This is a genomic window from Kitasatospora aureofaciens (genome assembly GCF_001188955.3).
Classification (GTDB): domain Bacteria; phylum Actinomycetota; class Actinomycetes; order Streptomycetales; family Streptomycetaceae; genus Kitasatospora; species Kitasatospora aureofaciens.
In genome coordinates this window covers 1-41,923 of record NZ_JPRF03000055.1, presented here as the reverse complement: position 1 = coordinate 41,923, position 41,923 = coordinate 1, and the positions used below count along the sequence as shown (strand labels likewise).

Sequence of the window (41,923 nt, the reverse complement as noted above, 5' to 3'; positions counted from 1 at the left end):
GGCGGCCCCGGCGGCTCCCCCGCAGCCGGTCGGCGCGCCGACCCACCCGGGCACCGTCCCGGGCCGGCCGCCGCAGCACCCGGCCACGCCCCCGTCCGGCTTCGCCCCGCCGCCGCTCGGCGCGTACGGCGCCCCGCAGCCTCCCACCGAGACGCCGACCGCACCGGTGCTGCCCGCCCCGCCGACCGTCCCGCTCCGGGCGCGGCCGCCGTCCTTCGACACCCCGCCGCCCGGCCCGGTGGTCACCGCCGCCGCCCCGGCACCCGAGGCGGACGCCAAGCGCAGGGGCGGCGTCTCCTGGAAGGTGCTGGTGACGGTCGCCCTGGTGATGGCGGTCGGCGGCACCGCGGGCGGCGTGGTGCTGATGAAGAAGCTGGACGACGGCGGGAAGGGCAGCAGCAGCAACAGCGCGACCCGACAGGGCGGCGGCAGCAGCAGTCCGAACCCGGCCCCCGCCCTGGACGGCACCTCCCCCGCCCCGACCACCTCCGCCCCCGGCGTGCCGGTGTCCGCGGCGCCCTCGAAGTCCGGCCCCGGCACCGTCTCGGCCCCCGCCCGGCCGGTCGGCTACACCCTGGTGCTGGACAAGAAGGCGCTCTCGATCCCGGCCGCCGAGTACTCCTCGGACGCGTACCGGATCGACCTGAACGCCGGCACCGTGGTGCCGCACAACGGCTCCGGCGACCTGAAGTGGGGCCTGGGCGTCACCAACACCGGCAGCGGCAGCAAGGCCAACTCCTTCGAGAGCGCGGGGGACGAGAAGTCGGACTTCGCCGTGATCACCGAGTCGACGGTCACGGCCGAGCAGTGCGCCGCCGCGATCGACTCCCGGCCGGACACCGACCTGACGTACAACCGGGTCGCGCCCGGGCGGCTGCTCTGCATCCGCGACCGGGACAGCCGCAACATCGCGATCGCCGCGATCACCGCCGCCGACCCGACCACGGGTGCCGCCTCGGTGACCGTCAGCACCTGGCGGGCCGGCTGACCGGCGGGTCTATCCTGGCCAGGTCAATCCCCACCGGACCGGAGCGAACCGTGTACTTCACCGACCGAGGCATCGAGGAGCTGGAGAGCCGGCGCGGCGAGGAGGAGGTCAGCTTCGAGTGGCTGGCCGAGCGCCTGCGCGAGTTCGTCGACCTCAACCCGGACTTCGAGATCCCGGTCGAGCGGCTGGCCACCTGGCTGGCCCGGCTCGACGACGAGGACGACGACGAGTGACGTCCTGACCCGGTGGCGACGGCCGCCGGACCGAGGGCCCGGGAGGCAACCGCCTCCCGGGCCCTCCGCGTGTCCCGTAGGGGGCGGCTCCGGGTCGGCTCCGGGCCCGTCCCGGGGCCGAACCGCTTGCTTTTCCCGGCACGCGATATATCGTCTTTGAAAGAGAACGCGATACATCGCGATCCGCGACGGGAGGCGGCAGAGATGAGCCAGTGGACGATCGACGGGCCGGGCAGGACCATCTTCGAGGACGCGGTCCGCGCGCTGCACGTGCGCGTCATCGACGGCACCGTGAACGTGGTCGCGGCCGAGGGCCCGGCCCGCCTGGAGGTCACCGGCCTCAAGGGCGAGGCGCTGCACGTGACCCTGGTCGACGGGGTCCTCACCGTCACCTACAAGGACATCAACAGCTGGGGCGAGTTCGGCGACTGGATCAAGTCGGTCGGATCGGTCCGCAACTTCTTCGACTCCTTCAAGCGCAAGCGCTCCGTCGACGTCACCCTGACCGTCCCGGCCGGCACCGACGTCAAGGTCGGCACCGTGTCGGCGCACTCCACCGTGACCGGCGTCGTCGGGCACGTCTCGGTGCAGGCCGCCAGCGGCGACACCACCCTGGCCGGGGTCACCGGGCGGATCGACGCCAGCACCGTCACCGGCGACGTCGACGCCCAGGCGGTCGGCGGCCAGCTCAAGGTCAACACCGTCTCCGGCCAGCTCACCGTGATCGCCGGCACCGCCGACCGGGTCCAGGCCAACACCGTCACCGGCGCCGTCACCCTGGACCTCGACGTGGCCGGCGAGACCGACGTCAAGGTCAACACCGTCAGCGGCCCGGTCGTGGTCCGGATCCCCTCGCTGGCCGACGCCACCGTCGAGGCCGGCTCCACCAGCGGCGACGTCTCCAGCACCTTCGACGAGCTCAAGATGAGCAGCACCTGGGGCGCCAAGAAGATCTCCGGGCAGCTCGGCGAGGGCCGCGGCAGCCTCAACGTCACCACCGTCTCCGGCGCGGTGACGGTGCTGCGCCGCCCCGACACCGAGGACGACGCCCCGGTGGTGGCCAAGGAGCTCCCCGCCTCCCCCGGCGACGACCGGCCCGCCGGCCCCGACCTCACCAAGGAGGCCTGAGATGACCCCCGTGTTCGGCCACGGCCGGCTCCGGCTCTACCTGCTGAAGCTGCTGGACGAAGCCCCGCGGCACGGCTACGAGGTGATCCGCCTGCTGGAGGAGCGCTTCCAGGGCCTGTACGCGCCCTCCGCCGGCACCGTCTACCCCCGGCTGGCGAAGCTGGAGCAGGAGGGCCTGGTCAGCCACAGCACCGAGGGCGGCCGCAAGGTCTACCGGCTGACCGACGCCGGGCGGGCCGAACTCGAAGCCCGGCAGGGTGAGTTGGACGAGCTGGAGCTGGAGATCCACGACTCCGTGGCACAGCTCGCCGGGGCGATCCGGGAGGACGTCCGGGACAGCGCCAAGGACCTGCGCGAGGAGCTGTGGCAGGCCGCCAAGCAGGCCCCCCGGCCCGGGCGCGACACCGGGTCCGGGACCGGCGGCGACCCGTGGGCAGGCCCCTGGGGCGACAACGAGTCCTGGCAGCGCGCCAAGGAGGAGTTCGCCCAGTTCAAGCGGCAGGCCAAGGAGCAGGCCAAGCGCGCCCGGGAGCAGGAGCGGGCCGCCAAGGCCAAGGCGAAGGCCGCCGAGGAGGAGGCCCGCCGACTGCGCGAGCAGGCCAAGGCCTCCCGCACCGCCGCCCAGCAGGAGGCGCTGCGGATCAAGCGCCGGGTCGAGCAGCAGGTGCGCGAGCACGCCGCGAAGGGAGACTGGCCGACCGGGCTGGCCGAGGGCCTGTCCGAGCTGACCAAGGGCCTGGCCGGGCTGGCCGACGCCGCCCGCTGGGGCCACCCGACGGCGGAGGAGCAGGCCGAACCGGCCGATCGGACCACCGTGACCCGGATCGACCTGGACAAGGACCAGGACGCGACGGCCACCCCCGCCGACCTGCCGCCGTGGGCGCGCACCGACCCGGCCGGGGAGCCGTCCCGCGAACTGGAGCGGCTGCTCGACCGCTTCCGCGACCAGGTCCGCGACGCGGCCCGGGACGGCGGGGTGAACGCCGACCGGCTGGCCGAGGCCAGCTCGGTGCTGGGCGCGGCCGGCGAGCGGCTGAAGCGGCTGCTCGGCTGATCCGAGCCGCGGCCTGGTGTCCTCCTCCGGGGACACCGGGCCTTCACGCGTCAGGGGTCGAGCACGACCGCGTCAGGGGTTGAGCACGACCTTGCCGAAGACATCGCCCTTGGCGAGCCGGGCGAAGCCGTCCCGGGCCTCGGACAGCGGCAGCACCGAGTCGATCACCGGACGGACCCCGGTGTTGGCGCACAGCGCCAGCAGCCCGGCCAGCTCCTCCTTGGTGCCCATGGTCGAGCCCACCACCTTGAGCTCCAGGAAGAAGATCCGGTTCAGCTCGGCGGCCTTCGGGCTGGGGCCGGAGGTGGCACCGGAGATGACGACGGTGCCACCCGGGCGCAGCGACTTCACCGAGTGCGACCAGGTCGCGGCGCCGACCGTCTCCATCACCGCGTCCACCCGCGAGGGCAGCCGGGCGCCGCTCTCGAAGGCCGCGTCCGCGCCGAGCTCGACCGCCCGGCGGCGTTTGGCCTCGTCCCGGCCGGTGACCCAGACCCGCAGGCCGGCCGCCTTGCCGAGGACGATCAGCGCGGTCGACACCCCGCCGCCGGCGCCCTGCACCAGAACGGTGTCACCGGGCTTGACCCCGGCGTTGGTGAACAGCATCCGGTAGGCCGTCAGCCAGGCCGTGGGCAGGCAGGCGGCCTCCTCGAAGCTCAGCTCGGCGGGCTTGGGCAGCAGGTTCCAGGTCGGCACGGCCACCTGCTGGGCGAAGGTGCCCTGGTAGCGCTCGGTCAGGATCGACCGGGGCTCGTTCGGGCCCACCCCGTGGCCGGTCTGGCCGATCACCGAGTGGATGACGACCTCGTTGCCGTCCTCGTCGACGCCGGCGGCGTCGCACCCGAGGATCATCGGCAGCTTCTCGGCGGGCAGGCCGACGCCGCGCAGCGACCACAGGTCGTGGTGGTTGAGGCTGGCGGCCCTGACCGTCACCACGCTCCAGCCGGGGCGGGCCTGCGGCTCGGGGAGTTCACCCAACTCCAGGCCGCTGAGCGGGTCGTCGGCGTCGATACGGGCGGCATAGGCAGCAAACATGCCCCGGACACTAGCCGGGACGGCCGAGGCCGGGAACCACGCGTACGTGTGACGCGTGTCCCGGCCTCAGGCTGGTCGGTCCCCCCTCGGGGGGGGGCCACCCCTCGATCCCAGGGGTCGGTCAGGCCGTCAGATCCGCGCCACGCCCTCGGCGCGGGCGGCCTCGGCCACGGCCTTGGTGACCGCCGGGGCGACCCGCTCGTCGAACGGCGAGGGGATGACCTTCTGCGGCGTCAGCTCGTCGGCCACCACACCGGCCAGCGCCTTGGCGGCGGCCAGCTTCATGCCCTCGGTGATCCGGGAGGCCCGCACCTGCAGGGCACCGGCGAAGATGCCCGGGAAGGCCAGCACGTTGTTGATCTGGTTCGGGAAGTCGCTGCGCCCGGTGGCGACGACCGCCGCGTACTTGTGGGCCACCTCGGGGTGGATCTCCGGGTTGGGGTTGGCCATCGCGAAGATGAACGCGCCCTCGGCCATGGTCGCCACGACGTCCTCCGGCACGGTGCCGCCGGAGACGCCGATGAACACGTCGGCGCCGGCCAGCGCGTCGGCCAGCGAGCCCTTGAGGGCGGAGCGGTTGGTCTGCTCGGCGATCTCGGCCTTGACGTCGGTCAGGTCCTCGCGGCCCTGGTGGACGACGCCCTTGCGGTCGCAGACGGCCACGTCGCCGATGCCCGCGGCCACCAGCATCTTGGCGATGGCGATGCCGGCCGCGCCCGCGCCGGAGATGACGGCCCGCAGCGAGCCGATCTCCCGGCCGGTCACCGCGGCGGCGTTCCACAGGGCGGCGGTGGTGACGATCGCGGTGCCGTGCTGGTCGTCGTGGAAGACCGGGATGTCCAGGGCCTCCTGGAGCCGGCGCTCGATCTCGAAGCAGCGCGGGGCGGAGATGTCCTCCAGGTTGACGCCGCCGAAGGACGGGGCCAGCCGGACCACCGTCTCGACGATCTCGTCCACCCCGGTGCAGGCCAGCGCGATCGGCACCGCGTCCACGCCGCCGAACTGCTTGAACAGGATGGCCTTGCCCTCCATCACCGGGAGCGAGGCCTGCGGGCCGATGTCACCGAGGCCGAGCACCGCGGTGCCGTCGGTGACCACCGCGACGGTGTTGGACTTCCAGGTGTAGTCGTTGACCAGCTCCGGCTGCTCGGCGATGGCCGTGCAGACCCGGGCGACACCGGGGGTGTAGGCGAGGGACAGGTCGTCCGCGTCGCGCACCGGCACGGTCGCCCGGATCTCCATCTTGCCGCCGCGGTGGAGCGCGAAAACGGCGTCGACCGGATCGTCGGTGTCCTGGGTGCTGCTGATGATCTCCGCTGCCACGATGACCTCTTCGTCATTGTTCTGGCGAGGTGCGCGGCCGACGGGCAGAGCGGCCCCGTCCGGAAGCCGGAAACCGGGTACGCCGAAGCGGACCCGGGGGCGGGGTGGGGCGCTGCCGTCGGGTGGCGCCCTCGGATGAGGGTTTTTATGGGGTCTTGTCTTGATCCGCGTTGTGCTACCGGGCCGAGCGTAGGTCGGACGGAGGCATCGCACCTGTGCCTTTTCGTCCTCGTCACGTGCCGTTCACCGCCGTGCTGTCGCGTCGAACTGGGATCCGACGTCGGAAGCGCCGGGCCCCGGCGGCGGCAACGGTGTGGCGGCACGCGCACCCGCAGGAGTGAACGCAGACCCGTTGGGGAGTCGGCGCCCCGGATACGGAGCCACGTGATGACTTCCGGTCCCGGGCGCCCGAACCTGTCGGGGCTCGTCGGTCTGGTTCGAGCGTTCGGGGATCACCCGGTACCGAATTCTGACACACCCGGGGCCGGGCCCGGCAGGGTGGGATGGCAAGATCGCATGTCGCCATTCCGCGTACACGAGCGCGGCACCGCGGCAACCGCGGTCCGCCCCCCAGGAGCAGCCCTCATGCCTCACCTCCTCCATGCCCGCCGTCCGGCCTTCGCCGGAGCCGCCCTGGCCGCCGCCGGAGCCCTGCTGCTCACCGGGTGCGGCGGTGGCGGCGGGCAGGCCGCCGCGAGCGACCCGGTCAAGGACGTCCGCGCCAAACTGCCCAAGGCCCAGCGCTCGGCCGGAGTGCTGCGCATCGGCATGGACGTCAACTACGCGCCGGTGGAGTTCCGCGGACCGGACGGCAAGCCGACCGGGCTGGACCCGGACCTCGCCGCCGCCCTCGGCCGGATCCTCGACGTGCGGGTCGAGTTCGTGGACACCCCGTTCGACAAACTGATACCGGGCCTGCAGGGCAAGCAGTTCGACGTGGCGATGTCCGCGCTCAGCGACATCCGCCAGCGCCGCGAGGGCCTGGACGAGAACGGCAAGCAGGTCAACCCGGGCGTGGACTTCGTGGACTACTTCATCGCCGGCGCCTCGATCGTCGTCCCGAAGGGCAACCCCAAGGGGATCCGGACCATGGACGACCTGTGCGGCCGCACTGTCGCCCTCCAGCAGGGCACCAACCAGGACGACATCGTCACCCGGCAGACGGCCGTCTGCGCCCGCACCGGCCGCCAGCTGACGGTGCACCGCTTCGACGAGGACGCCAAGGCGCTGGCCGAGGTCTCCTCCGGCGCCGCCGCGGCCGGCCTGAACGACTTCCCGGTGGCCGCCTACGCGGTGAAGACCACCGACGGCGGCAACCGCTTCGAGGTGGCCGGCACCCAGTCCACCTCCAACCCGTACGGAATCGCGGTGCGCAAGGGGGACACCGAGCTGCGCGACACCCTGTCCAAGGCGGTGGACCAGCTGATCCGCAGCGGCGAGTACGACAAGATCCTCGCCAAGTGGAACGTGAGCGCCGGCGCGGCCCAGAACGCGGTGGTGAACGGGGGCATCTGAGCCCGCGCCGGTGGGCCGCCCCGTCGGGTGGGCGACCCGGCGGGGCGGCCGGGCAGAGTACAGGCAGATCTGCATACTTATACGCAGGGTGACAGGGGCACGCGATCCGTCCGAATAGCGGACAGCGCGAGGGCTTGTTATCCGATTTTGATCTGAATGAGGGCCATCTGACCGTCCTCAGATGGCAGGATTCCCCCCATCTCGGATCGAGCCGGCCACTGGTCGAGGCGGTTCAGGTCGACGTCCACCTCGGCGGAGGGTGGCGGAAGCAGTACCCGGCACCACCCTGGGCGGCCCCCGTATGCCCAGGCAACTGCACCACCGGCAACGCCCGTACGACGACGTACAGCGACATACCCACCCGTACGGCTCCGTACGGCCAGCTGCCCCGGTGCGCCGCTCCCGCGGCGCGCTCCGCCCGATTTCTCTCCCCAGGAGGAGATCCCCCTCATGACCGCCCGCACCCAGCGCACCCGCCTCCTCGCAGCCGGCGTGGCCGCCGTGTCCGTGTCCCTCGTGCTGTCCGGCTGCAGCAGCAGCAAGAGCAGTGAGGGCGGCGGCGCCCCCAACGCCTCCGCGACCGTCAACGCGGTCAAGGCCGACGACAAGCTGGTCGCCCTCGTCCCCGCGGACGTCAAGTCGGCCGGGAAGCTCGTGGTCGGCGCGGACGCCTCGTACGCCCCGGACGAGTTCAAGGACGACAGCGGCAAGGTCATCGGCATGGACGTCGATCTCGCCGACGCCATCGCCGCCAAGCTCGGCCTGAAGGCCGAGGTCCAGGACTCCGGCTTCACCGCGATCATCCCGGGCATCCAGTCGAACAAGTTCCAGCTCGGCATGTCGTCCTTCACGGACAACAAGGAGCGCGAGCAGGTCGTCGACATGGTGACCTACTTCAACTCCGGCAGCGCCATCGCGGTCAAGAAGGGCAACCCCAACAAGATCGACCCGAAGGACCTCTGCGGCAAGAAGGTCGCCGTCCAGACCGGCACCACCCAGGCCGACGAAATCAAGGACACCCGCAACCCGGACTGCGCCAAGGCCGGCAAGCCGGGCATCCAGAACGACGGCGACAAGTTCGACCTCCAGACGGACGTCACCAACGCCGTGGTCTCCGGCCGCGACGACGCGATGATGGCCGACTCCCAGGTCGTCGACTACGCGATCAAGCAGTCCGGCGGCCAGCTGGAGAAGCTCGGCGACACCTACGGCGTGGCCCCCTACGGCGTCGCCCTGGCCAAGGGCTCCAAGCTCACGCCGGCCGTCCAGGGCGCCATCCAGTCGCTGATCGACGACGGCACCTACAAGCAGATCCTCACCAAGTGGGGCGTCGAGGCCGGTGCCCTCGACAAGTCGACCGTCAACGGCGCCGTCAGCTGACCTCTCGTACGCTTCATCTCTCCCCCGAGGCCACACCGTGAACTCTCTGGACAAGGGGGCGGCGGAGAAGGGACGGCCTGAGACCATCAAGGCCGTCCCGGTTCGCCACCCCGGACGCTGGGCGGGCGCTGTCGTCATCGCCCTGCTCGCGGCAATGCTGCTGAGCGCCCTCTTCACCAACCCCGCTTTCAAGTGGGACATCGTCGGGCAGTACCTGTTCCACGACAGCATCATGCACGGCCTGCTCGTGACGCTGGAGCTGACCGCCCTCTCCATGCTCATGGGTGTGGTCGGCGGCATCGTCCTCGCGGTGATGCGCCTGTCGCCGAACCCGCTGCTGGCCGGCACCGCCTGGGTCTACATCTGGGTCTTCCGCGGCACCCCGGTGCTGGTGCAGCTGGTGTTCTGGAACTTCCTCGGCCTGATCTGGGCCAAGCTGTCGATCGGCGTCCCGTGGGGACCGGAGTTCTGGTCCGAGCAGACCAACGTCCTGATCCCGACCTTCGTCGCCGCGCTGCTGGGCCTCGGCCTCAACGAAGCCGCCTACATGGCGGAGATCGTCCGCGGCGGCATCCAGTCCGTCGACGAGGGCCAGACCGAGGCCGCCCACGCGCTCGGGATGAGCCGGTTCCAGACCATGCGGCGGATCGTCCTGCCGCAGGCCATGCGGGTGATCATCCCGCCGACCGGCAACGAGACCATCTCGATGCTGAAGACCACCTCGCTGGTCTCCGTGATCTCCCTGGAGGAGATCTTCCGGGCCGGCCAGGTCATCTATTCCCGGAACTACCAGAACATCCCGCTGCTGATCGTCGTCAGCCTCTGGTACCTGTTCTTCACCTCGGTGCTGACCATCGGCCAGTACTACATCGAGCGCTACTACGCCCGAGGCTCCAACCGCACCCTCCCGCCCACTCCGCTGCAGCGACTGCGGGGCCTGTTCGCCGGGAAGCCCACCCCGAAGACGAACGCCGACGTCGTCCCGGGCCTCGAGGGAGGTGGTCACGTATGACCGAGCTGAGCAAGACCCCCGCCGCCTCCGCCGAGCCGATGGTCCGCGCCGAGAACGTGCACAAGTCCTACGGCCCGGTCGAGGTGCTCAAGGGCATCGACCTGGAGGTCAGGCAGGGAGAGGTGTTCTGCCTCATCGGCCCGTCCGGCTCCGGCAAGTCGACCTTCCTGCGGTGCATCAACCACCTGGAGAAGATCAACGGCGGCCGCCTCTGGGTGGACGGCGAGCTGGTCGGCTACCAGCAGCGGGGCGACAAGCTCCACGAGCTCAAGGACCGCGAGGTCGCCCTGAAGCGGCGCGACATCGGCATGGTGTTCCAGCGCTTCAACCTGTTCCCGCACATGACCGCCATGGAGAACGTCATCGAGGCGCCGGTCCAGGTCAAGGGCGAGACCAAGGCCGCGGCCCGGGAGCGCGGGATGGCCCTGCTGGAGCGGGTCGGCCTCGCCGACAAGGCGGGGAACTACCCCTCGCAGCTCTCCGGCGGCCAGCAGCAGCGCGTGGCGATCGCCCGCGCACTGGCCATGAAGCCCAAGCTGATGCTCTTCGACGAGCCCACCTCGGCGCTCGACCCGGAGCTGGTCGGCGACGTGCTCGACGTCATGCGCGGCCTCGCCGAGGAGGGCATGACGATGGTGGTCGTCACCCACGAGATGGGCTTCGCCCGCGAGGTCGGCGACGCGCTGGTGTTCATGGACGGCGGTGTGGTGGTCGAGTCCGGCAACCCCCGCGAGGTGCTCACCAACCCCCAGCACGAGCGCACCAGGGCCTTCCTCTCCAAGGTGCTCTGAGCCCGTACGGTCGGCGCCCGGCAGACGACTTCCTGCCGGGCGCCGCCGTTTTCCCCAGCCGGGTAATAGGCTGGAAGCAGTCAGCCCGTTACCGATGATTCCTGGAAGGACCGCCGTGGAGCTCGCCTCGTACGCCGATCTCGCCGTTCGGCTGGTGAACACCGAGGAACCCGAGCGCGGCACCGACACGCTGATCTCGGTGGACGCCGTGCGCGCCCTGTTCTCCGACTCCGCCCGTGCCGCCGCGCTGGCCGACGAGTCCGACGTGCCCCGGCTGCGGGCGGTGCGGACCAGGCTGCGCGGGGTCTTCGAGGCCGCCGCCGAGGGCGACGAGGTCCGGGCCGTCGACCTGCTGAACAGCCTGCTGATGGAGTACCCCGTCAGCCCGCTGGTCTCCGGGCACGACTACCCGGACGACGCCGGCCGGCCGCGCTGGCACCTGCACCTGGCCGACAACTCGCCCACCGCCACCGCGCACTTCAGCGCCGTCGCCTGCATGGGCCTGGCCGTCCACCTCACCGAGCTGGGCGCCGACCGGCTCGGCATCTGCCAGGCCGCGCCGTGCCGCAACGCCTACCTGGACACCTCGACCAACCGCTCCCGCCGCTACTGCTCCGACCGCTGCGCCACCCGCGCCAACGTCGCCGCGTACCGGGCCCGCAAGCGCCAGGAGGCCGAGGCCGCCCTGCACCCGGGGAACTAGCCGGGCCAGCCGGGCCTTTCGGGTCAGACCTCTTCGACCCACACGCCGAGGCGGCGGGCCAGGCCCGGCAGCCGGGACAGCCGGGGGCCGAGCAAAAGCCGCTCCAGCCCGCGGCCCGGCGCCAGCCAGGCCGGGCTCGGACGCAGCCGCAGCAGCACCCGGCCGAGCACCAGCTCGTCCGGAACCGGGCCGTAGCTGCGGCTGTCGCTGTCCACCGGGCGGTTGTCGGACAGCACCCACCAGCCCTTCGGTCGGCGCTCGGCGGCCCGCTTCACCACCAGCAGGTCCTGCTGGAAGGGGTGCCGGAACAGCACCACCGCGCCGGGCCGGATCGGCGCGCCGTAGCGGACCAGCAACTGGTCGCCCTCGCGCAGGGTCGGGACCATCGACGGGCCCGCCACGTCGACCAGCCCGAACGGCACCACGCCGCCCGCGCCGCCCTGCGGTTCCGTGCTCCGCGCCACGACTCCTCCTCCTGGACCGCCCGCCCCCAGTCTGCCGCACGGACCGTCACCGTTCGATGTCCGGATTACCCCGGTTACAGGTCCGCCTTTTGCCCTACGCCCACCGCCCGGCCGCGAAACCCGGAGGCCGGAAGGGTAGTCTCGGGCGCGGGAAGACGATCTAAGGAAGGACTCCCATGTTCTCTCGTCTGTTTGCACCGCGTGCCACCGCTCACGCCCACTGCGACCTGCCGTGCGGTGTGTACGACCCGGCGCAGGCCAAGCTGGAGGCCGAGTCGGTCAAGGCCACCCAGGAGAAGTACCAGGCCAACGAGGACCCGCACTTCCGCGCCCGCGCCATCATCATCAAGGAGCAGCGCGCCGAGGCCGTCAAGCACCACATCTCGGTGCTGTGGAGCGACTACTTCAAGGCGCCGCACTTCGAGAAGTACCCGCAGCTGCACAAGCTGATCAACGACACCCTGAAGGCCGCCTCGGCCGCCAAGGCGTCCACGGACCCGGCCACCGGCCAGGCCCTGCTGGACCTGATCGCCGAGGTCGACAAGATCTTCTGGGAGACCAAGCAGGCCTGAGCCTGACACGTCGCCACCCAGCCGCCCCCGTCCGCTCCGTCGGACGGGGGCGGTCGTGCGTTCACGTGCGATCCGCCCCGGTAAGGACTGATCAGCATGAGTGACTGTTATGCTGCCAGGGCGTCCGAGGGAGAAGTCCGGTGTGAATCCGGCGCTGACCCGCAACGGTGAGCACGGCCCGAACCCCCGTGCCAGCCCGATCGCCCCCGGTCGCTGAACTCCCGACAACTCGCCGTGGACTGCGAGGGGAAGGCGCCCGGGCACGCCCCGGCCGGCGCCCGCCCCGGCACACCCCGCGGCCCGAGGCAAGGCGCGACCGCCGTGAGCGACCCCGTTCGCCGAACACCGCACGTGAACGACCCCGTTCGCCGAACACCGACCGTCCCGCTCGCCCTCGGCCTCGCCGCCGCCCTGCTGCTCTCCCTGGTCTGCGGGGTCGCCTTCGGTTCCTCCGGGATCGAACTCCCCCGGGTGCTGCGCCTGTTGGGCGCCGGGCTGACGGGCGGCCGGCTGGACGCCGACGAGGCCGCCGGGTACGCGATCGTCTGGGAGATCCGGCTTCCGCGCACCGTGCTGGCCGCCGTGGTCGGGGCCGGACTGGCCGCCACCGGGGTCGCCGTCCAGGCGTTGGTGCGCAACGCCCTCGCCGACCCCTTCGTGCTCGGCATCTCCTCCGGCGCGGCCGTCGGCGCCAACGCCGTGCTGCTGTTCGGCGCCTTCGCCTCGCTCGGGGTGTGGGCGATCTCCGTCTCCGCGTTCGGCTCCGCGCTGGCCGCCATGGCGCTGGTCTACCTCGCCGCCCGCACCGCGTACGGGCTCACCCCGCTGCGGCTGGTGCTCACCGGCACCGCCCTCTCCTACGGCTTCTCCGCCGCCACCACCCTGATGGTCTTCTCCGCCGACCACGCCGAGGCCGCCCGGGACGCCATGATGTGGCTGCTCGGCAGCCTCGGCGGCGCCACCTGGGGGTCGGTGCCGATCGCCGCCGGCACCGTCCTGGCCGGGCTGGCCCATCTGACCTGCGCCGCCGGGCGGTTGGACGCGCTCGCCATGGGCGACGAGACCTCCGCCTCGCTCGGCGTGGACCCGGACCGGCTGCGCCGGGAGCTCTTCACGGTCACCGCCGCCGTCATCGGCACCGTGGTCGCCGTCAGCGGGGCGATCGGCTTCGTCGGACTGCTGGTGCCGCACCTGGCCCGGATGCTGGTCGGCGCCGCTCACCGCCGGGTGCTGGTGGTCGCGCCGCTGGCCGGGGCACTGCTGCTGGTCTGGGTGGACATCGCCTCGCGCACCCTGCTGGCACCCGCCGAACTGCCCGTCGGGGTGTTCACCGCGGTGCTCGGGGTGCCCGCCTTCCTGCTGATGATGCGCCGCCGCGGCCAGGCCCTCGGGGGCGGGCGGTGACCGGGGCCGACGGGGTGACGGGAACCGCCGGGGCGACGAGGACCGCCGGGGTGGCCGGGGCCGAGGAACTCTCCGTCGACGGCGTCTCGGTGGAGCTGGCCGGCGCCCGGCTGGTCCACGAGGTGAGCCTGGCGGCCGCCGCCGGCCAGGTGGTCGGGCTGATCGGCCCGAACGGCAGCGGCAAGTCGACCCTGCTGCGCTGCGTCTACCGGGTGCTGCGGCCGGCCGGCGGGACCGTCCGGCTGGCCGGCGACGACCTGCACGCGCTCACCGCGCGCCGGGCGGCCACCCGGGTGGCCGCGCTGACCCAGGAGCACACCGCCGAGTTCGACTTCACCGTTGCCGAGGTGGTCGCCATGGGCCGGCTGCCGCACCGGCGCGGCCCGGGCGGGCCGAGCGCCGAGGACCGGGAGCGCTGCACCGCCGCACTGCGGAAGGTCCGGGCCGAACACCTCGCGGGACGCGGCTTCCTGAACCTCTCCGGGGGCGAGAAGCAGCGGGTGCTGTTCGCCCGCGCCCTGGTCCAGGAGCCGCGCCTGCTGGTCCTCGACGAGCCCACCAACCACCTGGACATCGCCCACCAGTTGGAGGTGCTGGCGCTCGCCCGCGAGGCCGGGCCGACGGTGCTCACCGCGCTGCACGACCTCAACCTGGCGGCGGGGCACTGCGATCGGCTGTACGTGCTGGCGGCCGGGCGGATCGCCGCGGCCGGGCCGCCCGCCGAGGTGCTCCGACCCGCCCTGCTGGCCGAGGTGTTCGGTGTCCGGGCCGCCCCCGTCCGGCATCCGGAGACCGGCGCCCTCCAACTGCTGTTCGACCGCCTCCCCTGAAGCCCCGAGACCGCCCCGACCCGAAAGAACCCCCATGCGCACCAAGGCCGTTGCCTCCACCGCCCTGCTCACCCTCGGACTGACCGCCTGCGGCGCCGAGATCGCTCCGCGGGAGGCCGGCACCGCCTCCGCCCACTACCCGGTGACCGTCACGAACTGCGGCGAGCGGCACACCTTCCCACGGAAGCCCGCCCGGGTGGTGACCAACGACGTCAACATCACCGAACTGACGCTCTCCCTCGGCCTCGCCGACCGGATGGCCGGCTACGTGATGCCCGACGACAAGGGCCGGGTCGACCGGGTCGCCTGGAAGGACGGCTACCAGCAGACCACCTGGCTCTCCAGGAAGGTGCTCACCAAGGAGATCGCCCTGGACGCCCGGGCCGACCTGGTGTTCGCCGGCTGGCACTACGGCTTCGACGAGGGCAGCGGCGTCACCCCGCAGGCGTTCAGGGACCTGGGCATCGACTCGTACGTGCTCAGCGAGTCCTGCCGCAGCGGCAGCAGCGGCGAACGCGGGGTGATGGACCCGCTGGACGCGCTCTACACCGATCTGGCCAACCTCGGCGAGATCTTCGACGTCGAGGACCGCGCCGCCCGGCTGATCGCCGAGTCCAGGGCGAAGATCGACGCCGTCCCGCAGCGCGGGCACCGCCCGTCCGTCTTCCTCTACGACAGCGGGCAGGACAAGCCGTACACCGCCGGGAAGTTCGCCGCCGCGAACGCCGTCATCGCCAGGGCCGGCGGCACCAACATCATGGGCGACCTCGCGGACACCTGGGTCACCGCCGGCTGGGAGAGCGTGGTCGAGCGCGACCCCGAGGTGATCGTGATCAACAGCTACGCGACGCCGAGCGCCGAGGAGAAGCGGGCCTTCCTCAAGTCCTTCCCGCCGCTGGCGAACGTCTCCGCGATCAGGAACGACCGGATCCTCGTCATGGACTACGTCGACCTGGTCGAGAGCCCGCGCAACCCGGCCGCGATCAGCACCCTGGCCGACTTCCTGCGCACCGTCCCGGCCGGTTGACCGGCCGCCGGGCGGCCGGGCGGCCGGGCGGCCGATCGGCCGGACCGGAGCCCCGTTCGAAGCCCCCCGTCGGGCGTACGCTCGAAGGTGCGAGGCCGAGGGAACCCGACCGGAGGAGCGAGACCATGAGCACCATGGCGGCCCCCGCCGCCTTCGACACCCGAGCGCTGCGCGAGGGCATCGAACGCTGCGACGCCGAGGCCCTGCTGGCGCTGTACGCCGAGGACGCCGAGCTGCGCGTGGTCGACCGCAAGACCCAGCCCAGCCACCCCCTGGTGATGCACGGGCGGGACGAGATCGGCGCCATGCTGGACGACGTCTACAGCCGCGAGATGACCCACAAGCTGGAGCAGGTGGTGGTCGAGGGCGACCACCTCGCGTTCCTCGAATCCTGCCACTACCCCGACGGGGTGCGGGTGCTCATGGCGTCGATGGCCAACCTGCGGGACGGCCGGATCGTCGACCAGACCTCCGTCCAGGCCTGGGACGAGAGCGGGTCCGAGCAGTAGGCTCGCCGCATGATCCGCACCGCCGTCGTCACCGACGTCCCCGTCATCCTGGCCATGATCCGCGAGCTGGCGGAGTACGAGAAGGCCCCGCAGGAGGCGGTGGCCACCGAGGAGCAGCTGCGCGAGTCGCTGTTCGGCGCCAATCCGGCGGTGTTCGGCCTGATCGCGGAGGACGACGCCACCGGCGAGCCGGTCGGCTTCGCGGTCTGGTTCCTCAACTTCTCGACCTGGCGCGGCACCCACGGGATCTACCTGGAGGACCTGTACGTCCGCCCCGCGGCCCGCGGAGGCGGCCACGGCAAGGCGCTGCTGCTGGAGCTGGCGCGGATCGCCGTCGAGCGCGGCTACGCGCGGGTGGAGTGGTCGGTGCTCGACTGGAACCAGCCCTCGATCGACTTCTACAAGTCGATCGGCGCGGTGCCGATGGACGAATGGACCGTCTACCGGCTCACCGACGAGGCACTCCGGGCCGCCGGAAGCCGTTGAACGGACGCACGGAGTACCCGCAAAGGCCCTGCCACCCTGCGTGGTAATGCCTTACCATGAGTAACTCCCGCACCGGGTGCGGAGGACGCCCCCCTCCGGGGGTACCAAGCAAGTTCAGCGCGTCACCCAGGAGGCAAGGGTGTCCAAGATCGACAGCGATCTCGGAGTTCAGGACTTCGTGGAGGTCCGGCTGCCCGCGGCGGGGGCCTATCTCTCCGTGCTGCGAACAGCGACGGCCGGGCTCGCAGCCCGGTTGGACTTCACCCTCGACGAGATCGAGGACCTGCGGATCGCGGTCGACGAGGCCTGCGCCATCCTGCTCCAGCAGGCGGTGCCGGGCTCCGTGCTGTCCTGCGAGTTCCGGCTGGTCGGCGACTCGCTGAAGGTGACCGTCGCCGCTCCGACCACGGACGGCAGGGCGCCCGAGCGCGACACCTTCGCGTGGACGGTGCTCTCCGCGCTGGCCGGCGAGGTGGACTCCTCGGTCGCCGAGGACAACACCGTGTCGATCAGCCTGCACAAGAAGCGCGGCGGGTCCGCCGCTCACTGACGGGCACCGAGCAGCACCCTGCAAGGGCCGTCCGCCGTTCCCCTACCGGGGCCCGACGGGCGGCTCCCGGTACCGCCCCCGGGCGGTACGACCAACGAGACGATTCCGGGGCCGACGGCCCCGGTGCTCCCGGAACGGAACGGGGGAATGGCCGTGAGTGATCTGGACCGTACCGGCCTCGCGACGGCGGGACCTGCCGTACCGACCCAGGCGAGCGTTTCCGGCCTCGCCGCCAACGACGAAGCGCACCCGAAGGACGCCCACCGGATGAGCCACCCGACCGAGCCGACGCCCGCCTCCGCTCCTTTGCCGGAACCGCCGGAACCGGCGGAGGAGGCCGCGGAGCTGCACGGCGCCGTGCCAGCCCAGGGCTCGCACCGCACCGGCGCGCCGGACCGGGAAGCCGCCCGCGCGCTGTTCGTCCGGCTGTCCGCGCTGCCCGAGGGCTCCCCGGAGCGCGTCGAGCTGCGCAACCAGCTGGTGCGGATGCACATCCCGCTGGTCGAGCACCTGGCCCGGCGCTTCCGCAACCGGGGCGAGCCGCTCGACGACCTGACCCAGGTCGCCACCATCGGACTGATCAAGTCGGTGGACCGCTTCGACCACGAGCGCGGGGTCGAGTTCTCCACCTACGCGACGCCGACCATCGTCGGCGAGATCAAGCGGCACTTCCGCGACAAGGGCTGGGCGGTGCGCGTCCCCCGCCGCCTGCAGGAGCTGCGGCTGTCGCTCACCACGGCGACCAGCGAGCTCTCCCAGCGGCACGGCCGCTCCCCCACGGTGCACGAGCTGGCCGAGCACCTTGGCATCTCCGAGGAGGACGTGCTGGAGGGCCTGGAGTCCGCCAACGCGTACTCCACGCTGTCCCTGGACGTGCCGGACAGCGACGACGAGTCGCCGGCCGTGGCGGACACTCTGGGCGCCACCGACGAGGCACTGGAGGGCGTCGAGTACCGCGAGTCGCTCAAGCCGCTGCTGGCCCAACTGCCGCCCCGCGAGCAGAAGATCCTGGTGCTGCGGTTCTTCCGGAACATGACCCAGTCGCAGATCGCCACCGAGGTGGGGATCTCCCAGATGCACGTGTCCCGGCTGCTGGCGCGGACGCTGGCCCAGCTGCGGGAGAAGCTCCTCGTGGAGGAGTGACCACGCGCAGGAACACCGACGGCCGCCCAGCTCCCGCTGTGGCGGCCGTCCGGCTGTCCGGGGCGTCCGGGGCCTCCCTGCGGCCCCGGAGCGCTCAGTCCTCCCGCGGGGCGTAGAGCGCCGCCGTGGACTTCGGGTTGAGCAGGGCGCCGATGCCCACCAGTCCGAGCAGGCCGACCAGCACGCCCACCGCGATCATCGCGCCGCCGCTCTGGACCATGTAGTAAGCGACCGGCAGGCAGATCGAGTTGGTCAGCACGGCCGGGCTGCGGCCCCAGCGGCGCTCCTTGAGCAGCGCCCGGGCGGCCAGCACCGGCAGCACCCCGAGCAGCACGATGACCAGGCCGCCGAACTCGTTCAGGGCCAGCTGCTTGGCCTGCCCGGACAGCGCGGACACCATGTCCGAGACACCGACGACGGCCAGCGCGGCGCCCTCCAGGGCGGTGATGGCGGCGCCCAGGGTGAGCGGAACCGGGCGAGCGGGTGCGGGGGCGGAGGATTCTGCGGTCACTCCAGCAGGGTAGCCGCCGCTCGGTCCGTACCGCCCCGTAGGCTTTCCCCCATGCGCGCTCTCCTGGTCGTGAACCACAAGGCCACCACCACCAGTGGCCGGACCAGGGACGTACTGATCCACGCACTGCGCAGCGATCTCAAGCTGGAGGTCGCCGAGACGCAGTACCGGGGCCACGCGCGCGACCTGGCCCGTGAGGCGGCGGCGGACGGCACGGTGGACCTGGTGGTGGCGCTGGGCGGTGACGGCACCGTCAACGAGGTGGTGAACGGGCTGCTGTGCCACGGCCCGGGCGAGAAGGTCCCGCGGCTGGCCGTGGTGCCGGGCGGTTCGACCAACGTCTTCGCCCGCGCGCTCGGCCTGCCCAACGACCCGGTGGAGGCCACCGGCGCCCTGCTGAACGCGCTGGAGCAGGGGCGCGAGCGGCCGATCGGGCTGGGCAAGGCGATGACCGAGGGGCTGCCCGACCGCTGGTTCACCTTCACCGCCGGCCTCGGCTTCGACGCCGGGGTGGTCGGCCGGGTCGAGGAGCAGCGCCGCGCCGGTCGCAAGTCCACCCACGCGCTCTACGTCGGGCAGGCGCTCCGGCACTACTTCACCCAGCGTGAGCAGCGCCGCTCGGGCCCCGTGACGCTCGAACTCCCGGGCCACGAAGCCGTTCCGGGCCTGGTGCTGGCCATAGTCAGCAACACCTCGCCGTGGACGTTCCTCGGCAACCGTCCGGTCTACCCCTCGCCCCTCGCCTCCTTCGACACGGATCTGGACGTCTTCGGCGTCACCCGGATGACGGCGTTCGGTACGGCTCGAACGGTCCGTCAGATCCTGCGGTCGCACGCGCCTTCGGGCGACGGCGCCCCGCCGCTCGGCCCGTCCGGAAAACACGTCGTCTCCTATCACGACGTCAGACACTTCACCTTGGTTTCCCAGGAACCGGTCCCGTTCCAGGTCGACGGGGACCATCTTGGAGACCGGAGGCGCGTCAGTTTCACAGGCGTACGGCGGGCACTGCGTGTGATTGTGTGACCGGAAGGGGGGTTCGCCCTTCTTCTCGAACGCACAAGCCCCCTTCACTCCATAGAAGTACTGGCTGTGAGCTAGGCGACACCGAAGAATCAAAAATTCCTCCCCGAAGGGGGTTGTATCCGAGCCCGAGGTTTGCGAACCTCTACATGGCGATCGGGACGCATCGCAGCGACGGCAACTCCGGAACCACAGGAGCGCCGACCGCGGAGTGTCCCTCGAATCGCCGAATCCCCCTCAGCACAGACCACCCGGGCCCGGCGGGCCTTTGGTCTCTTTTGCTGTTGTGGGATTCGTGAAAGCGTTCACATTCACAAGCCATTCGATTATGCCGATCGGGCCACCCCCCGCGGCAGGAGGAGTTGGACGACCATGGACTGGCGCCACCGCGCTGTCTGCCGCGAAGAGGACCCGGAGCTGTTCTTCCCGATCGGGAACACCGGTCCTGCTCTGCTGCAGATCGAGGAAGCCAAGGCCGTGTGCCGCCGCTGTCCGGTGATGGAGCAGTGCCTCCAGTGGGCTCTCGAGACCGGCCAGGACGCCGGCGTCTGGGGCGGTATGAGCGAGGACGAGCGTCGCGCCATGAAGCGCCGTGCCGCCCGCAACCGCGCCCGCACCGCCTGATCAGCAGCGTCCGGTCACACGCCGTAGTACCAGCAGTAACCGCCGTACCGATCAACACATGATCAAAGGCTTCCCTGCACTTCCTGGTGAAGCCTTCCGCACCAAGGGCCTTGCCCAGCGAGGTCCCGCGACACAGGACCGTCCAGCCACTTGATACTGTTCACTTAGAGCAATATTGTGGAGCTGTGACGCTCACCGTGTGCAACGCACATGTCAGGTGTCGCACCACCCAGAGCCCCCGTTCCGGCCGACTCCCCCCGACGGCCGGAACGGGTTGAGAGGCCCTGTCGACCCACCCCCCCCGGTCGACAGGGCCTCGTTTCTGTTTCCGCGCCCGAATGCCCGCCAGGTGCCGCGCCGCCGGTTCCGCGCACCGGGCGCACGGGGCGGGCACCCGGCGCATCCGCCGAACGCACGCCCCTGCCGAGCGCCGCAACGCATCAACGCACCGGGATCTCCAGGATCACCTTGGTCCCGCCGTTCGGGCCGGCCACCATGTCGAAGGTCCCGCCCAGCTCGCCGGTGGCCAGCGTCCTGACGATCTGCAGCCCGAGGTTGCCGGCCGTCTGCGGGTCGAAGCCCTCGGGCATGCCGCGGCCGTCGTCCTGCACGGTGATCAGCAGGTACTCCTCCGGCCGGGCGCCGCCGTTCCAGCTGTCCGACCAGCCCATCCCCGTCGCCGGGGCCCGTCCGCGCAGCGCGCTCACCTCCAGGTTCCCGGAGGCCGTCGGGCCGAAGGCGTGTTCCAGGGCGTTCTGCAGCAGCTCGGTCAGCACCATCGACAGCGGGGTGGCCACCTCGGCGGAGAGGATGCCGAAGCTGCCGGTGCGGCGGGTCGCCACCCGGCCGTCCTGGGACAGCTCCATCACCATCGCCAGCACCCGGTCGGCGATCTCGTCGAAGGCCACCTGCTCGTCCAGCGCCTGGGAGAGCGTCTCGTGCACGATCGCGATCGAGCCGACCCGGCGCACCGCCTCGTCCAGCGCGGCCCGGCCGGACTCGGACTCCATCCGGCGGGACTGCAGCCGGAGCAGGGCGGCGACGGTCTGGAGGTTGTTCTTCACCCGGTGGTGGATCTCCCGGATGGTGGCGTCCTTGGTCATCAGCTCGCGGTCGCGCCGGCGCAGCTCGGTGACGTCCCGGCAGAGCACCAGCGAGCCGGTCAGGGTCCCCTTGGGCTTGAGCGGGATCGCGCGCAGGGTCACGACTCCGCCCTGCGCCTCCACCTCGGTCTGCCGGGGCGCCCAGCCGCTGGCGAGCTTCACCAGCGCCTCGTGGACGGCCGAGCGGGAGGGCGGGGCCAGGTCCGCGGTGGCCCGGCCGAGGTGGCTGCCGACCAGGTCGGAGGTGAGGCCGAGCCGGTGGTAGGCGGAGAGGGCGTTGGGGCTGGCGTAGGTGACGATGCCGTCCGCGTCCAGCCGGATCAGGCCGTCGCCCACCCGGGGGGCGGCGTCCATGTCCGCCTGCTCCACGCCGGGGAACGGGAAGCTGCCGGCCGCGATCATCTGGGCCAGGTCGGAGGCGCTCTGCAGGTAGGTGAGCTCCAGCCGGCTGGGGGTGCGCACGGTCAGCAGGTTGGTGTTGCGGGCGATCACCCCGAGCACCTTGCCCTCGCGCCGGACCGGGATCGACTCGACCCGCACCGGCACCTCCTCGCGCCACTCCGGGTCGCCCTCGCGCACGATCCGGCCCTCGTCGAAGGCGGCGTCCAGCAGCGGGCGGCGCCCGCGCGGGACGAGGTGGCCGACCATGTCGTCCTGGTAGGAGGTGGGCCCGGTGTTGGGCCGCATCTGCGCCACCGAGACGTAGCGGATGCCGTCCCAGGTGGGGATCCACAGCACCAGGTCGGCGAAGGAGAGGTCGGAGAGCAGCTGCCACTCCGAGACCAGCATGTGGAGCCATTCCACGTCGGCCCCGGTCAGGGTGGTGTGGCGGCGGACGAGTTCGTTCAGCGAGGGCACATGGCGAGGGTAGCGCCGCCGGCCGGGGGCGGGCTCGGCGGACCGTGCGGTGCCGGCGGACGACTGTCCGACGTTGTTTAGACCAATTTGCCAGGAGTTCTGGACAACCCGGATTGGTCTAGTCCACAATGGGAGGGCACCAAGGAGAGGCCCCCCGCGCAACTGCCCTGACCGCGCGCGGCTTCTCCTCGGTCGGACGCCACCGATCGAGGACCCCGCACAGTCCTCGATCGACACCGGTGTCCGACGACAGCTCCGGGCTGCGGTGCCGCACGGGTTGAGGGTCCCGTGTCGGCGCCGTGGCCCGTAGTGCTTTCCGGCCCGTATTCGCGGCCCTCCCCCGAACCACGTTCCGCCGCTCACGGAACCGGCTCCCTGTCCACAGCCTGTGGACAGGGAGCCGGTTCAGTTGCCTGAGGCGGGAGGGCGAGTGGCCCCGCTCCCCCTCAGTGGGTCTCGGTGACCTTGGCCAGGGCGCGCGGCGCGTCCGGGTCCTGGCCGCGGGCGATGGTGACCTCGTAGGCCAGCTGCTGCAGCGGCAGGATCTCCAGGATCGGCTGGACCTCCTCCGGCACGCCGGCCGGCAGTGCGAAGCCCGCCGAGGCGGCGTCCACCTGGGCCTGCTGGCCGATCACCACCAGGTCCGCGCCTCGCCCGCGCAGCCGGTCCAGCACCGGCTGGAGGGCCTCGCCGCCCCTGCCGTCCGGGACGACCGCGATCACCGGCGAGACGTTGTCCACCATGGCCAGCGGGCCGTGCAGCAGATCGGCGCCGGAGAACGGGGTGGCCGGGATGTACGTGGTCTCCATCAGCTTGAGCGCCGCCTCCCGGGCGGTCGGGTAGCCGTAGCCGCGCGAGGTGATCACCAGGCGCTGGGCGAAGCGGTAGCGCTCGGCCAGCGCCCTCACCTCGGCGTGGCGGGCCAGCACGCCGGCGGCCAGGCCCGGCAGCTCCTTGGCGGCCGAGCCGTCCCCGCCGCGCAGGCCCTCGACCAGCAGGTAGAGCGCCAGCAGTTCGGCGGTGTAGGTCTTGGTGGCCGGCAGCGCCTTCTCCGGGCCGGCCAGCACGTCGATGTGGAACTCGGAGACCTCGGCGAGCGGGGAGTCGGGGTTGTTGGTGACGGCGAGGGTGATCGCCCCGGCCTCGCGGGCCGCCTTGGTGGAGGCCACCAGGTCCGGCGAGCCCCCGGACTGGCTGACGGTGATCACCAGGACGTCGGTGAGGTCCGGCTTGGCGCCGTACGCGGTGGTGGTGGACATCGAGGTCAGGCCGGCCGGCCTGCCGAGCAGGATCTCGATCAGGTACTTGGCGTAGAGCGCCGCGTTGTCGGACGTGCCGCGCGCGGTGAGCAGGACGAAGCGGGGGCTGCGGGCGGCGATCCCGGCCGCGATCTCGCGGATCTTCGGCGCTCCCTCGTCGAGGATGCGCTGGAGGACGGCCGGCTGCTCGGCCATCTCCGCCGCCATGATCCGGCCGGGGACGGAACCGGTCTGCGGGTCGGACATCTGGGTGCCTCCGATGAGATGGGTCGACCCCGCCCGGGCGGGCTGCCAGACGGGGACCTCTACGGCGGCGAGTCCGCACACTCGCTGCGGTTCTTCGCGGGCAATCCTACGAGCGCGCCCCCGGCGCGGCACCCCCGAACCACCGCCTCCCGGAAGGCGGGGGGGAGGGGCGGGGGCGCTCGGCGGTGCGGTGCGCGGCCCCTCAGGACGGGTTGTTGATCAGCTGGTCGATCGCCGCGTCGGCGTCCTTGGTGGCCTGGTCCACCGGCTTGCCCTTGAGGATCGCGGTCAGCATGTCGGGGATGATCTTCTGCTTCTCCACCGCGCCCCAGCCGGGCGCCAGCGGGGTGAACCAGGCGTCCGGGACGGCGTTGGCCGCGGCGGCGGTGGTGGGCTTGTTCTTCAGCGGGTTCAGCTGGTTGAGGTTGTTCGGCAGGATGTCCTTGTCGGCGAGCGCCTGCTCGGACCTGGAGCTGGTGAACATCCGGATCCAGTCGGTGGCCGGCGCCAGCTGCTTGGACTTGGCGGTGACGGCGAGGTCGGAGCCGCCGATGAAGGTCGGCAGCGGCTTGCCGTCCGGGCCGGGCATGGTGGCCACCTTGACGGCGTCCTTGAGGCCCGGGTCACCGGTGCCCGGCGCGGTGACGCCGGCCGCCTCGAAGCCGTTGCCGTAGAAGGACGCGGCGTGCCCGCGGGCCATCGCCACGTACTGGTCCTGCTCGTTCTGCGTGAGGTCGCCCTTGTTGTACTTGCGGACCAGGTCGACGAAGTGGCCGATGCCCTGCTGGGACTTGGCGTCGTGCAGGGTGCCGTGCCAGTTGCCGGAGCTGTCGAACTTGGCGATGCTGCCGCCGTACGCGGCCACGTAGCTCATCGCGGCGTACCAGTACGGGCCGGGCAGGTAGAGCGGGGAGAAGGTCCGGTCGCTCCTGTTCCGGTCGGAGATCTTGTCCAGGGCGGTCAGCAGGTCGTTCTCGGTCCTGGGGAACTCGGTGCTGCCGGTGGCCTGCTGGAAGGCGGAGGAGTTGTAGATGGCGACCCGGGCGCCGGCGTAGTACGGCACGCACCACAGCTTGTCCTGGTAGGTGCAGGTGTTGGCGAGCGCCTTGATCCAGCTGTCGGAGTTGTCGAAGGTGGTGCGGTCCACCGGGGCGAGTGCGCCGGAGAGCACGTACTTCATCGTCTCGGTGTTGCCGAGTTCGACGACGTCGGGGGCGCTGCCGTCGGCGAGGGCCTTGTCGAGCTTGCCGACCTTGTCGGCCCAGCCCTGGTAGACCAGCTTGAGGTTGACGCCCGGGTACTTGGCCGCGAACTCGTCGTTGACCCGCTGGACCAGGTCGGGCCAGTTCTTCTGGGCGTCGTCCATCAGCCAGACGGTGACGGTGCCGGTGGCGGCCTTCGGATCCGCGGCGGCGCTCTTGTCACCCGAGGGTGATCCGGACGAGGAGCAGGCCGTCAGCCCGACCGCCAGGGCCATGATTCCGAATGCGGACACGAACTGACGCTTCGTCACGTCATTCTCCGAGGTGCTAGGGCCGAGGGCGGTGCCGGGAGGGAACGGAGTGGACTTTGGCCTAGACCAACGGCGGTGTCAACGCCCAACTCCCCTTCCTGCCAAGGCCGTTGCCGTTCCGTTGCACCCCGTCGCGATTCGGTGGCGATCGGTCGTCGGCCTGTCACCCTAAGTCGAACTTAAGGTGGATTTAAGACCCTCTTGAGGGAACACGGTCACAGGGTGGGAACGCGGGCCGACAGCCCGGAGAACGGGACGGGCCCGCCATGCGACATGCGCATGACGGGCCCGTCGGCCGACGCCTCCCGGACCCGGCCGGTGACGCCTCCCCGCACGGTTCAGCCGATCGCTCCCGGCTGCCCGGTGAGCACCTCCACGGCCGCCAGCCCGCAGACCCGGGCGGCGCCGTGGGTGGCGATGTGCAGCGCGCCCACCGGCTCGGACTGGGGCAGCCCCATCTCGACCACCGCGGCGTCCGGCCGGGCCGCCACCAGGCGGCTCAGCGCGGCGGCCATCCAGGCGTGCCGGTGCGCGTCCCGCACCACCAGCACCAGGCGTCGGCCCTCGGCCCCGGCCACCACCTCGGCGACCAGCGCGTCCAGCAGCTCCGGCGCGGCCTCCGCGGCCGACACCTCGCGGGTGCGGGTGCCCGGGAACCGGTCGGCCAGCATCCCGGCCACGCCCCACGGGGTCACGTCGCCGACCGCGATGTTCGGCTCGTCCGAGAACGAGGCCACGTACGGGCGCTCGCTCACCGGCAGCACCTCGCGGCCCGGCGCCCGGACCACCTTCAGCGCCCGGCGGGCGGCCCGCAGGCCCACCGCGAGGTCCGGCTCGGGCTGCTCGCCCTGGGCCGCGATCCGGCCCCAGCTGCCCAGCGCCCGGACCCGGTCGGCGGCGTCCGCCAGCCGCTCCTCGCCGAGCCCGCCGGAGCGCACGCCCGCCACGATGGCGTCGCGCAGCATCAGCACGGTCTCCTCGTCGGCCAGCCCGCCGCCGACGCAGATCGCGTCCGCGCCGGCCGCCAGCGCGAGCACGGTGCCCTCGCCCATGCCGAAGGTGTCGGCGATGGCACCCATCTCGATCGCGTCGCTGACGATCAGACCCTGGTAGCCGAGGCCGCCGTCGGCCGGGACGGCGCGCAGCAGGTCGCGCAGCACGGTCGGGCTCAGGGTGGCCGGCAGCTTCGGGTCCAGCGCCGGGACCATGATGTGGGCGGTCATCACCGCCTTGGTGCCGGCCGCGATGGCGGCCCGGAACGGCACCAGGTCGCGGGCGCGCAGCACGTCCAGGTCGACGTCGATGACCGGCAGGCCGTGGTGCGAGTCCACCGCGGTGTCGCCGTGGCCGGGGAAGTGCTTGGAGCAGGCGGCCACGCCGGCCGACTGCAGGCCCTCCACCCAGGCGGCGGTGTGCCGGGCGCACAGCTCCGGGTCGGCGCCGAAGGAGCGGACGCCGATCACCGGGTTGCGCGGGTTGGAGTTGACGTCCGCGGTGGGCGCCCAGTTGTAGTTGACGCCGGCCGCGGCCAGCGCCCGGCCCAGCTCGCGGGCGACGTCCCGGGTCAGCGCCGGGTCGTCGATCGCGCCGAGGGCGAGGTTGCCCGGCCAGGAGGAGCCGGAGCCGGCCTCCAGCCGGGTGACGTCGCCGCTCTCCTCGTCGATCGCGATCAGGAGGTCGGGGTTCTCCGCGCGCAGCGCCCGGGTGAGCGCGGAGAGCTGATCGAGGTCGACCACGTTGCGGTCGAACAGCGCGACCGAGCCGAGCCCGGCGGCCAGGTGGCGGCGCAGCCAGTCCGGTGGCTCGGTGCCGACGAAGCCGGGCTGCAGGACGGTCAGGGCGTCCCGGTGCAGCTGGTCGCTGGCCGGGGCGGTGGGTACGAGGATGCTCACGGTGGCTCAGCCCTTCACGGCGCCGTCGGTCAGACCGCCGACCGCCTTGCGCTGCAGGAAGACGAACAGGATCAGCACGGGGATGGCGAACATCGTGGAGGCCGCCATGGTCGCGCCCCAGTCGTTGCCGAAGGCGGTCTTGAAGGAGGACAGCCACAGCGGGAGCGTCTTGCCCTGCTCCTTGTTGACGATCAGAACGAGCGGGAACTCGTTCCACGCCGTGATGAAGCCGAACAACGAGGTCGACATCAGGCCGGGGGCCAGCAGCGGGAAGATCACCTTCACGAAGGCCTGGGTGCGGGTGCAGCCGTCCACCATGGCCGACTCCTCCAGCTCCTTCGGCACCGCGGCGATGAAGCCGCGCAGCGTCCAGATCGTGAAGGGCAGGACCATCATCATGTAGAAGAGGGTCAGCGGCAGCAGGCTGTTCAGCATGTCGTTGTCGCGGGAGATCATGTAGACCGCGATGGTCATGACCTCCCAGGGCGCCATCTGCGCCATCATGATGACCAGCACGAAGGCCTTGCGGCCGCGGAACTTCATCCGGGCGACGGCGAAGGCCGCCAGGGTCGCGATCACCAGGGAGATCACCACCGCCCCGACGGTCACGGTGACGCTGTTGGTGACGTACGTCCAGAAGTCCGGCGCGTCGACCGCGGTGCCGAAGTGGTCGAAGGTCGCATCGAAGGGAATGAAGACCGGCGTCTTGCTGATGATGTCGCGGTCCTGCTTGAACGCGGTCGCGATCATCCAGTAGACGGGGAAGACGAAGAAGACGATGAGGACGACCGCGATCACGTTCGGCCAGGTACGTCCGAAGAGAGAGCGCCTCACAGCTCGTCCTCCTGCTTGATCATGATGCGGAAGTAGTAGGCCATCAGCGCACCCAGCATCAGGATGGTGAGCACCGCGATCGCGGCGCCGACGCCGTAGTGCTGGCTGCCCGAGCCCTCCAGGAAGGCGTGCACGGGCAGGGTCCGGGTGAGGTTCTCGGGGCCGCCGCCGTTGATCGCGTAGACCTGGGTGAAGGACTTGAACACCCAGATCACTTCGAGGAAGGTCGTGGCGAGGAAGAACGGCTTCAGGTTCGGGAAGATCACCGAGCTGAAGATCTTGAGGGAGCCGGCGCCGTCCATCCTGGCGGCCTCGTAGAGCTCCTTGGGGACGGTGGTCAGACCGGCGTACATGTTGAACGCCACGAAGGGGATCGACATCCAGACGACCAGCAGGATGACGACGAAGAAGGTCGAGTACTCGTCGCTCATCCAGTTGTAGTCGGCCATCGAGTGCCAACCCAGCTGGTCCAGGAGCCAGTTGACGACACCCCACTGCTGGTCGAACAGCCAGGTGTAGACGGTGGTCGCGGCGACCACCGGCATGGCCCAGGCCATCAGCAGCGCGATCGACAGCGCCAGGCGCATCTTCTTGCCGAGGTGGTTGAGCAGCAGGCCGATCAGGGTGCCGCCGATCATGATCAGCACCACGTTGATCAGGGTGAAGGCGACGGTACGCCCGGTGACCGCCCAGAAGTCCGGGTCGGTCAGCTGCTCCTTGTAGTTGTCGAAGCCGGTCCACTCGGTCAGATGCATGACCAGCTGGCGCCGGTTGAGGTTCTGGAACGACAGCAGGACGGTCTTCAGCAGCGGCCAGCCCAGCAGGGCGAGGGTCGCCACGGTGGCCGGCAGCAGCAGCAGGTACGGGGCGAGGCGGGAGCCGATGCCCGGTCCCCCCGCCGATCTGGTGCGCTTCGGCGCGGTGCCCTCGGCCCCGCCGCCGGCGGCACTGGTGTCGATCTCGGCCACAACGGCCACCCCTGACCCCGGGGACGGTGCCTGCACCCGCTCCGAATGCACAGCCATCGTTCTCACTTCCTCACAACCCGGCCACGACGGATGGCGCCGCCCACCGGCCCCCCGCCGGGGCCGGTGAGCGACGCCGCTCACAGTGCTTAGTTCTTCTCGTTGAGCCGCTTGGCGATCTCGTCGTCGTACTTCTTCGCGGTGGCCGCGTAGTCGCCGCCCTGGAGGGCCGCGGTCAGGAAGTCCTTGATCGGGTTCGGCTTGTTCTCGACGCTGGCCCAGTTCGGGGTGTTCGGGGTGATCCCGCCGACCGCGGTGGCGGCCTGGGCGGCCTTCGCGAAGTCACCGGTGAGCTGGCTGTTCAGGGCCGGCTTGTTCGGGATGTTCCCGGCCGCGGCGACCAGGCCCTCGTTCTTGTCGTCGAGGGCGATCTTCAGGAAGTCCTTCGCCATGTCGGTGTTCTTGCTCTGCGCGGCGACCGCGAGGTTCGAGCCACCGATGAAGACGCCGGACGGCTTGTCGGCGGTCTTGCCCGGGAGCGGGAAGAAGCCGATCTTGTCCTTCGGCATGTCCTTCTCGGCCGGCAGCTCCCAGCCGAGGGCGATCATGGCGCCGACGTTGCCCTTGGCGAAGACGTCCTTCTGCTGCGGGGTGGCCTCGTCCTTGTCCTTCGGACCGGTGGCCGAGTAGCTCTGCAGCTTCTTGTAGGTCTCGAAGGCCCGCTGCGCCTCGGGCGACTCCAGGCCGCCGACCCACTTGTCGCCGTCCTTCTTGGCGATCTTGCCGCCCTCGCCGGTGAGCAGGCCGAAGTAGGTGTACCACTCCTGGCCCGGCAGGTAGATCGGGTCGGCGACGCCCGGGGTGGCCTTCAGCTTGTCCAGGTCGGTGTAGAACTCGTCCAGGGTCTTCGGCGCGTCCGTCAGGCCGGCGGCCTTCCAGAGGTCCTTGTTGTAGGCGACCACGCGGTTGGAGACCCACCACGGGGCGGCGTACTGCTTGCCGTCCAGCATCGCGGCCTCGTTCTGGTTGGCGGCCCAGCCGTCGCCGCCCAGCGCGGACTTGTCCTTGGTGAGGTCGAGCAGACCGCCGGTGGCGGCGTAGCCGGAGGTCTGGGTGTTGCCCAGCTCCAGGACGTCGACGGAGCCCTCGGACAGCGCGGCGGTGATCTTCGGGCCGATGTCGGTCCACTCCTGGGTCTGGAAGTCGACCTTGGAGCCCGGGTAGGTGGTCTCGAACTCGCTCTTGACCGAGTCGGTCCAGCCCTTGGGGGCGGAGCCGGTCATCGTCCACACCTTGAGCGTCTTGCCCTTGTACCTGTCGGCGGACGTGGAGGACGCCTTCGAGTCACCGTCCTTCTTGCCGTCCGAGCCACAAGCCGCGAGACCGACGACCATTGCTGCGACGCCGACCGCCGCGATGAGCTGACGCTTCACGCCATCCTCCTGAGGGATGCCTGGGTTACCCCCGTCGGGCGGTAGCGGCATACCCACGCAAAGCGGGAGGACTGGTGCCGCGGACCCCTTCGAGCGGGTGGGGGATTCATCGATACCGGCCTAGTGGTGTAGACCAGATGCCTGGAGCTTGGCCTAGACCAATGGGCCTGTCAACGGCTGTTCGACGGAACTCGACCACCCGTTATCAAGCCGACACCGCACATCGTTCATCGCGTGATGAGGTATTCGTTCCGCAGCCATACATGCAACGATGTGGTCCGTTAACGATGTGGCGGGGCGGTAGAAGGCCCCGCGAGAAGCGGGAGAACAGGTCCGATGAGCAGCGACGGGGGAACCACAGCCCAGGCCGACGACCCCGAGGTGAGGAACCTCCCGACGCAGAGCGCCGATCCGACCGCGCGCGTCCCCAAGTACTACGGCCTCAAGCGCCACCTCCTCCAGCTCACCGAGACCCAGCCCGCGGGCACCCCGGTCCCGCCCGAGCGCGCGCTGGCCGCCCAGTTCGACACCTCGCGCACCACCGTCCGCCAGGCCCTGCAGGAACTGGTCGTCGAGGGCCGGCTGGAGCGCATCCAGGGCAAGGGCACCTTCGTCGCCAAGCCCAAGGTCGCCCAGGCGCTGCAGCTCACCTCCTACACCGAGGACATGCGCGCCCAGGGCCTGGAGCCCACCTCCCGGCTGATCGAGATCGGCTACATCACCGCCGACGACCGGCTCGCCCCGCTGCTGGACATCAAGCCCGGCGGCCGGGTCCTGCGGATCGAGCGGCTGCGCCTGGCCAACGGCGACCCGATGGCCATCGAGGTCGCCCACCTCTCCGCCAAGCGCTTCCCCTCGCTGCGGCGCAACCTCGCCAAGCACAACTCGCTGTACGCGGCGCTGCGCGAGGTCTACGGGGTCACCGTGGCCGAGGCCGAGGAGACCATCGAGACCACCCTCGCCAACCCGCGCGAGGCCGGGCTGCTCGGCTCCGACCTCGGCCTGCCGATGCTCCAGCTCTCCCGGCACTCCTTCGACGGCGAGGGCGACCCGGTGGAGTGGGTCCGCTCGATCTACCGCGGCGACCGCTACAAGTTCATCACCCGGCTGAAGCGTCCGGAGTAGCCGCACCCCCTCGTTCCACCACGGGCACCGGCGCGCACGACCCGCGCGCCGGTGCCCGTTCGCTTCCCCGAGCCGAAGGGCCGCGCCGGTGCCGAAAGGGAGAAGCGACAAGCGAGGAACGAGCGCCGGAGCGACGAGCGTCGGAACCGGGTCCGGAGCGGACCGGAGGCGAGCGGGCGAGTCACCGCCCCGAGCCGAAGGGCCGCGCCGGTGCCGAAAGGGAGAAGCGACAAGCGAGGAACGAGCGCCGGAGCGACGAGCGTCGGCACCGGGCCCGGAGCGGACCGGAGGCGAGCGGGCGAATAGCAGTGTCCGGATGGCGGAAAGTTGCGCCAATCCGGTGACATGGATCACGCCATGCTCTAGATTGCGCAGCCGTACTGACTGCTGATCACCGATGGTGCTGCTCGGCGGGCTCGCGGGCGTGCGCGGCGCTTCCGGGGGCTGCGGCGCCGACGGGGAGACCCCTCCGGAGCGGAGCCGAAGATGCCCTCTGACCAAGCCCCCGACAAAGCTGTCATGCCCGAGCCAGCCGGGGCCCCCGTCCCGGCGGTGACCCCCGAGCGGGTGCTGGCCGGGCTCGCCCTGCTCGTGCCGATCGTCGCGATGCTCTGGGTCTCCTCGTACGACAAGCCCGATCCGGCGGTGGCCGGGATGCCCTTCTTCTACTGGTACCAGCTGCTCTGGGTGCCGGTGTCGGCCGTCTTCACGGTCGCCGCCTACCTGCTGATCAACCGGGACGAGAAGGCCCGCAAGGCGGCCCGGAACGGCGGTGCGCGATGAAGGACGTCAACGTGCCGGCCCTCGTGGTCTTCGTGCTGTTCTTCCTCCTCGTCACCGCGATGGGCTTCCTCGCCTCGCGCTGGCGCCGCGCGGACAACGCGGCGCACCTGGACGAGTGGGGCCTGGGCGGGCGCAGCTTCGGGACCTGGGTGACCTGGTTCCTGCTCGGCGGTGACCTCTACACCGCGTACACCTTCGTGGCCGTCCCGGCGGCGGTCTACGCGACCGGCGCGGCGGGCTTCTTCGCGGTGCCGTACACGATCATCGCCTACCCGCTGGTCTTCCTGTTCCTGCCGCGGCTCTGGTCGGTCTCCCGGGTGCACGGCTACGTGACCCCGGCCGACTTCGTCCGCGGCCGCTACGGCTCCCGGCCGCTGTCCCTGGTCGTCGCGCTGACCGGGATCCTGGCCACCATGCCGTACATCGCCCTGCAGCTGGTCGGCATCCAGGCGGTGCTGGACGTGCTCGGCGTCGGCGGCGGGGAGAACGCCAACTGGTTCGTCAAGGACCTGCCGCTGTTCCTCGCCTTCGGCGTGCTGGCCGCCTACACCTACTCCTCGGGCCTGCGCGCCCCGGCGCTGATCGCCTTCGTCAAGGACGCCCTGGTCTACATCGTGATCATCGTCGCGGTGATCTACATCCCGCTCCGCCTCGGCGGCTACGGGCACATCTTCGGCGCGGCCGCCGACCACTTCAAGCAGGCCAAGGCCGGCGGGCTGACCCTCCCGGACAACAAGCAGTGGACGTACGCCACGCTGGGGCTGGGGTCGGCGATGGCGCTGTTCATGTACCCGCACTCGGTGACCGGCGTGCTGGCCTCCAAGTCCCGCAACACCGTGCGCCGCAACATGGCGATCATGCCCGCGTACTCGCTGATGCTCGGCCTGCTGGCGCTGCTCGGCTTCATGGCGATCGCGGCGGGGGTGGGCAGCGGCGTCAAGGGCTACAACTCCCAGCTGTCGGTGCCGCAGCTGTTCGCGAACATGTTCCCGGACTGGTTCACCGGTGTGGCCTTCGCCGCGATCGGGATCGGCGCGCTGGTACCGGCCGCCATCATGTCCATCGCGGCGGCCAACCTGTTCACCCGCAACGTCTACAAGGAGTGGCTCAAGCCCGCCGCCACCCCCGCCGACGAGACCCGGATCGCCAAGCTGGTCTCGCTGCTGGTCAAGGTCGGCGCCCTGGTCTTCGTCCTCGGCATGGACAAGCAGGCCGCGATCAACCTCCAGCTGCTGGGCGGTCTGTGGATCCTGCAGACCTTCGTGGCGATCGTCGGCGGCCTGTTCACCCGCTGGTTCCACCACTGGGCGCTGTTCGCGGGCTGGGCGGCCGGCATGGTCTACGGCACCTGGAAGGCGTACGGGCTGGCCAGCCCGGCCACCAAGCACTTCGGCGGCAACGCGGCCGAGATCCCCGGCATCGGCGAGATCGGCTACATCGGCCTGACCGCCTTCGCGCTCAACCTGATCGTGGCGGTGGCGCTCACCCTGGTGCTGCGGGCGGTCAAGGCGCCCGACGGCCCGGACGAGACCAAGCCCTCCGACTACAGCGCCGAGGCCGGCGACGACGAGCTGGAGAACGCGCCGGAGCCCGTAGCGGCGCACTGATTGGCCGTGCACGCGCCCTGTGATCGCGCCGCCTTCTCCGTCAACACTGGAGGAGGCGGCGCGATCATATGTATGAACAGGCGTGCACGCCGGGCACCACCAGACCGGACCGGCATCCGGCCGGAACCTGATCGACCCACGGGGAGCTCGCGGCCATGGCAGAACTCGGCATCACCCTCAACGGCCAGCACAAGTCCGTCCAGCACCAGCCCGCCGCCCTGACCGCCGTCGCCACGAACGGCGCGGCGGCCACCCGGCTGCCGTCCGTCCTGATCGCCACCCGGCACGGCGAATCCACCGCCAACGTCGAGTTCCAGCTGGCCGAGGCCGCCGGCGCGCTCAGCGTCCCGATCAGCTGCCGCGACGCCGACATCCCGCTGTCGCTGCGCGGCCAGCAGCAGGCCCAGGCGCTCGGCCGGTGGTGGGCCGCCCTGCCCAGCGGCGACCGGCCGCGCAGCGTCTGGTGCTCCCCGTACGTGCGCACCGCCGAGACCGCCCGGATCGCGCTCGCCCAGGCCGCCGGGCTCGGCGCCGTGCCCGTCACCCTGGCCGTCCGCTACGACGAGCGGCTGCGCGACCGCGAACTCGGCGTCCTGGAGATGCTGCCGAAGGCCGCCATCGAGGCCAAGCACCCGGAGGAGGCCGCCCGGCGGCGCAAGATGGGCGAGCTGTACTACCGCCCGCCCGGCGGCGAGTCCTGGGCCGACGTCGCCCTGCGGGTGCGCAGCCTGCTGCGGGACGTCTGCGAGGAGGAGGCCGGACGGCCCGTCCTGCTGGTCGCCCACGACTGCACGGTGCTGATGCTGCGCTACGCGCTTGACCGGCTCACCGAGCAGCAGCTCACCGCACTGGGACCGGTGCACAACTGCTCCACCAGCCTCTGGCGCTCCCAGGAGGGGCGGCTGCGGCCGGACGGCTGGAACAGCGTCGACCACCTCGCCGCCGCAACGGACTGACCGCCCGTCACCCGCCCCCGAAGCAGCGCCGGTAGGCCAGCGGCGTGGTGCCCAGCCGGCGCCCGAAGTGGTGCCGCAGCGCCGCCGCGCTGCCGAAGCCGCAGCGCTCGGCGATCGCGTCCACCGACTCGGTGGTCGACTCCAGCAGCCGCTGGGCCAGCAGCACCCGCTGCCCCACCAGCCAGCGGTGCGGGGTGGTGCCGGTCTCCTGCTGGAAGCGCCGGGCGAAGGTGCGCGGCGACATGTGCACCCGGGCGGCCAGCTGCTCGACGCTCGTCTCCTGGTCCGGGTGGTGGCGCATCCAGTCCAGCAGCGGGGCCAGCGAGTCGCCGCCGCCCTCCGGCAGCGGGCGGTTCACGAACTGCGCCTGCCCACCCTCCCGGTGCGGCGCCACCACCATCCGGCGGGCGATGCCCCGCGCCACCTCGGCGCCCTGCGCCTTGCGCACCAGGTGCAGGCAGGCGTCGATGCCGGCCGCCGTACCGGCCGACGTGATCACCGGGTCGTCGTCCACGTACAGCACGTCCGGCTCGACCACCGTCCGTGGGAAGCGCTCGGCCAGCTCGTCGCTGTGCCGCCAGTGGGTGGTGGACCGGCGGCCGTCCAGCAGCCCGGCGGCGCCCAGCACGAAGGCGCCGCTGCAGATGGACAGCACCCGGCCGCCGTCCGCCACCACCGCGCACAGCGCCTCCAGCAGTGGCTCCGGGTAGTGCGGGCGGATCGCCGAGGCGGTGACCACCGCCAGGTCCGCCCCGGCGAGACGCTCCGGGCCGTACGGGACGTCCACCGCGAAGCCCGAGTGGGTCGCGTGCGGCCCGGGCCGGGCGCCGGCCAGCGCGAAGTCGTACCCCGGCAGCCCGTCCGCGGTCCGGTCCAGGCCGAAGACCTCGCAGGCCACCCCCAGTTCGAAGGGGTGGACCTCCTCCAGCACCACCGCGACCACGTTCTTCAGCATGCCGCCCAGGATGCCCCGCCGGTCCCGCCCGGGGAAGGGCCGACCTGGCAGGATTTCGACGGAACCCGGCATTCCTGCCACTCGTGGGCACCCGGGCCGCCCGGCCACAGTGGTGGCCATGGACAGCGACACCCTCGCCAGCGCACTCGGCCTGGTCGGCGCGGTCGGCGGCTTCGGCCTGCTCGGCACCCTGATCGGCCGCGAACTCTCCCGCGGCCCCGCCGCCGGCCGCGACAACCACCACCGCGCCGGCGGCTACCCGGCCGACCCCGACCGCGCCGACCGGCTGTACGGCACCCTGCCCGCCGCCTCACTGCGCCCCTCCGCCGACCCGGCCACCCTCCCGGCATCCCCTTCCCGGGACCACCGAGAGCCCCCCGGATCCAAGGCCCCCCAGGGCTCCGGCACACTGGCCCGATGGACTACCTCATCCGCCACGCCCTCCCCCAGGACCTCGAAGAGGCCGGCCGGATCACCGTCGACGCCTTCGTCGGCGACGGCTTCACCGACCCGGCCGGCAGCTACGTCGACCTGCTGCGCGACGCCGGGCGCCGGTCCCGGGAGGCCGAACTCCTGGTCGCGGTGGACGCGGCGGACGAACGGGTCCTCGGCTGCGTGACCTTCGCCGTCGGCGGCACCGAGTGGGCCGACATCGCCACCCCGCGCGAGGGCGAGATACGGATGCTCGCCACCGCCGCCGCCTCCCGCGGCCGCGGCGTCGGCGAGGCCCTGGTCCGCGCCTCCGTCACCCGCAGCCGCGAACTCGGCCTGGCCGGCATGGCCTTCTCCACCCGCCCGGAGATGACCACCGCCCACCGCGTCTACGAACGCGTCGGCTTCCGCCGCACCCCGGAGCGCGACTGGGCCCCCTTCCCCGGGATGGACCTGATGGTCTACACCATGGCGTTCTGACGCCCCCACAGCCGCTCACCGGCCGCCCCCTCGCCGGTGACCGGCGGACGATCAACAGGCGACTTTTGATATAAACCACAGATCAAGACACGTCTCATTGACACGTCGTGACAGTCGATCGACCCCGGGGGGACGCACCACATGGACGACGGGCCCGGCCTCGGCGCGCCCGGAAGCGGCCCCACGCTCCAGGACATGCGCGAAGCACGGGGCCACCGGGCCCCGACCGCCAGCCGTTACGCGATACCCGCACCGGTCCCCGTACCGCGCGGTCCCCTGCCGCCCTCGGTCCGCTTCAAGGCGGTCGACGGGCTACGCGGCGTGGCCATCGCCTCCGTGCTGCTGTACCACACCGACTGGTTCCAGAACGGCCTGTTCGGCGTGGACGTCTTCTTCGTGCTCTCCGGCTTCCTGGTCAGCCTGGTGCTGATCCGCGAGCTGGACCGCACCGACGGCATCCGGCTCGGTGTCTTCTACCGCCGCCGCGCCAAGCGGCTGCTGCCCGGACTGTTCGCCACCATCATCCTGGTGGTCGGACTGTCCGCCCTGGTCAGCCCGCTACGGGACGTCAAGGACCTGCGTCCGCAAGCGCTCGCCACGCTCGCCCAGATCGCCAACTGGGCCCAGCTGGACCGCGGCGACGCCTACTGGCAGCACTTCGCCTCGATCGACCCGCTCGCCGCCATGTGGTCGCTCAGCATCACCGAGCAGTTCTACGCGCTCTGGCCGCTGCTGCTGCTCATGGTCTTCGGCCTGTGCCGCCGCTCGCTGCGCGCCACCGGCATCGTCACCGCCGTCCTGTTCGCCGCCTCCGCCGCCGTCGCCCCGCTGATGTGGAACGGCGACAACAGCGACCGCCTCTACCTCGGCACCGAGACCCGTGCCGTCGGCTTCGCGGCCGGCGCCACCGCCGCCTTCGGGGTCTACCTGTGGCTGCGCGGCCGGGTCCGCGCGGAGGCCACCTCCGGCGCGGACGGCGCCCGGACGGGGCACGGCCTCCCGGGCGGCGCCGCCCTGCCCACCCTGGTCGGCACCGCCGCCCTCGGCGGCCTGGTCTGGGCCAGCCTGTCCGTCGGGTCGTACCACGAACCGTGGCTCTACCAGGGCGGACTGGCCGTGGTCGCGGCCCTTGCCGCCGTCCTGACCGCCTCACTCTGCTTCGACCGCGGCCCCCTGGTGTGGCTGCTGTCGCTGCCCCCGGTTCGGCTCACCGGCACCATCTCGTACAGCCTCTACCTGCTCCATCTGCCGGTGTACTGGCTGCTGCAGCACTACGTCGACGACATCTCGCCGCAGAAGCTGCTGCTGATCGGCGGGCCGGTCTCCTGGGTTCTGGCCTGGCTGCTGCACACCGGCACCGAGAAGCTGCGGGTGCTGCGCTGGCGGGCCTTCCCCGCCGTGCCGCTGCTGGCCGTCACGGCCGCGGTGGCCACCACCGGCGCCTGGTACCTGCCGGCCTGGGTCACCCACGACATGAAGTCCGGGCCGAACAACGAGCCCGTGGTCCTCGTCCTCGGCGACTCCTTCGCCCAGGACCTCGCCACCGGCCTGTACCGGCACGGCGACCGCTACCGGGTGGTCGACGGCGGCATCAGCGGCTGCGGCGTGTTCGACCCGGACAAGGTGCGCACCACCTCCGGGACGGAGTTCGAGACCAGCCCGGACTGCCGCGACCGGGCCGCCGAGTGGGACCGTAGCCTCGCCTCCGCCGCGCCGAAGGCCGTCGTGATCCACCTCGGCTGGGACGCCGCCGAACAGTACCTGGACGGCACCTGGCTCAACCCCTGCGACGACGACTACCGCAGCCGGTACCGCACCCAGCTCACCCAGGCCGTGGAGCAGGTCCGCCAGCGCGCCCCCGGCGCCCAGGTGCTGCTGATGAACGAGCGCGTCGAGAACGGTGCCATCAGCAAGACCTGGGGTGGCTGCTACAACCAGCAGGTCGGCGACTTCGTGAAGTCCGTCGGCGGCACCGTCCGGCTGGCCGACCTCGACACCTTCTACTGCCCGTACGACACCTGCGTCTGGAAGGACAAGGACGGCCACTGGGTAACTCCCGTCAACGACGGGGTGCACCTCACCCCGGCCGGTATGCGGTTCGTGACGCCGTGGCTGGAGAAGGAGATCGCGGGCGCGCTGTCCGGGGCCCAGCCGGACCGGCCGGCCGGTCCGGCGCCCGCGCCGAGCCCCACCGCGACCCCGACACCTACCCCGACGCCCACCGCCACGACCGCGCCGACGCCCGCGGCGACCACCAGGCCGACAGGCCGTCCGGCCACGTCCAAGCCGGGCCGGACGCCGACCGGCAGGGCGACCTCCGGCGCCGGCGAGCACCCGGCCGGCCCGCAGCAGTAGCCGGGGCCCGGCCGGGGGGCCGGCTACTGCTGCGGGACCTCGTAGGTCTGCGCGAAGCAGTCGCGGATCGCCTTCTCCGAGTTCGGGCGCCCGGCGTAGTCCATCCGCGGGGTGTCCGGGGTGGTCGGCAGGGTCGGGTCGATGCCGAAGTACAGCGACCAGAAGTACAGCCCGCGCAGCTTGCGCTCCTGTGCCACCTGACAGACCGCGGTGAACCAGGTCGCCTGGACGGTCTCGTTCAGTTCGGTCTTCTTGTAGTACTCACCGGGGGTCCTGTACGCGCCGTTCTGCGCCGGGATGCCCACCTCGGTGAGCTTGGTGGTCGGCTGGGGGCCCTTGCCGCGGTGGTCGAGCCAGGCGTTCCAACTGGCCTTCAGGTCGGCGATCGGCGCGTCGTCGTCGGCGTTCCTGGCCGGGGGGTAGGCGTCCGCGCCCGTCCCGTCGGCCGGTACCGCTATCGCGCCCTTGGACCAGTTGTCGAAGTTCGCGTCGTACTCCAGCTCGCCGTGGAAGGCCTTCCGGGCCTCGTCGATCAGACCCTGCCAGTGCGGGTCGCCCTCCAGCGAGTTGAACTCGGTGCCGATGGTGAACTCGGCCGCCGAGTGGTCCTGGGCGGTCTTCAGGTACGGCGCCAGGAAGGCGGCGTAGCTGGCGAACCAGGCGTCCCGGTCGGTCGGCGCGATGTTGCCGCGCCATTTGAGGGTGTGGACGTAGTCGAACACCTCCTCGTCCATGATCGGACGCACGGTGGTGCGCAGCCCGGCCCGGTGGGCGGCGTCCAGCAGCAGCGCGAGGCGCTCCGGGCTGGGCGAGGTCGGCCGGGCGGCGACGGCGTTCGACTTGGTGCCGGTGGTGTAGTACGGGAACGTCACCGACAGGGAGTTGGCGTTCAGCCCGACCACGTACTTGACGATGCGGTCGACCTTGCCCTGGACGTAGCTGTCCGGGTCGGCCGGGTCGTCCAGCCAGTACACCTGCACGCCCCACTCGGGACTGCCCTTGGTCCACGGCCGGGCCACCTTGGGGCCGGTGTCCGCGGGGGCCGGCGGCGCGTCCTTGCCGAAGCCCCAGACCCGGCCCTGCTCGGTCGGGGCACCGGCCCAGTGCACCTCGGTGGGGCGCCGGTGCTCGAACCTGATCGGGTGGTCACCCCAGACCATCGGGACGACGACGGTGATGCCGAGCACCAGCGTGGGCAGGACGAAGATCGCGGGGCGTTTCACAGGCGTGGTTTCCGATCAGGCCGGCTTGGCGATGACGACGAACTTGTTCTCCTCGCGCTTGAGGAACTTGATCAGTCCCCGCAGGCCGCCCCAGCCCTCCAGGAAGGAGAACAGGGGTATGCAGGCCACCACGACGATCGGCTCCCACCACTTGCGCCGGTGGTTGGCCGAGGAGACCACGTTCAGCCGCAGCCCCTCCCAGTAGGTCCAGATCACGTAGGCGAAGTTGATCGCCCACAGCAGCACCACGGACTGGGTGACCGGCGAGGTGTTCCAGGTGCCCGTGAACCAGGCGACCATCAGCACCAGGCCGACGTGCTGGAGCGGGCCGAGCACCCAGCTGACCATGCCCATCCCGATGAAGAGCCGGTACCGCAGCGGGATCGTCTTGTTGAAGCAGAGCGCGACCAGGCCCCAGGCCCAGCGCTCGCGCTGCTTGAGGAAGTCCTTGACGCCGGCCGGCGACGCGCCGTAGCAGCGCCCGTTGAACCAGTCGCTGCGGCCCGGGTAGCGCTGGCAGAAGTTCAGCGCCAACTGGGCGTCCTCGACGATGGTCTTCGGCCCGAAGTCCCAGCCGATGGTGGCCTCCACCGAGGAGCGCACGATCAGCAGCTCGCCGTGCACACCTGCGATCGGGGTGCCGGTGCCGGTCATCGCGCGGAAGCGGGCGATGTCGTCGGCCGGGCGGATCGCGTCGGCGAGCCAGGTGAAGGTGGAGACGGCGTTCTCCCGTGGGTACGTCAGGATGCCCTGCGCCATGTGCTTGGCGTCGTCCCCGGCCCGGCGCTGCCGGTTGACGAACTGGGCGACGGCTGCGGCGGTGTCCGGCCCGACGCCGGTGTCGTCGTCCATGTGCAGCACCCAGACGTCGTCCTCGGCCTCGCCCTCCTCGATGCGCAGTTCGTGCGAGTAGTGGTTGGCGCGGGCCTTGAACTTGGTGCCGTTGGCGGTCTCGTACGCCTTCGGCACGGTCACCACCCGGATCAGCGGGTGGCGCTCGGCCAGTTCGTCGATCTTCTCGGCGGCGGCGCAGCCCTCCTCGGTGAGGATGTCCACCCGCATCCACGGGAAGTACGGGGGCAGGTGCTCGACGTACGAGAGCACCGAGCGCTCCAGCGCCGGGTAGGTGTCGTGGCGGCCGATGGTCGGCACCAGCACGATCAGGAAGTCGTCCTCGACCGGGGCCGGCGGGGTCATCCTGTCCACCTGGCGCAGCCTCCGGCGGACCATCAGCACGCCCTGGAAGCCGATCAGCACACCGAACACCGGCATGCCCCACAGGACGGTGATCGCCCAGCCGAGCGGGGTCGGGTTGGGCACGTACGCCCAGAGCGAGAAGGAGAAGATGATCAGGAAGGCGACGTAGAACGGCAGCACCCGGGGCTTCCACGACATCTGTCGCTCGGCGAGCCGGGCGGCCTCGCGGGACGTGGTGAGCACCGTCCGCACGGGGGCTGTCGATGTCATGGCGGAAGTCGTTCCTCGTCTGGTAGCGGTCCGGCCCCGGGGCGGGGCGCGCGGGTCCTCGGTGAGCGGTCAGGCCTGCGGCGGGCGGTCCGCCGGCGGGGCGGCGGCCGGCGGCGGCACCGGGCCGGGGGCGAC

At 71.5% G+C, this 41,923-nt stretch carries 38 protein-coding genes and 1 pseudogene; 25 read left to right on the top strand and 14 right to left on the bottom strand.

Translation table 11 applies throughout. The features are described 5' to 3' along the window. The 4 genes and pseudogenes from HS99_RS44290 to HS99_RS31755 all read left to right on the top strand — a co-directional run. Positions 1–988, top strand: a pseudogene (locus tag HS99_RS44290) (hypothetical protein); the annotation flags it as partial. Positions 989–1,038: 50 nt separating this feature from the next. Continuing rightward, the gene (locus tag HS99_RS31765) at positions 1,039–1,221 is read left to right on the top strand and encodes a DUF6104 family protein (protein WP_030282154.1); all 183 of its coding nucleotides are present in this window, start codon (positions 1,039–1,041) and stop codon (positions 1,219–1,221) included. A 204-nt stretch (positions 1,222–1,425) separates the two neighbouring features. After that, entirely contained in the window at positions 1,426–2,349 is a 924-nt protein-coding gene (locus HS99_RS31760; RefSeq protein ID WP_030282157.1) for a DUF4097 family beta strand repeat-containing protein, read from the top strand. 1 nt (position 2,350) lies between these two features. Continuing rightward, on the top strand, positions 2,351–3,403 hold the full coding sequence (locus tag HS99_RS31755; RefSeq protein ID WP_030551313.1) for a PadR family transcriptional regulator: 1,053 nt from the start codon (positions 2,351–2,353) through the stop codon (positions 3,401–3,403). A gap of 72 nt (positions 3,404–3,475) precedes the next feature. Here HS99_RS31755 and HS99_RS31750 read toward each other — a convergent pair whose 3' ends face one another. After that, on the bottom strand, positions 3,476–4,438 hold the full coding sequence (locus HS99_RS31750) for a zinc-binding dehydrogenase (RefSeq protein ID WP_030282159.1): 963 nt from the start codon (positions 4,436–4,438) through the stop codon (positions 3,476–3,478). A 129-nt stretch (positions 4,439–4,567) separates the two neighbouring features. Next, positions 4,568–5,761: an NAD(P)-dependent malic enzyme gene (locus HS99_RS31745; protein ID WP_030282160.1), complete on the bottom strand. Its 1,194-nt coding sequence runs from the start codon at positions 5,759–5,761 to the stop codon at positions 4,568–4,570. A gap of 585 nt (positions 5,762–6,346) precedes the next feature. On the opposite strand from HS99_RS31745, the gene HS99_RS31740 reads away from it, so the two are divergent. The 5 genes from HS99_RS31740 (at position 6,347) to HS99_RS31720 (ending at position 11,162) form a co-directional block, all read left to right on the top strand. Further along, positions 6,347–7,276: an ABC transporter substrate-binding protein gene (locus HS99_RS31740; RefSeq protein ID WP_030282161.1), complete on the top strand. Its 930-nt coding sequence runs from the start codon at positions 6,347–6,349 to the stop codon at positions 7,274–7,276. A gap of 450 nt (positions 7,277–7,726) precedes the next feature. Beyond that, the gene (locus HS99_RS31735; protein WP_046386089.1) at positions 7,727–8,656 is read left to right on the top strand and encodes an ABC transporter substrate-binding protein; all 930 of its coding nucleotides are present in this window, start codon (positions 7,727–7,729) and stop codon (positions 8,654–8,656) included. A gap of 37 nt (positions 8,657–8,693) precedes the next feature. Beyond that, positions 8,694–9,668 carry an amino acid ABC transporter permease gene (locus HS99_RS31730; protein WP_046386090.1) on the top strand — a complete coding sequence of 325 codons (975 nt, stop codon included), beginning with the start codon at positions 8,694–8,696 and terminating at the stop codon, positions 9,666–9,668. Further along, positions 9,665–10,459, top strand: a complete 795-nt coding sequence (locus tag HS99_RS31725) for an amino acid ABC transporter ATP-binding protein (RefSeq protein WP_078867222.1) — start codon at positions 9,665–9,667, stop codon at positions 10,457–10,459. The genes HS99_RS31730 and HS99_RS31725 overlap by 4 nt, the downstream gene beginning before the upstream one ends. 115 nt (positions 10,460–10,574) lie before the next feature. Next, positions 10,575–11,162, top strand: coding sequence for a CGNR zinc finger domain-containing protein (locus tag HS99_RS31720; protein WP_030282171.1), 588 nt, complete (start codon positions 10,575–10,577; stop codon positions 11,160–11,162). Positions 11,163–11,185: 23 nt separating this feature from the next. On the opposite strand, the gene sodX is transcribed toward HS99_RS31720, so the two are convergent. Further along, positions 11,186–11,548 (bottom strand): nickel-type superoxide dismutase maturation protease, encoded by a 363-nt coding sequence (sodX, locus tag HS99_RS31715; RefSeq protein WP_050367129.1) that lies wholly within the window; start codon positions 11,546–11,548, stop codon positions 11,186–11,188. A gap of 254 nt (positions 11,549–11,802) precedes the next feature. On the opposite strand from sodX, the gene sodN reads away from it, so the two are divergent. From sodN to HS99_RS31675, 8 genes are all read left to right on the top strand, one after another. Then, positions 11,803–12,198, top strand: coding sequence for a superoxide dismutase, Ni (gene sodN, locus HS99_RS31710; RefSeq protein ID WP_030057980.1), 396 nt, complete (start codon positions 11,803–11,805; stop codon positions 12,196–12,198). Positions 12,199–12,519: 321 nt separating this feature from the next. Continuing rightward, complete coding sequence (locus HS99_RS31705) at positions 12,520–13,602, top strand: FecCD family ABC transporter permease (protein ID WP_191898847.1); 1,083 nt, start codon at positions 12,520–12,522, stop codon at positions 13,600–13,602. 50 nt (positions 13,603–13,652) lie between these two features. Next, positions 13,653–14,432: an ABC transporter ATP-binding protein gene (locus HS99_RS31700; protein ID WP_030551304.1), complete on the top strand. Its 780-nt coding sequence runs from the start codon at positions 13,653–13,655 to the stop codon at positions 14,430–14,432. A 34-nt stretch (positions 14,433–14,466) separates the two neighbouring features. Then, entirely contained in the window at positions 14,467–15,459 is a 993-nt protein-coding gene (locus HS99_RS31695; RefSeq protein ID WP_030551302.1) for an ABC transporter substrate-binding protein, read from the top strand. 125 nt (positions 15,460–15,584) lie between these two features. Continuing rightward, positions 15,585–15,968 (top strand): nuclear transport factor 2 family protein, encoded by a 384-nt coding sequence (locus HS99_RS31690; RefSeq protein ID WP_030282181.1) that lies wholly within the window; start codon positions 15,585–15,587, stop codon positions 15,966–15,968. A 9-nt stretch (positions 15,969–15,977) separates the two neighbouring features. Further along, complete coding sequence (locus HS99_RS31685; protein ID WP_030551300.1) at positions 15,978–16,454, top strand: GNAT family N-acetyltransferase; 477 nt, start codon at positions 15,978–15,980, stop codon at positions 16,452–16,454. Positions 16,455–16,593: 139 nt separating this feature from the next. Further along, complete coding sequence (locus HS99_RS31680) at positions 16,594–17,004, top strand: ATP-binding protein (RefSeq protein WP_030282186.1); 411 nt, start codon at positions 16,594–16,596, stop codon at positions 17,002–17,004. 153 nt (positions 17,005–17,157) lie between these two features. After that, positions 17,158–18,147: an RNA polymerase sigma factor SigF gene (locus HS99_RS31675; RefSeq protein ID WP_072656299.1), complete on the top strand. Its 990-nt coding sequence runs from the start codon at positions 17,158–17,160 to the stop codon at positions 18,145–18,147. A gap of 94 nt (positions 18,148–18,241) precedes the next feature. Here the strand turns inward: HS99_RS31675 and HS99_RS31670 are convergent, their stop codons facing one another. Then, positions 18,242–18,658, bottom strand: coding sequence for a hypothetical protein (locus tag HS99_RS31670; protein ID WP_030282190.1), 417 nt, complete (start codon positions 18,656–18,658; stop codon positions 18,242–18,244). A gap of 51 nt (positions 18,659–18,709) precedes the next feature. Between HS99_RS31670 and HS99_RS31665 the strand changes: the two genes are divergently transcribed. Both HS99_RS31665 and HS99_RS31660 read left to right on the top strand, forming a co-directional pair. Further along, a complete protein-coding gene (locus tag HS99_RS31665) occupies positions 18,710–19,681 on the top strand; it encodes a diacylglycerol/lipid kinase family protein (RefSeq protein ID WP_030282192.1) in 972 nt (323 codons plus the stop codon). A 369-nt stretch (positions 19,682–20,050) separates the two neighbouring features. Then, a complete protein-coding gene (locus HS99_RS31660) occupies positions 20,051–20,302 on the top strand; it encodes a WhiB family transcriptional regulator (protein ID WP_014138019.1) in 252 nt (83 codons plus the stop codon). Positions 20,303–20,742: 440 nt separating this feature from the next. On the opposite strand, the gene HS99_RS31655 is transcribed toward HS99_RS31660, so the two are convergent. From HS99_RS31655 to HS99_RS31625, 7 genes are all read right to left on the bottom strand, one after another. Further along, positions 20,743–22,263 carry a sensor histidine kinase gene (locus tag HS99_RS31655; protein ID WP_030551294.1) on the bottom strand — a complete coding sequence of 507 codons (1,521 nt, stop codon included), beginning with the start codon at positions 22,261–22,263 and terminating at the stop codon, positions 20,743–20,745. A 446-nt stretch (positions 22,264–22,709) separates the two neighbouring features. After that, entirely contained in the window at positions 22,710–23,768 is a 1,059-nt protein-coding gene (locus HS99_RS31650) for an SIS domain-containing protein (protein WP_030282196.1), read from the bottom strand. Between the two features lie 202 nt (positions 23,769–23,970). After that, positions 23,971–25,245: an extracellular solute-binding protein gene (locus HS99_RS31645; RefSeq protein WP_030282198.1), complete on the bottom strand. Its 1,275-nt coding sequence runs from the start codon at positions 25,243–25,245 to the stop codon at positions 23,971–23,973. Positions 25,246–25,619: 374 nt separating this feature from the next. Next, positions 25,620–27,173 carry a glycoside hydrolase family 3 protein gene (locus HS99_RS31640; RefSeq protein ID WP_030551292.1) on the bottom strand — a complete coding sequence of 518 codons (1,554 nt, stop codon included), beginning with the start codon at positions 27,171–27,173 and terminating at the stop codon, positions 25,620–25,622. Positions 27,174–27,179: 6 nt separating this feature from the next. Further along, complete coding sequence (locus tag HS99_RS31635) at positions 27,180–28,007, bottom strand: carbohydrate ABC transporter permease (RefSeq protein ID WP_030551290.1); 828 nt, start codon at positions 28,005–28,007, stop codon at positions 27,180–27,182. Continuing rightward, entirely contained in the window at positions 28,004–29,032 is a 1,029-nt protein-coding gene (locus tag HS99_RS31630; RefSeq protein ID WP_030282203.1) for a carbohydrate ABC transporter permease, read from the bottom strand. The genes HS99_RS31635 and HS99_RS31630 overlap by 4 nt, the downstream gene beginning before the upstream one ends. 89 nt (positions 29,033–29,121) lie before the next feature. Then, positions 29,122–30,405, bottom strand: coding sequence for an extracellular solute-binding protein (locus HS99_RS31625; RefSeq protein ID WP_030282205.1), 1,284 nt, complete (start codon positions 30,403–30,405; stop codon positions 29,122–29,124). A gap of 336 nt (positions 30,406–30,741) precedes the next feature. On the opposite strand from HS99_RS31625, the gene HS99_RS31620 reads away from it, so the two are divergent. The 4 genes from HS99_RS31620 (at position 30,742) to HS99_RS31605 (ending at position 34,876) form a co-directional block, all read left to right on the top strand. Beyond that, positions 30,742–31,530 (top strand): GntR family transcriptional regulator, encoded by a 789-nt coding sequence (locus HS99_RS31620; protein WP_030282207.1) that lies wholly within the window; start codon positions 30,742–30,744, stop codon positions 31,528–31,530. Positions 31,531–32,049: 519 nt separating this feature from the next. Then, on the top strand, positions 32,050–32,313 hold the full coding sequence (locus HS99_RS31615; protein ID WP_030282209.1) for a DUF3311 domain-containing protein: 264 nt from the start codon (positions 32,050–32,052) through the stop codon (positions 32,311–32,313). Then, positions 32,310–33,920, top strand: a complete 1,611-nt coding sequence (gene mctP, locus HS99_RS31610) for a monocarboxylate uptake permease MctP (protein WP_030551288.1) — start codon at positions 32,310–32,312, stop codon at positions 33,918–33,920. The genes HS99_RS31615 and mctP overlap by 4 nt, the downstream gene beginning before the upstream one ends. A gap of 155 nt (positions 33,921–34,075) precedes the next feature. Continuing rightward, on the top strand, positions 34,076–34,876 hold the full coding sequence (locus HS99_RS31605) for a histidine phosphatase family protein (protein WP_078867224.1): 801 nt from the start codon (positions 34,076–34,078) through the stop codon (positions 34,874–34,876). Between the two features lie 7 nt (positions 34,877–34,883). On the opposite strand, the gene HS99_RS31600 is transcribed toward HS99_RS31605, so the two are convergent. After that, a complete protein-coding gene (locus HS99_RS31600) occupies positions 34,884–35,831 on the bottom strand; it encodes a helix-turn-helix domain-containing protein (RefSeq protein WP_030551284.1) in 948 nt (315 codons plus the stop codon). A 417-nt stretch (positions 35,832–36,248) separates the two neighbouring features. Here HS99_RS31600 and HS99_RS31595 point away from each other — a divergent pair, with 417 nt between their 5' ends. Continuing rightward, a complete protein-coding gene (locus HS99_RS31595; RefSeq protein ID WP_030551282.1) occupies positions 36,249–36,743 on the top strand; it encodes a GNAT family N-acetyltransferase in 495 nt (164 codons plus the stop codon). A 195-nt stretch (positions 36,744–36,938) separates the two neighbouring features. Further along, complete coding sequence (locus HS99_RS31590) at positions 36,939–39,098, top strand: SGNH/GDSL hydrolase family protein (RefSeq protein WP_158876479.1); 2,160 nt, start codon at positions 36,939–36,941, stop codon at positions 39,096–39,098. Between the two features lie 23 nt (positions 39,099–39,121). Here HS99_RS31590 and HS99_RS31585 read toward each other — a convergent pair whose 3' ends face one another. Then, positions 39,122–40,321, bottom strand: coding sequence for a glycoside hydrolase family 113 (locus HS99_RS31585; RefSeq protein ID WP_030551278.1), 1,200 nt, complete (start codon positions 40,319–40,321; stop codon positions 39,122–39,124). A gap of 15 nt (positions 40,322–40,336) precedes the next feature. Beyond that, on the bottom strand, positions 40,337–41,788 hold the full coding sequence (locus tag HS99_RS31580) for a glycosyltransferase family 2 protein (protein ID WP_046387226.1): 1,452 nt from the start codon (positions 41,786–41,788) through the stop codon (positions 40,337–40,339). Positions 41,789–41,923: the final 135 nt, after the last annotated feature.

Coding starts and splice junctions, on each gene's coding strand:
- HS99_RS31760 (WP_030282157.1), top strand. CDS start 1,426: ATGAGCCAGTGGACGATCGACGGGCCGGGCAGGACCATCTTCGAGGAC.
- HS99_RS31755 (WP_030551313.1), top strand. CDS start 2,351: ATGACCCCCGTGTTCGGCCACGGCCGGCTCCGGCTCTACCTGCTGAAG.
- HS99_RS31750 (WP_030282159.1), bottom strand. CDS start 4,438: ATGTTTGCTGCCTATGCCGCCCGTATCGACGCCGACGACCCGCTCAGC.
- HS99_RS31740 (WP_030282161.1), top strand. CDS start 6,347: ATGCCTCACCTCCTCCATGCCCGCCGTCCGGCCTTCGCCGGAGCCGCC.
- HS99_RS31735 (WP_046386089.1), top strand. CDS start 7,727: ATGACCGCCCGCACCCAGCGCACCCGCCTCCTCGCAGCCGGCGTGGCC.
- HS99_RS31725 (WP_078867222.1), top strand. CDS start 9,665: ATGACCGAGCTGAGCAAGACCCCCGCCGCCTCCGCCGAGCCGATGGTC.
- sodX (WP_050367129.1), bottom strand. CDS start 11,548: ATGGTCCCGACCCTGCGCGAGGGCGACCAGTTGCTGGTCCGCTACGGC.
- sodN (WP_030057980.1), top strand. CDS start 11,803: ATGTTCTCTCGTCTGTTTGCACCGCGTGCCACCGCTCACGCCCACTGC.
- HS99_RS31695 (WP_030551302.1), top strand. CDS start 14,467: ATGCGCACCAAGGCCGTTGCCTCCACCGCCCTGCTCACCCTCGGACTG.
- HS99_RS31690 (WP_030282181.1), top strand. CDS start 15,585: ATGAGCACCATGGCGGCCCCCGCCGCCTTCGACACCCGAGCGCTGCGC.
- HS99_RS31685 (WP_030551300.1), top strand. CDS start 15,978: ATGATCCGCACCGCCGTCGTCACCGACGTCCCCGTCATCCTGGCCATG.
- HS99_RS31665 (WP_030282192.1), top strand. CDS start 18,710: ATGCGCGCTCTCCTGGTCGTGAACCACAAGGCCACCACCACCAGTGGC.
- HS99_RS31660 (WP_014138019.1), top strand. CDS start 20,051: ATGGACTGGCGCCACCGCGCTGTCTGCCGCGAAGAGGACCCGGAGCTG.
- HS99_RS31650 (WP_030282196.1), bottom strand. CDS start 23,768: ATGTCCGACCCGCAGACCGGTTCCGTCCCCGGCCGGATCATGGCGGCG.
- HS99_RS31645 (WP_030282198.1), bottom strand. CDS start 25,245: ATGGCCCTGGCGGTCGGGCTGACGGCCTGCTCCTCGTCCGGATCACCC.
- HS99_RS31630 (WP_030282203.1), bottom strand. CDS start 29,032: ATGGCTGTGCATTCGGAGCGGGTGCAGGCACCGTCCCCGGGGTCAGGG.
- HS99_RS31620 (WP_030282207.1), top strand. CDS start 30,742: ATGAGCAGCGACGGGGGAACCACAGCCCAGGCCGACGACCCCGAGGTG.
- HS99_RS31615 (WP_030282209.1), top strand. CDS start 32,050: ATGCCCGAGCCAGCCGGGGCCCCCGTCCCGGCGGTGACCCCCGAGCGG.
- mctP (WP_030551288.1), top strand. CDS start 32,310: ATGAAGGACGTCAACGTGCCGGCCCTCGTGGTCTTCGTGCTGTTCTTC.
- HS99_RS31605 (WP_078867224.1), top strand. CDS start 34,076: ATGGCAGAACTCGGCATCACCCTCAACGGCCAGCACAAGTCCGTCCAG.
- HS99_RS31600 (WP_030551284.1), bottom strand. CDS start 35,831: ATGCTGAAGAACGTGGTCGCGGTGGTGCTGGAGGAGGTCCACCCCTTC.
- HS99_RS31595 (WP_030551282.1), top strand. CDS start 36,249: ATGGACTACCTCATCCGCCACGCCCTCCCCCAGGACCTCGAAGAGGCC.
- HS99_RS31590 (WP_158876479.1), top strand. CDS start 36,939: ATGCGCGAAGCACGGGGCCACCGGGCCCCGACCGCCAGCCGTTACGCG.
- HS99_RS31580 (WP_046387226.1), bottom strand. CDS start 41,788: ATGACATCGACAGCCCCCGTGCGGACGGTGCTCACCACGTCCCGCGAG.